The sequence below is a fragment of the Nocardiopsis sp. NPDC058789 genome (assembly GCF_042745575.1).
GTDB lineage: Bacteria > Actinomycetota > Actinomycetes > Streptosporangiales > Streptosporangiaceae > Nocardiopsis > Nocardiopsis eucommiae.
On the sequence record NZ_JBHYOW010000028.1, the window covers coordinates 1 to 44,605 of the forward strand.

The following is a 44,605-nucleotide window of genomic DNA, read 5'->3' on the forward strand; positions in this document are numbered from 1 at the left end:
GGTGGGGGGCCTCTCCCGGGGGGGGGGGGGGGGGGGGGGGTGGGGGGGGGGGTGGGGGGGGGGGGGGGGGGGGGGGGGGCCGGGGGGGGGGGGGGGGGGGGGGGCGCCCCCCCCCCCCCCCCCACTCCGCGTTTTCTCAGGACACCACTCGGGTAAACACGTAGGACATGAAAGCCCAGCCCTCGTGTCCACGTTGCGGACGCGCCGTACAACCCCCGGGGTTGTGGACCAGCGCGTGGAGGTGTGACGCCCACGGGGCGGTCGCACCCCTCCAGGGCGTACGGGCACCCGGCCCCGCCGTACTCGACACCCTCCTCGCACAGGCCGGGGTCCCCGTGTGGGTCCCGTGGCCGCTGCCGACCGGTTGGGTGGTCACCGGGTTCGCGGAGGTCGGTGACGAACGCAGCGGCGCGCTGGCGGTGGCCGTGGCCCTGTCCGGCCCCAACCCGCTCGGCGGCGTGGGTGAGGCGGTGATCGTCGCCGAGGACCCGGGGATCGGCCTGGGCGCGCGCATCGCCGGTCTGGAGGGGCCCGACCCCGGACAGGGCTTCGACTCCGGCCCGCCCGACGCGAAGGTGCGCTTCGACGGGCACGAGGTGGCACTGTGGAACCTCGACGTGGGGCGCGACCGTGCCGCCTACGCCGGTGAGGCGCTCTCCCACTGGCTGTGGCTTGTCTTCGCCTCCGCCGACACCGGGTTGCTGATGTGCGAGGTCAGCTCCCTGCGCGACCTGCGCGACCTCCGGGACGGCGGCGTCGCCCTGGAACCGCCGTTCGGGGCGCCCAGCCCGTTTCTCAGCCGAATCCTGAGGGCCGAGGGCGAACAGGACTGACCGGCCCCGGGCCCCCGTACCGAGCGGGAACGCCCGCGCTTACGTACAATCGCCCGGTGACACGTATCGACCTGCACTCCCACAGCTCGGTCTCCGACGGGACCGACGCCCCAGCCGAGGTCATCGCGTACGCGGTCGCCGCCGGACTCGACGTACTCGCTCTGACCGACCACGACACGGTCGGCGGGATCGCGGAGGCGGCGGAGCACCTGCCGTCCGGGTTCACCCTGGTCCCCGGGATGGAACTGTCCTGCGCCTACGAGGGTTCCAGTGTCCACCTGGTCTCCTACCTGTTCGATCCGGACTCCTCCGGTCTGGCCGCCGAACTCCGCCGTGTCCGGTCGGACCGGGCCTCCCGCGCCGAGGAGATGGTGGCCAAACTCCAGGAGCACGGTGTGGACGTGACCTGGGAGCGGGTGCTGGAGATCGCCGGGGCGGGCGTCGCGGAGTACGCCGACGCCAACACCATCGGCCGCCCCCACCTGGCCCGCGCGGTGGTGGAGGCGGGCGCGGCCCGCGACGTGCAGGACGCCTTCGACAAGTGGATCGGTTCGGGCGGCCCCGCCTACGCGTCCCGGTACGCGATCGATCCCGTCCGCGCCGTCGAGCTGGTCCGGGAGGCGGGCGGGGTCTGCTCGCTGGCCCACCCGGGCAGGGCCGAGGGCGCCACCAACGGCGCGGTGCCGGTGGAGCTGGCCGAGCGCATGGCAGCGGCCGGGCTGGGCGGGATCGAGGCCGACCACCCCTCGCACAACCGGACCCAGCGCAAGTTCTGGCGGGGCGTCGCCGCGGACCTGGGCGTGGTGGTGACCGGGTCCAGTGACGACCACGGATCCCTGACCGGGCGCCGTCTGGGCTGCCGCACCACGGCCCCGGAGGCGTTCGAGGAGCTCACCGCCCCGGCGACCGGGGTGCCGCTGATCGTGGGGTGACCTGCCGCCGGGGCCGGGTCTTCGGTACGGTACGGACCACTGCGCGGGGACGCGAGAATGGTCGCAGCGTTGTAGCACTTACCCCTGGATGAGAGGTCTGTAGCCGTGTTCTGGAAGCGGAAGCCGAAGAAGCAGGACGGCCAGGAGGCCACCGATTCCGCTGCGGAGGTCGCGGAGGACACCACCGAGGAGACCGAGGACGACGCGGTCGCGTCCAAGGACGCCGAGGCGGTGGAGAAGGACGTCACGGTCAAGGACGAGGCCGACGCCAAGGACGTCCCGGCCGACTCCGAGTCGGAGAAGGCCGACTCCGAGGACTCCGAGCCGGAGAAGGCTGACGCCGAGGAGTCCGTGGACGCGGACGCCGGGTCCGACGAGGCCGGTGGCTCCGAGGCCGACGCGGACCAGGACGACGCCAAGGCGGAGGACGGGACCGACACCGAGGACTCCGCGTCCGACTCCGACACCGCGTCCGACTCCGACACCGAGTCCGCCGACGCGTCCGAGGACGAGGACGACGTGGTGGAGGTCGGAGTCACCGGCCCCGACTCCGACGGCATCACCCGTGTCCGCACCGCCGGGACCTTCGAGTTCGACGGCGAGAAGTACGACATCATCAGCAACACGTGGATCATCGAGGCCGACAAGGACGGAGTCGTGATCATCGACCCCGCCCACGACGCCGAGGCGATCATGAAGGCCGTCGGTGACCGCGAGGTCTACCTGGTGGCCTGCACCAACGGCTACAGCCCCCACATCGAGTCGGCCCTGGCCATCGCCCAGGAGACCGAGGCCGACATCGCCCTGCACCCCCGCGAGATGCGCGCCTGGCGCCGCCTCCACGGCGCGGAGCACCGCCCCGAGATCGACGTCGAGGGCGAGGGCGCCCTGGACATCGGAGACCTGCACATCGACGTCCTGGCCCTGCCCGGCACCACGAACGGTTCCGTCGGCTACTACGTGAGCCAGCTCGGCGCCGTGTTCAGCGGTGACACCCTCCGCAAGGGGGAGCCCGGCATGGTCGGCAACACCTACATCGACTACACGACCCAGCTCGCCTCCATCGGAGAGGGCCTGCTCTCCCTGCCGCCGGACACCCGCGTCCTCCCGGACCGCGGCCCGTCCACCACGGTCGAGGCCGAGGGCCGCAACTTCGACTCCTGGGTCTGATCCCTCCGGACCACGCACGGCCGGGTGACCGCTCCTCACAGGGGCGGCCACCCGGCCGTTTCCTTCCGGGCACACCGGTCGGGCGGACGCGGTCTCAGCGTCGGCCGACGGACTCGGTCTCGTTCCAGAAGCCCGTGAGCGCGCTCGACGTGGTCTCGGGGGCCTCCACGTTGGGGGAGTGGCCCGCACCGGGGACCACCAGCCGACGCGCGCCCAGGCGCTCGGCCATGCCGTCCTGCTCGGCCAGCGGCCAGGCGTCGTCGTTCTCGCCGTAGAGGACCAGGGCGGGAAGGTCGACTTCGGCCAGCTCGTCGATCCGGTCCCGGGCGCCCAGCAGGTCCTCGGCCATCCGGATGAAGGCCAGGGCGCTCGTGTTCAGGAACCGCTCGCGCAGGAAGTCCACGACCTCGGGCTTGACGGTGCGGGCGCGTGCCTCGGCGGCGAAGCGCTCGTCCCACAGCGTCAGGAGCCGTTCCGGGGACGGGTCCATCGACAGCGCGGCGATGAGGTTGCGTGCCCGGTCGGCGGCGGGGCCGCTCAGGGCGCCGGGGCCGGAGCACATCAGGGTGAGGGAGGCCAGCGGCGCGAGTTCGGTCAGCGCCGCCTCCTGGCAGACCAGACCGCCGAAGGAGTGCCCCACCAGGTGCACGGGGCCGCCGTCACCGACGACGTCGAGGACCTCGCCCACCACCGCGCCCAGGGAGGACAGGCGGTAGTCGGGCGGCTCGACCCCGGGCGGCGGGGTGAGGGTCTCGGGGCCGGGCGAACGGTACGTGCCGGGCAGGTCGATCGCGACCACCTCCCGCCCGGCCTGGGCCAGGCTCTGGAGGAGGGCGATGAAGTCCTCCTTGCTGCCGGTGAAACCGTGCACCAGGACAGCGGGGGCGAGGACGGTGCCGCCGGAGGTGGGCTGGGCCCGGAGTGCGGCCACCGGACCGTACGAAAGACGCAGGTCCGTGCGCCGCACACCCGGCGGCGGATCGAGGAACTCAGGTGTACTCACGTCGGGCCACCCTAGACGATGGGACTACCGGTCCGGGGCTACCCGACGCGGATTCGACCGTTCTCGGATCAGGTGATTCAGGTTGGTTCAGGTGTTCTCGGGGTCGCGGCGCACGGCGCCACGGGTACGACGACGGCGGCGGACCCGACGGGCCCCGTCACCCTCACCGGACTGCTCCGGGCCGCTGGCGGGGGCCTCCGCCCTGACCGTGGCCTTCACCGCGGCCTTCTCCGTCGTGCCCTCGGAGCGACCGACGTTCTCACCGCTGCGGGTGCGTCGACGCGAACGGCTCCGGTCGCGGTCACGGGAGCCCTTGCGGCCTCCCTGCTCACCGCGCTCACCGCGCTCCTTGCGGTCCCCACGGCCCTTGCGGCCACCCCGGTCGCCGCCGCGCGGCTGCCCGGTGTCACCGATGTCCTCGACCTCCTCGGCCTCCAGACCGGCGTGCTCCCCGCGCTTGTCCATGGCCAGCTTGCCCTTGGTCCCCTTGGGGATGCGCAGCGCCTCGAAGAAGTGCGGCGAGGTGGAGTAGGTCTCCTCGGGCTCGTGGAAGTCGAGGTCGAGCGCGCCGTTGATCAGCTTCCAGCGCGGCATCTCCTGCCAGTCCACGAACGTGACGGCGGTACCGGTACGCCCAGCGCGGCCGGTGCGGCCGATGCGGTGCGTGTAGGTCTTCTCGTCCTCGGGCGTCTCGTAGTTGACCACGTGGGTCACGTCGTCGACGTCCAGTCCTCGGGCGGCCACGTCGGTGGCGACCAGGATGTTGATCTTGCCGTTGCGGAAGGCCCGCAGGGCGCGTTCGCGCTGGCTCTGGCCGAGGTCGCCGTGGACGGCCGCGGCGGCGAAGCCACGGTCCTTGAGCTCACCGGCGACCCGGTCGCAGGCCCGCTTGGTCTGGCAGAACACCATGCTCTGTCCGTGCTCCTCGGACTGGAGGAGACGGGCCAGCATCTCGGGCTTGTCCATCTGGTGGGTGCGGAACGCGTGCTGGGCGATCCGCTTGGTGATGGCCGAACCGTCGATCTCGTTGTCGTCACCGGCCCGCACGTGGGTGGGCTGGCGCAGGTAGTTCCGGGAGAGAGTGACGATCTCGCTCGGCATGGTGGCCGAGAAGAGCATCACCTGGCGCTCGGTCGGGATCTTCTTGAGGATGCGCTCGATGTCCGGGAGGAAACCGAGGTCGAGCATCTTGTCGGCCTCGTCCAGGACCACCGCCGCGACCTCGTCCAGACGCAGGTGCTTCTGGTTCTCCAGGTCGAGCAGACGGCCCGGGGTGCCGACGACGACGTCGACGCCCTCCTTGAGCCCGTTGATCTGCGGCTCGTAGGAGCGACCGCCGTAGACGGTCAGGATGCGTCCGCCGCTGCGCTTGCTCGCGGTGGTGAGGTCGGCGGCCACCTGGATGGCCAGCTCACGGGTGGGGACGACGACCAGGGCGCGGGGCCGCTTGGAGGTGCCCGGCTTGGCCTGCGCGCGCTGGAGCAGGGGAAGACCGAAGGCGAGGGTCTTGCCGGTACCGGTGCGCGCCTGGCCGATGATGTCGCTGCCGTTCAGCGCGATCGGCAGGGCCAGCTCCTGGATGGGGAACGGGGATATGATCCCCTCCGCCTCCAGGGCGTCCGCGATCTCCGGGCTCACGCCCAGGTCGCGGAAGGTGGTCGTGGGTGTCGTTGATTCTTCTGTGCTGCTCAGGGCTCAGGCCTCCATCTAGGCGGGCCGCAGCGTTGTTCGTGGCCGCGGCGGGGTGCGGTCGCGGGCGGCTTCTGACCGCCGCGGAGGGCGCGGCTCACCGGTTCCCGCTTCGGCGAGGGAGACCCGGTGGCGCTGCCGACTGGACCCGCGCGGCCCGGGGGGTTCCCTGGTCACGATGTCTCGGTTCCATCCGCTGGATTGTCGTGTGCGGTGCGTAGCTGGGCGCGTGGGCCGTTGCTCCCTCACGCCGCACTGCTCGTGAGGACACGTTGTGGTGTCCGGCTGACACGTCGCTGGGCGCCCGCGTCCGCGGCGCCGGAAGGCGCGCGGGAGGGCCCGCGTCGCGGGGGTGCGGGACGCGGCGCCGCGATCGTGCGCGCCGGTCATCACGCTGAGTCTAGCTGCTGGTTAGCCCGGTGCACATAGCTGGTCACTGTGCTGTGGACCCCGTCGTGTAGCCGGGCTCCGACGGCCGAGACCGTACCCGCTCCCAGCCGGTGCAACCGTTCCCAGGAGGCGTTTAGTCCCCGATTGGGTGGCGGAGGGGCCGAGCGATACCCTGGCGGGCATGACCCAAGGCTCCTCTGCGCAACCCGGCGTGATCGATCTGCTCGGCCTGCTCGCCTACGCCGAGCTCGGTTCCTTCTTCCGTCTGGCCGACGACGCCGGTCTCGCGCCCTCGCTGCGGACCAAGGGTCAGCTGGCCGGTCTGGCCGCCACCGAACAACAGCACTACCAGGCGCTCCACCGGCGCCTGGCGGAGCTCGGGGTGGACCCCGAGGAGGCCATGGCCCCGTTCGTGCGGCCGCTGGACGGCTGGCACGAGCGCACCGAACCGCAGAGCTGGCTGGAGAGCCTGGTCAAGACCTACGTCGGTGACGGCATCGCGGGCGACTTCTACCGCAGGGTCGCCGAACTGGCCGACGCCGACACCCGCGCCCTCGTCGAGGACGTGCTCGCCGAGACCGAGCGGGCCGAGTTCGTCGCCGAGCAGGTGCGCGCCGCCCTGGTGGAGGACCCCAGGCTGGCCGGACGCCTGTCCCTGTGGGCCCGTCGTCTGGTCGGGGAGGCGCTGAGCCAGGCGCAGGCGGTGGCCGTGGACCGGCCGCAGCTGGCCGCGCTGCTGGCGCGCGACCCGAAGGTCGCCGAGCGGGAGGAGCGGACGGGTGACTCGGGCCTGGGTGACCTCGCCGCCGTCAGCCGGATGTTCGCCTCGCTCACGGAGGGGCACGCGGCGCGACTCTCCGCCATGGGCCTGGCCGAATAGGCGCGCGGATCGCCCGTCCGGTAGTGGTTTCGGCCTTCTCGGGGCTTTGACCGGGACTTGGTCCCACTTGGTCAAGCGCGGGTAATTTCCAACACATTCGTTACGATCCATTGGTCCGGCGCACATAGAGTCGATGGAGTTTCCCGTCTCCTGACCACGCGAGTAGGTACTTCCATGCCCCGTGGGACCTCCGTGCGCCACCCGCTGGCCGGACTCACCCGTGACTTCCACAAGATCGGCCCCCTCGACGCGCCGGTGCCGCCCTGGATGAGCGCTGAGCTGGACCAGCACGCCGCACAGGTGTGCGAGGGCATCGTCTCCGGCGGCGCCGAACTCACCGCCAACACGCTCGGAACGTACCTCCACGGATTCCTCGACGGCTGCCTCGAACGCGGCTGGGACTCCGAGGACGCCAGCTATGACTGGGAGACACTCCGCATTCTCGCGATCTGCCGACTGGCGAAGGACCGTGGTTTCGTCCGCTAGGTTGGTGACGTCCGCAGGCGGGTGTGATCTGCGACGCGATTCCTCTCGCTGTCATCGCCCTTCTGGTTCTCCGGCGGAAGCCGCCGCTTGGGCGTACGCTGAATTGACACCGGTGAACCACGACGGCCCCCGACCCGGATCGGCGCTCCGCGCCGGTTCCAGTGGCCTGCGGAATGCAACGTGGCATTCTCGGTGTTCCAGGGGCGAGGCGGTACCCGGGCACCGTGACCGGCGGAGCGGCCCGAAGAGCCGCGAGAAAGGAAAGCGAATGAGGAGCGGTCGGCATGGGGCGGCGCGCCCACCGGTCGGCGTCCTGATCCAACAGGATCGCGTCGACTTCGCGCTTTTCGCACTGATCTTCGTCGTCGCACTCGTGTCGATGGTGTTCACCGGGCCTGGAAGCGTCGTCTTCTGGCTGGCGTTCCTACCGATGATCGCCACGGGCGTGCTGGCGTTCCGACGTATCGAGAGTCTGTCCCGGCAGGAGCTGCGGGACTCCGAGTTCCTGTGACGGAGCGCCGCACCGGCGGCGTACACGCGACGAGGGCGAGGCCGTTGGCCCCGCCCTCTCCTGATGCTCCGTGCCCTCGCGGCTACGAGGTGGGCTCACCACCCCTCCCGCGCTGTCCCGGAAGGCTGGAGGCCTCCTCCTTGGAGCCCTGGTCCGCGGTGGCGCCCGGACGGCCCATGGCCGCCTCGCGCCCCGCCTCGTAGCTGCTCGCGCCGCCACTCACACGGGCGGTCTCGCGCTCGGCCGCCTCCAGCCAGTTCGTCCAGCGGGACTGCATCGGCCGGATGAGTCCGCCGCCGACGCCGACCACCAGGATGCCGCCCACGGTGGCGAGCACCGCGACCAGCACCGGCAGGGTGACGGTCGTGGCCACGCCCATCTGGTTCAGCGCGGCGATGACACCGAGGGCCAGCACGGCCACGGCGGCGACGTTGGCCAGGAAGCGGCCGTAGGACAGCGCTCCCAGAGCACCGGTGATCAGGTCCCGGACGGCCTTGGCGATCATGCCCGCCACCACGACGATCACCAGCGCCACGATGCCGTGCGGAATCCAGGCGATGACGTCGTTGAGCAGCGTGCTGATCGGGTTCGGCCCGAAGACGTTGAACGCGAGCGTCAGCACGAACAACAGGCCGACGTAGTAGATGATCTTCCCGCCCAGCTCGCTGGCGGTCCAGCGGCTGCGCTCGAAGTACTCGCCCACGCCTCCGCGGTGCAGTGCGCGGTCCAGACCGACGCTGTGCAGGCCCTTGGCGACGCCCTTCCCCACGAACCAGGCGATGATCCAGCCCAGTACCAGGATCACCAGGAAGCCCAGCAGCAACGGCACGAAGCCCGCCACCGTCTGCCAGGCGTCCATCAGGCCCTGACCGATGTCCATACGTCCTCACCCCCGAATCGCTGGTTCCGCCCGGTTGACCAGTTGCCGGTGCCGGGCGGATACGGCGAAGAGAAGCGCGTTACTTCTCAGTTCCGCGATACCCGTCGCAAGATAATTGAACCGTTCCGAATGCCGGTGTCGAGTTGATTGCCCAGACTTGACACAGGAATGGCTATTCTGTGGTTCTTTTTGGGCTGGATATTCGGGACAATACGCGACGGGAATTGCGGGAGAAGGAAACGGCCCCCGGAACACGACCGTGTTCCGGGGGCCGCGACGTGTGCGGCCGGGGGTCAGTCCCCGGTCTCGTCCTCGTCCGCGGGCCGGGTGAGGTCCCATCCGCTGATCCCGCGCCAGGCCAGCCGGGCCACCAGCTGCTCGGCGGCGTCCTTGGGGACCGCGCCGTTCCTGTTCAGCCAGTAGCGGGCACTGGTCTCGGCCATGCCGACGAGCGCGATGCTCAGCAGGTGCGCCTCGTCGTCGGAGATGCTCGTGTCCTGGCGGATGACCTTGCCGATGAGTTCCGCGCAGCGCTGGAACGTGTGCTCGCTCTTCTCCCGGACGGCCGGGAGGTTGCGCAGGTCGGACTCGAAGACCAGCCGGAACGCCTCTCCGTCGCCCGCGACGAAGTCGAAGTAGGCCTGGAAGCTGGCGGTGACGCGCTGACGGTTGTCGTCGGTGCTCTCCAGCGCCTCCCGCTGCTTCTCGACCAAGGCCTCGGAGTGTTCCTCCAGAAGGGCCAGGTAGAGCTCCAGCTTCCCAGGGAAGTGCTGGTACAGGACCGGCTTGCTGACTCCCGCGCGGTCCGCGATCTCGTCCATCGCCGCGGCGTGGTACCCGCGGGCGACGAAGACCTCCTGAGCCGCTGCCAGGAGTTGGCGGCGGCGCCGGACCCGGGGCAGACGCGTGCCCCGGGCGCGGGCGTCTGATGGAGCTGTCACACCCACACCCTCCGAACTCGGCATTGCAGATGCACGCCGTTGACCGGACATCTGCGTGGCTGACGCTGTCGGACCCGGCCTCGGCTCTGTGACGCGGCCCGCAGCTCTTTTCGCCCATCCTACTCCGGCGTAGGTTCGGTGTGGGCAGTGAGGACGGAGGGACGCCCGTGGTCAGCGGCGCTCGTCCTCGTCCTGTCCGGCCTCGCGGACCTGCTCGATCACGTCGGCCTCGTCCGCCTGGTCGAAGCTCTCCTCCGAGGCCCGTTCGGTCCAGTCCTCGCGCGGTTCGCCTTCGTCAGCCCGTGTGCGCTGCTCGGCCGCGTCGGCCTCCGGCACGGCCGAGGCGGGGTCCTCCTCCACGGGGGCGGTGCGTCGGTTCCCACTATCAGTTGCCACCGGGTCCTCCCAACATCGTCGCGGAGCGTACGAGTGACACTACCCGCGCCGGGTGCCAGGGCAAGGGGAGCCGCGCGGCCGACCGTCGCGCACCACGTGGAATGAACACCCGGGCCGTGGTGGTTGAGGGAGGTCAGGAAGCGACGAGTACCACCCCTCCCCGGGGTGGGAATGGAATACCCCACCCGTTAGGTTGGGTATAACTGCAAGCAGCTCCGCGCACCGCTCCCCAGGTGGACGCGGGGCGATCCGAACAGTCATGAGGAGTCACCGTGTCGCTGCCGCCGCTGGTCGAACCAGCCGCCGAGCTGACCGTGGACGAGGTGCGCCGCTACTCGCGCCACCTGATCATCCCCGACGTGGGCATGGACGGCCAGAAGCGCCTGAAGAACGCCAAGGTGCTGGTCGTCGGCGCGGGCGGCCTCGGTTCCCCGGCCCTGCTCTACCTGGCCGCCGCCGGCGTGGGCACGCTCGGCATCATCGACTTCGACGTCGTCGACGAGTCGAACCTCCAGCGCCAGATCATCCACGGGCAGAGCGACGTCGGCCGTCCGAAGGCCGAGTCCGCCCGGGACAGCATCAAGGACGTGAACCCCAACGTCGAGGTCATCCTGCACCAGGACCGCCTGGAGTCCGACAACGCGTTGGACATCCTGGCACCGTACGACCTGATCCTGGACGGCACGGACAACTTCGCCACCCGTTACCTGGTCAACGACGCCGCCGTCATCCTGAACAAGCCCTACGTGTGGGGTTCGATCTACCGGTTCGACGGTCAGGTCAGCGTCTTCTGGAACGAGTACGGGCCGCAGTACCGCGACCTCTACCCCGAGCCCCCGCCGCCCGGCATGGTCCCCTCCTGCGCCGAGGGCGGCGTGCTGGGCGTGCTCTGCGCGTCCATCGGCTCGGTGATGGTCAACGAGGCGATCAAGCTCATCACGGGCATCGGTGACCCGCTGGTCGGCCGTCTGCTCATCTTCGACGCCCTGGAGATGACCTGGCGTGAGGTCAAGGTCCGCAAGGACCCGGACACCGAGCCGGTCACGGAGCTCATCGACTACGAGGCCTTCTGCGGTGCGGTGTCCGAGGAGGCCACCCAGGCCGCCTCCGGCTCCACCATCACCGCTCCGGAGCTCAAGGAGCTGCTGGACAACAAGCCCGACGAGATCTTCCTCGTGGACGTGCGCGAGAAGAACGAGTACGAGATCGTCAGCATCCCGGGCGCCACGCTCATCCCCAAGGGCGAGTTCCTCAACGGCAAGGCCTTCGAGCGCCTGCCGCAGGACAAGCGCGTGGTCCTGCACTGCAAGTCCGGCGTGCGCTCCGCCGAGGCCCTGGCCGCAGTCCAGGCCGCCGGGTTCTCCGACGCCGTGCACGTGGGCGGCGGCGTCCTGGCCTGGATCAACCAGGTCGACCCGAGCCTGCCCGAGTACTAGCGAGCCGGCCCGCACTGCGGGCCGCGAGCGCCTCCCGCGGACGGCGCCGGGTGTTCCCGGCGCCGTCCGCCGCGTTCCGGGGTGGAGTTTTCCGAGGTCCTCGCCCCTATCAAGGTGGACAAGTGGGTACGAAACACCCACGGGGTGCGGTGCCGACCTCCGGTGCGGGCCCCTGCCGCGAGGAGGTGGCGTGATGCGTGAGAAGGGACGCTGGGCGGACGTGGCCACGGTCGTCGTCGGACTGGCCGTGGGGCTGAGCTGGATCGTGCACGGGTTGTACGGCTTCTCCGGAGCCACGTTCCTCCTGGTGGGGCTGGCCGTCATCGTCATGGGCGTGATGTCCCTGACCCGCCCCGGCGCGCTGGTGACCGAACTCGCCGTGACGGCCGCCGGTGTGCTGCTGTTCGTCCTGCCCTGGGTGCTGGGCTACGCGCACGTCCTGCCCGCCGCGGTGACGGCGTGGGTCGGTGGTGTGGTCATCGCCGCCCTGGGCGTGAACGGGCTGGTCCAGGCCCGCGCGGCGCGCAGGCGCGATCCCGAACTGGCCTGGGGCAACCACATGAACGTGGTGCCCGAGTAGCCGGGGGAGCGTGAGCGGCCGGAGAAGGTTAAGTGTCGGCGGGGGTGGATAGGCTCGGCGCATGGTCGATCCCCACCCCCGAGAACCCGGCGAGGACGCGTCGGAGCCCGTCGACGAGTACACCGAGGAGGTCCTCTCGGTGGTCGAACGGATCCCGCCGGGCCGGGTCATGAGTTACGGCGACATCGCCGAGTACGTCGGCCGGGGCGGCCCACGGCAGGTGGGGTCGGTGATGTCCCGCTGGGGCGGGGCGGTGCCCTGGTGGCGGGTGGTGCGCTCGGACGGGCGCCCCGCCGAGGGGCACCTCGTACGTGCTCGATCCCACTATGCGGCGGAGGCCACCCCGATGCGTCCGAGCGGCGACCGGGTGGACATGCGGGAAGCCCGATGGGACGGGGGAAGCGGAGCCTGACGGGGGTACCGGGCGCCGTCGCGGCGTCCGCGATGGTCGTCGACCTCTGGTGAACTGGAGGCGTGAACACATCCCCGTACCGTCTTGTGCGGCGCGCCCACCAGGTGCTGCCGCCTCCGGTGCTGGACGAGAACCAGCAGCGCGTGGTCGACCACCCGGGCGGCCCGCTCCTGGTCCTGGCGGGCCCCGGGACCGGCAAGACCACCACCATCGTCGAGGCCGTGGTGGACCGTATCGACAACCGGGGCGTGGACCCCTCCCGGATCCTGGTGCTCACCTTCAGCCGCAAGGCCGCCCAGGAGCTGCGCGAGCGCATCACCGCCCGACTGCGGCGCACCACCCGCGAGCCCCTGGCGCTCACCTTCCACAGCTACGCCTACGCCCTGATCCGCCGCGAGTTCCAGCGGATGGGCGACGCGCCGCCCCGGCTGCTGTCCGGGCCCGAGCAGCTCATGGAAGTACGTGAGCTGCTGAAGTGGGAGTTCGAGGACGGTGCGCGGGCGTGGCCCGAGCGGCTGCGCCCGGCCCTGGAGACACGCGGCTTCGCGGAGGAGCTGCGCGACTTCCTCATGCGCGCCCAGGAGCGCGGCCTCGGCCCCGCCGAGCTGGCCCGCGCCGCGGCCGAGCGCGACCGCGACGACTGGACCGCCGCCGCGGGGTTCCTCTCCCGGATGAACGGCCGGTTCGACATCGCGCCGGTCCCCACCCTCAACTACGCCGAGCTCGTGCGGGTGGCCGCGAACATGCTCTCCGACCCCGAGGTGCAGGAGCGCGAGCGCGCCGCCCACGAGGTGGTCTTCGTCGACGAGTACCAGGACACCGACCCGGCCCAGGAGGAGCTGCTGCGCGCCCTGGCCGGGGACGGCCGCGACCTCGTCGCGGTGGGCGACCCGGACCAGTCCATCTACGGTTTCCGTGGCGCCGAGGTGGACAACATCCTCGACTTCCCGCGCCGCTTCCCCACGCTGCGGCGCACCGACGCCCCGGTCGTGGCGCTGCGCACCTGCCGTCGCAGCGGCGCCACCCTGCTCGCGGCCTCACGGGGCCTCACCCGCCGCCTTCCCGCCGTGGCCTCCGCCCGGGGCAGGGTCAACTCCCACCGCGACCTCCTCCCGGCCGAGGGCGTCCCGGACGGCGAGGTGCAGGTCCTGATGGCGGACAGTTCCACGCAGGAGGCCGCGGTCATCGCGGACACGCTGCGCCGCGCCCACCTGGTGGACGGGGTGCCGTGGTCGGACATGGCCGTGCTGGTGCGCTCCTCCAGCCGCCAGCTCCCGGTGCTGCGGCGCGCGCTCGCCGCCGCCTCCGTGCCGGTGGTCGTGGGCTCCGACGACCTCCCGGTGGCGGCCGAGCCGATCGTCCGCCCCCTGCTCGGCCTGATCCGCTACGGTCTGCGCCCGGAGGAGCTGGACGACGACGCCGCCCGCGAGCTCCTGATGAGCCCCTTCGGTGAGGCGGACTCGGTGCGGCTGCGCCGACTGGTGCGCGCCCTGCGCCGCCTGGACCTGGACCGGGTCCGCGACGGTGGTGCCCCCGGGACGCCCGAGCCCGCAGGGAAAGGTGTGCCCGCCGGGGAAGGAGTGCTTGCCGGGGAGGACGTAGCCGCTGGGGCTACTGGGACGGCCTGGATCGACGGGTCTGCCGTTGACACAGGGACCCCTGGGGACGTTGGGCCCGTAGTTGAGGACCTGCCCGCTGGGGGTGCTGGGGCACCCGTGGCTAACGGGTCCGACAGGGCGTCAGGTGCCACCGAGAGTGCCGAAGAGCCTCGGGAGACCGGATACCGGCCCTCCTCACGGCTCCTCGTGGACGCCCTGCGCGACCCCGGTGAACTCACCCTGGTGGACCCGACCGTGGCCGCCCCGGCCCTGCGCGTGGCCAACGCCCTGCGCACCGTCAGGGAGCTGACCGCCAAGGGGGCCGACGCCGAACAGGTCCTCTGGGAGCTGTGGCGGGACAGCGGCCTCGCGGACCGCTTCATGCGCGCCAGCCTGGCCGGGGGCCGACGGGGCGCCGCCGCCGACCGCGACCTCGACGCCGTGGTGGCGCTCTTCGAGAGCGCCGCCCGCTACTGCGACCGTCTGCCCCCGGGCACCCCGGACGGGTTCCTGGAGGACCTGGCAGCCCAGGAGATCCCCGGCGACAGCCTCGCCGAGCGCGCCCCCGAGGGCGAGGCGGTGCGCATCCTCACCGCCCACCGCTCCAAGGGCCTGGAGTGGGGGCTGGTGGTCGTGGCCGGGGCCCAGGAGGGCGAGTGGCCGGACCTGCGGCTGCGCGGATCCCTGCTCGGCGTGGAGGAGTTGGTGGACTCCGGCAGCCACTCCGCCGACTCCTTCGGCGCCGCCCTGGCCTCCAAGCTCCTGGACGAGGAGCGCCGCCTGTTCTACGTGGCCCTCACCCGGGCCCGCCGCTCCCTGCACGTCACCTGCGTGGGCGGCGAGGACTCCGACGAACGCCCCTCCCGCTTCCTCAACGAGATGGGCCTGGGCGACCCGGAGCCGGTCAGCACCGGCCGTCGCTGGCTCTCCCTGCCCGCGCTCGTCGCGGACCTGCGCTCGGTGGTGACCGACCCCGGGGCGCCGGACCCCCTGCGCACCGCCGCGGCCGGGCATCTGGCCCGCCTGGCCGAGGAGGGCGTCCGGGGCGCCGACCCGGCGGAGTGGTACGCGCTCACCCCCTTCTCCGACGCCCGGCCCCTCTCCGACCCCGAGGACACCATCCGGGTGTCCCCCTCCCAGGTGGAGAGCTTCACCAACTGTCAGCTGCGGTGGCTCCTGGAGCGCGCCGCCGGGGCGTCCTCCGGTGACTCCGCCTCCGCGCTCGGCACCGTCGTGCACGCCGTCGCCGTCCTGGTGGCGGAGGGCGGCACCGCCGAGGAGGTCGGCGCCCGGATGGACGAGATCTGGGCCGACCTCGACTTCGGCGGCCCCTGGCAGTCCGACAAGCAGCGCGACCGCGCCGACGAGATGGTCCGCAAGTTCATCACCTGGGACGCCGCCAACGACCGCGAACTCGTCGTCACCGAGGAGGGCTTCAAGGTGGACGTGGGCGGGATCGAGATCACCGGCCGCGTGGACCGCCTCGAACGCGACTCCGAGGGCCGCGCCGTGGTCGTGGACATCAAGACCGGCGGCACCAAGGCCGACGACCTGGCCCGCCATCCCCAGCTCGGCGTCTACCAGATGGCCGTGCTCAGGGGCGCCTTCGCCAAGCTCGGCCTGGCCGAACCCGGCGGTGCCACCCTCGTCCAGGTCGGCAAGGCCGCACTCAGCAAGAAGGCGCGAGAACAGGTCCAGCCCCCGCTGGGCGAGGACCCCGACCCCGGATGGGCGGGGACCCTCGTCCGCGAGGTCGCCACCGGCATGGGCGGAGCCCGTTTCGCCGCCACCCGCAACACCGGGTGCAACGCGTGCGCCGTGCGCGCCTGCTGCCCGGTCCAGGACGAGGGCAGACATGTCTGAACCCATCCCCGCCCCCTCCGCCCCCGGTTCCCCCGATCCCCACAGGCCCCGCTTCAGCCCCGCCGAACTGGCCCGGCTCCTCAAGCGCCCCGAACCCACCGCCGAGCAGGCCCAGGTCATCTCGGCGCCGCTGGAGCCCGGAGTGGTGATCGCCGGTGCGGGATCGGGTAAGAGTGAGACCATGGCGGCCCGTGTCGTGTGGCTGGTCGCCAACGGCCACGTGCGCCCTGAGCAGGTCCTCGGGCTGACCTTCACCCGCAAGGCCACCGCCGAGCTGGCCGAGCGCGTGCGCAAGCGCCTGGAGCAGCTGCGCGCCACCGAGCAGTTCCCGGACGAACTGCTGGACGGTGAGCCCACCGTCTCCACCTACAACTCCTACGCCGGGCGCATCGTCGCCGACCACGCCCTGCGCGAGGCGGTCGAACCCACGTCGCGCCTGCTCAGCGAGGGTCAGGCCTGGCAGCTGGCCGCCCGGGTCGTCGGTGAGTACGACGGCCCCATGGAGCACGTGAACGTCGGCGCGGACACCGTCACCCGCAGGGTCCTCGACCTGTCCGGGCAGATCTCCGACCACCTCACCACCACCGACCAGGTGCGCGGCGTCGGCCGGTGGATCCAGGCGGGGGTGGACGCGATGTCGCGCAAGCCCACCCAGCCCACCCGGGACCTGGTGGACACCCAGCGCCGCCGCGAACAGCTGCTCCCACTGGTGGACCGCTACAACCACGCCAAGCACGCCCGCGAGGCCATGGACTTCGGTGACCAGATGGCGCTGGCCGCGCGCATCGCCCAGAACCACGCCGAGGTCGGTCTGATCGAGCGCGGCCGGTTCCGCGTGGTGCTCCTGGACGAGTACCAGGACACCAGCCACGCCCAGCTGGTGCTGCTGCGGGCGCTGTTCGGCGAGGGGCACGCGGTGACCGCCGTGGGCGACCCCTGCCAGTCCATCTACGGATGGCGGGGAGCGATCGCCGCCAACCTCACCAGCTTCCCCACCGACTTCCCGGTCGCGCCCGGACGCCCCGCCCCCGTCCGCCGCCTCACCTTCAGCTTCCGCAACGGAGAACGGGTCCTGCGGGTGGCCAAGCGCATCTCCGAGCCGCTGCGCGCCGAGGCCGCCGAGGTCCCGGTGCTGCACCCCAGCCAGGCACGGCAGGGGCGCGGCACGGCACGCGCGGGGCTGTTCGCCACGGAGACCGAGGAGGCCGAGTGGATCGCCGACCACGTACGGGACCTGCTCGGAGCCGACGCCGAGCGGCCCGGTGGCCAGGTGTTCGCGCCCGACGGGCTGGTGTGGCCCGAGAGCGAGTCCGGCGGAGACCCCGACGGCGGTGTCAGCCCCGGCGACGTCGCGGTGCTGTGCCGCAAGAGGTCCCAGTTCCCGCCGCTGCGCGACGCCCTGGAGGCGCGCGGCATCCCCGTGGAGGTGGTCGGACTGGGCGGGCTCATGCTCGTGCCCGAGGTCCGCGACATCATCGCCACCCTGCGCGTGGTGCACGACGCCTCCGCGGGGAACGAGCTGGCCCGCCTGCTCACCGGCCCGCGCTGGCGGTTGGGCCCCCGCGACCTCGCCGCTCTGGGCTCCCGTGCCACGGAGCTGGCCCGGCACACCCGCCGCGACCTCACCGGTCCGGCGGCCGAGGAGGGCGCGCACGAGGAGTCGGAGGACCTCCTGCGCCGCACCGTCCTGGACCTGACCGCGGAGAGCGGCAGCCTCGTGGACGCCGTGGACGACCCCGGGCCCGCCGAGAACTACTCGGAGACCGCCCACGAGCGCCTCGGCCGTCTCGCGGAGGAGCTGCGCACCCTGCGCAGACTCGTGGGCCAGCCGCTGCCGGACCTCATCACCGAGATCGAGCGGATGCTGGGCCTGGACATCGAGGTGGGCGCGCGCACCAACCGCGACCCCCTCTCGGCCCGCGCCGACCTGGACGCCTTCGTCGACCACGCCGTCCGTTTCGTCGGCAACTCCGAGGACCCCACCCTGGGGAGCTTCCTCGGCTACCTGAACGCGGCCGAAGAGAACGAGAGCGCGCTCAGCCCAGGGGAGCGGGTGGGCGGCTCGGACAGCGTGAAGCTCATGACCATGCACGGCGCCAAGGGCCTGGAGTGGCCCGTGGTGATCGTGCCCGGGGTGAGCGCGGGCGCCCGCGCCCCGCTGTTCCCCGCCAAGGCGCGCGACTCCCTGGCCTGGGTGAAGGCCGATCACATGCTGCCGTACCCGCTGCGCGGCGACCGCTCCAGCCTGCCCACGCTGCGCGGGGTGGAGAAGGAGGACATCGCCGCGTTCAAGGAGGCGGAGGAAGCCCGCCACCTGATGGAGGAACGGCGCCTGGCGTACGTGGCGGTCACCCGGGCCTCCTACGAGCTGGTGTGCACCGGGCACTGGTGGGGGCGGACCGGAAGCACCCCGCGCGGGCCCTCGGAGTTTTTGGAGGAGATCCGGGAGGCCTGCGAGCGGGGCGCCGGGGGAGTGGTGCGCTGGGACCCGCCGCCGGACCCGGAGGACACCAACCCGCACGACGAGGAGGAGTCCTCGGCGGTGTGGCCCCCCGAGGACGTGCCCGCCGTCTCGGGTTCCGCCGAGCCCGCCGCGACGCCGCTGCCGGTCCCGACCGTGCCGGAGCCCGTGCCCGACTTCGAGTTCGGGCCGGAACCGGACTTCGAGTACGAGCCGGATTACGACCCCGAGTTCGACGACGTGCCGGAGCCCGACTTCGACGCGGCCGTCGACGCCGTGCCCGAGCTCGCTCCCGCCTCCGACCCGGCCCCGGACGCGGACCCGGGCGCGGCACCGGAGCCCGACGCGAATGCGGAGCGGCCCCCCGCCGACTCCCGCCGGGCCCAGGTCCTGGCCGGTGCCGACCTGGTCGAGCGGGCCCGCGCGCGTCTGCGCGAGGGGAAGCCGACCGGACCGACCAAGACCCCGGAGGGCCTGCGCCGCAGGCTCCAGGGCTGGGAACGCGACACCGAGCTGCTGCTCGCCCACCGCGACCGGGCCGCCGTCGGGCCGGTGGACGGGCCGGTGCAGGTGGAACTGCCCGACCACCTCTCCGTGTCCTCCATGGTCTGGCTGGCGCGCGACCCCTCGGCGCTGGCCCGGCAGATCCGCCGACCCCTGCCACGGCCGCCCGCGCCGCACACACGCCGGGGCACGGCCTTCCACACGTGGTTGGAGCGGCGGTTCGGCCACAACGCCACGTTGCTCGACGAGCTGCCGGGGGCCGCCGACGAGACCGCCGGTGAGGACGAGGACCTGGCCGAACTCCAGCGCAGGTTCGAGGAGAGCGAGTGGGGCGCGCGGATTCCGGCCGAGGTCGAGGTGCCGTTCGAGACGGTCATCGGTGACCGGCTGATCCGGGGACGCATGGACGCGGTGTTCCATGACGCCGACACCGGCCGGTACGACGTCGTGGACTGGAAGACCGGGCGGCCGCCGGGGAACGACGTGGAGCGCAGGGCCGTCGGCGTGCAGCTGGCCGCCTACCGCCTGGCCTGGGCCGACCTGGCCGGGGTGGAGCTGGAGGAGGTCCGCGCCGCGTTCCACTACGTGCGGGCCGGGGAGACCGTGCGCCCCGCCGACCTGCTGGACGCGGACGGGTTGGCCGCCCTGATCACCACCATCCCCGAACCCGACTGAGGACCGGGGAGCCGGGCCGACGGCCTGGCCCGGCGTGGGCTGGTCGTGGTGGGCGCGGCCGGGGCGTGTCAGTTCCCGCCCGGCCCGTTCTCGGGCGTGGTCAGCGGACCCTGCTGTTCGCGTTCGTGGAAGGCGTCCGGCGCGGCCCAGCTCGCGAGGAGCCTGAGCCGTTCCTCGTCCGAGGTGCCCGGCTCGGCGGTGTACAGGGAGAGGTCGTGCACCGCCCTCGGGGACGTGGGCAGGTCCAGGGACCGGAAGGTCAGCTCCAGGTCGCCCGCCTGTGGGTGGTGGAGGCGCTTGACCCCGCCGTGCAGGATGCGCACGTCGTGCGAGGCCCACAGCGTACGGAACTCGTCGCTGAGTGTGGACAGCTCACCGATGAGTTCCCGCAGCCCCTGGTCGTGGGGCTCACGTCCGGCCTCGGCGCGCAGCAGCGCCACGGTCATCGCCGCCCCCGCCCTCCAGTCGACGAGGAAGTCACGGGAGGCCGGGTCGAGGAAGTGGTAGCGGGCGAAGTTGGCCCGCCCGTGGGCGGCCGTCGTCGGGCTGTCGAACATCGGCGCGTACAACGCCCTCGCCAGGGCGTTGGTCGCGACCACGTCCAGTCGGCCGTTGCGCACGAACGCCGCCGACATCGTGATGGAGTCCAGCATCCACTGGACCGGCGGGGCGAGCGCGACCTCACGGCGGCGGGTGGCCCTGCGGTGCGCCGGGCGCGCGGCGCGGGCCAGGTCGAACAGGTGGGTGCGCTCCTCCTCGTCCAGACGCAGCGCGTGGGCGACGGCGTCGAGAACCTCCTCGGACACGCCCGCGATGTGCCCCTTCTCCAGCCGGGTGTACCACTCGATGCTCACCCCGGCCAGGACGGCGACCTCCTCGCGGCGCAGCCCCGGGACCCGGCGGCGCGAGCCCGGAGGGAGACCGACCTGTTCCGGGGACAGCTTGGCCCGTCGGCTGGCGAGAAAGCCCCTGATGTCCGCGCGGTTGTCCATGCCGTTCACGATAGGCGCAGGTGAGCGTGTCAGGGGGGTTGAGGTTGTACCCCCACTGACGCGACCTTCTCCGTGACGGCCGAGACGGGTGGAGTGGGGGTGACAGCGAGAGCACCACCGAAAGAGACCGATCATGCGCGCCACACTCATGTACCAAGCAGGAGACATTCGGGTCGAGAACGTGCCCGACTCCCGGATCAAGCACCCCACCGACGCCCTGGTCCGTATCACCGCCTCCTGCGTCTGCGGCAGTGACCTGCATCCGTACCACTCCATGTCCGCCGCCGAGGGCCCCGCCCGGATGGGGCACGAACTCATCGGCGTCGTGGAGGACACCGGGTCCGAGGTCACCACGCTCACCAGGGGAGACCTGGTCGTCTCGCCGTTCGCGATCTCCGACAACACGTGCGCGTTCTGCCGGGAGAACCTCCAGACCTCCTGCGCCCACCACGAGGCCGGGTTCTGGGACGGCATCGCGGACGAGGGCGGCCAGGCCGAGGCGGTCCGTGTGCCGCTGGCCGACGGCACCCTGGTGAAGCTGCCGGTCGCGCCCGACTCGGCGCTCATCCCCTCCCTGCTGACCCTGGCCGACGTACTCGGCACCGGCTACCACGCGGCCAGGGCCGCGCACGTGGCTCCTGGTCAGAGCGTCACCGTGATCGGAGACGGCGCGGTGGGCCTGATGGCCGTGCTCTCGGCCAAGCGCCTGGGGGCCGAGCAGATCGTGCTCATGGGCCGCCACACCGACCGCACCGACCTGGGGCGGGAGTTCGGCGCCACCGATGTCGTCGCCGAGCGCGGTGAGGAGGGTATCGCCCGGGTCCGCGAGCTCACCGGCGGCCACGGATCGCATGCCGTCCTCGAAGCGGTCGGACACATGCCCGCCTACGAACAGGCCGTCGGCGTCGTCCGCCCCGGCGGCGTGGTCAGCCGCGTGGGCGTCCCGCAGTACGAGCAGGCACCCGTCGGCTTCGCCAGCCTGTTCCGGCACAACATCCGCCTGGCGGGCGGGCCCGCTCCCGTGCGCGCCTACATCGAGGAGCTGCTGCCCGACATCCTGGACGGGACCATCGAGCCGGGCAGGGTCTTCGACGCCACCACCGACCTGGACGGCGTGCCCGCCGGCTACCGGGACATGGACGACCGCAGGAGCCTGAAGGTCCTCATCCGGCCCTGACCCCGGCCGCCGTGCCAGAGGGGTTCGCTTCCGTCGTGGTGGTGTGGGCGATCGTCGCATGGTCACCCGCACTACTGGGGTTGGCCCTGCTGGCCTGCTGACTTCTCTGTCTGCCTGGCGGAGGTGGAGGGACGGATTCGATGAGGGTCGGTGGGCCTCGAGCTCTGTGTGGAGCGTGTTTCGTGTCGCGGCCGGTCATTCGCCCGAACGGAACCGCGGCGGCGATGGTGGGTGGGTCCCCAGGTCTGTGCCGAGCGTTCTCCGTGTCGCGGCTGGTCGCTCAGGATGACGGAACTGCGGCGGCGAAGGTGGGCGTGTACCCGAGTCGGCGCTTCGGCCCCCTTGCCGTGAGTGGAGGTCGGGGCGGGGATGTGGGGTGTGGGCATGACGGGACTCCCTCTCGGCCAAGGGTGTGCGGGCGTGCCAGGGTCGGGCCCCGTGTGCTTCGGGGCGGGGACCCATGGCGGTGGGGTCCGGTGCCGGGGGCTATTCGCGGGGCGGGCGTGGTGCCGGTATCGGGCCTGCTGGGCTGGGTGATCGGCCTCGCTGGCGGCCGGCCCACATCCTCTTGTCCCTGCGTAGCCCCCACCGGTGCTTCAACCGGTTGTGGGTCGAGCACAGCGGCTGGATGTTCTCGACGCTGGTACGTCCGCCCTGCCACCACTCCACGATGTGATCGGCCTGCGTCCACTTCAACGGGACGTCACACCCGTGCTGCCACGCACAGGTGGTGTGTCCCACGAACGCGGCCACCTTGATCTGCGGGGTGGCGATCCGGTACTCGTGTCCCACGTCCAGCACCGCACCCGTGCGGTGCTCCACCATCAGGTGGCGCACCACGCTCTCGCCCAGCAGCTCGCGCACCGCGCTGGTGGGGACCACCCGCCCGTCCTGGGTGGTGGCCGGGTCCTGACCCTCACACCCGGTCAGGGTGGTCGCGGGGATCAGGATGTTGATGAGCGCCGCCGGGGAGGAGGGCTTCTCACACTCCTGGTGGGTCTGCGCCCGCCCCACCGCGTTCATGAACCCGTCATAGTCACGCTGGGCCCGGGAGAGCCCGTCGTCGGTGTCGTGGGGGTTGGCGTAGCTCTCCAGGACCGCTTCCAACCGCAGCGCGTCAGCGGCCGATCCCCAGGCCTGGAACAGGAAGCTCCCACCGAAGGTCCGCGACAGGGTGGCGCCTCGCTGGGCGTGGGCGGCCTCGTGGTCGCGTTCGACCCGGTTCGGGTCCAGGCGGGCACCCATCTGGTGGGCGGCCCGGCCCAGACCCGCCACGGAGGTGTTGGGGCGCTCCTGTTTGAAGGCGAGCAGCCCGTGTTCCATTTTCGCGGCGAACAGAACGGGGTCGGGGTTGTCAGTGGAATTCCTTTTCTCCACCGCCCGCTCCACTCCGGCCACCACCGCTGCGGCTTCCCCGAAGGAAAGCTCACCCTCTTCCAGGGCTCGGGTGGTGTCCGGGAAAGTCCCGCGCATCGCGGTGCGCCCCACGGTCGCCATTTCGTTGGCCTGCGTGGCGCTGATGGCGAAGGAGTGTCGCATCCACGTGGCCAGGTCGCGCTGGCCACCCTCGCCGAGGAGCTGCCCGTTGGCCTCGATACGGGCCAGAGCCGTGGCCATGTGGTGCTTGATCTGGTCCAGGTGTTCCCACAGGCGGGTGGCCTGGTCGAGTACCTCACCCTCACACCCGGGCGCCAGCTCGCGGGAGAAGAAGGCGGTGGCCTCTTCCCGGGCAGCGAGCACGGCCACCTCCACCGGGGACAACCCGGTGGAAGAAGCGGGCACTGCGGGAAGGAGGTTCATAATTCCATAGTAAGCCATTCGCTCTTTCGTGGGCTATGGCCAAGTGGTTATAAAAGCCTTTCCGATGGCAAGCATGAATCGCTGATCTGTCATTGTGTATAACCCTGAAAAGGCCGCACAGGTGTGCTACATAGTCCCCGCGCTCACCCTCGCTGCTGCTTTTCGTTACGCACCTTGACCGGCCGAGACACGGGCGACCGTTCATCGCAGACCCGAGGACACCGCTCACCCTCGCCGCCGCTTTTCGTTACGTACCTTGATCGGCCGCGACACGGTCAGCCGTTCCACACAGACCTGGGGACACCGCTCACCATCGCTGCCGCTTTTCGTTACGCACCTTGACCAGCCGCGACACGTGGCCCGTTCCACACCTGACCAGGAGGAAACACCCACCAGGAGTGCCAGAGGGAACCCCCGGAGCAGATCGCGCCCCGGTCGGGTGGCGCGGACCACCCGACCGGACCACCTGACCGGGGCGCGCGCCCGCCGACGAACTAGACCACGCCGAAGACGAACCCGCCGGGGGAGTCGACGTCGTCACCGAACAGGTACAGGCGGGCCGACTGCACGAACTCCTCGCGGCTCATGTCGCCGTCCCCGTCGGTGTCCACGTGCGCGAACCGCTGGAGGGCGTCCTCCTCCCGGGCGCCCAGGGCCTTGGCGTACACGAGGAACTCCTCCTGGCTGATGGTGCCGTCGGCGTCCCCGTCCAGCAGGTCGAACACGGCCTCCGCGACGGCCTCGGCCGTGTTCCACCGGCTCCGGTCCTCCGTGGCCTCCCGCATGGCGTCCACGAACTGTTCGCGGTTCAGGCGCACCTCGGCGGAGGTCCGCACCAGCGTGCCCCACAGGGACTCGTACGCCTCCTGGATCGCCACGGCCCGGGGCGCGGACGCCTCCATGCCGTAGCCGGTCAGGTACCGGTTCACGAGCCGCTGGTAGTCCGCCCAGGTCACGGCCTGGTCGCCGTCGGTGTCCAGGGTGTCGAAGAGGTCCTCGAACCTGGCGGTGATCTGCGGGTCGTTGCTCACGGGGCCTCCTGTGCGAGTGGGACGGGCCTCTCCCGCCCCTTGACTCAGAGTCCCGGTCAGCGTAGAAGGTTCCCCTGTTCACCGGGGGTGTTCCCGCGAGGATCGCTGACCGGGCCGGAGTTCGGGGTCCCGGGCACGGAACGCCCCCGCGCCGTCGTGGCGCGGGGGCGGCCGGTACGAATCCGTGCGGTCAGGAGGCCAGGACGTCCTCGATCTGGCCCATGGCCTCCTGCATGCCCTCGGCCATGCCCATGTCCAGCATCCGCTCCATCGCCTCCGTGGACGCGAAGGTGGTGCGCACGACCATGCGGACGCCGTCCCCCCGTTCGCTGATGTCCAACCGCATGGTGGCGACGGGCAGGTCGCCGGGGTCGCCCGGCGTCTCCCCGAAACCGTCCGTGATCTCCAGCGAGCGGGGCGCGCCCACCGTCTTCACCTGCCACCAACCATGGTGCTCGTCACCCTCGGGGCCGGTCATGTGGTAGGTGACCACACCTCCGGGCGTCAGGTCGTGCCGGTCCACCGTGGCCGGGTAGGTCGGCGGCCCCCACCAGCGCTCCAGCTGGCGCGGGTCCGACCACAGCTCCCACGCGCGGTCCACTGAGGTGGTCAGGTCGCAGGTGACGGCGAGTGTCAGGTTCTCGAAGTCCTTGTCAACACTGGTCACAGCCATCGGTCGATCCCTTCGTGGTGGTGCGCTCCACCACGCGCCGGGCGCCTCGGCCTCGTCGGAGCGCTCCGCCCCGGGCCCCTCCGTGCTCGGCGGGCCCGGACCGGCACCGACGGCTCCCCCTCCACCGGGCGGTGTGCTCCACCGAGCGGTGCGGAATGTCGCGGCGCGTGGTGTCCGACGGAGCGTGGAAGAGCGGTCCACGCGCTCGTCCTCGTCGGACGCACTGTCTACGACCATCGTCCGTCCGGTGCGCTCCCCGTGACAAGGAGTCGCGGGGTCAAGTCCTCTTTGTCCAGGTCCTAAGGTCGATCCTGACAAGGATGTCTAGGACAAGGACGACTGATGGACGCGCGCGCCCACATCGAGGCCCACCGGGACGAGTTCCTCTCCTCGCTCAAGGAGTGGCTGGCGATCCCCTCGATCTCCGCGGACCCCGAGCACCACGACGACGTGCGCCGCTCGGCCCGCTGGCTGGCCGACCACCTCACCGCCACCGGGTTCCCCACCGTCGAGGTCTGGGAGACCCCCGGCCTGCCCGCCGTGTACGCCGAGTGGCCCGCCGCCGACCCCGCCGCGCCGACCGTGCTCGTCTACGGCCACCACGACGTGCAGCCGGTGGACCCCCTCGACGAGTGGGAGACCGAGCCCTTCGTCCCCACCGAACGCGGCACCTCCCTGTACGCGCGCGGCGCCTCCGACGACAAGGGCCAGGTCCTCTTCCACGCCCTCGGCGTACGCGCCGCCCTGGCAGCCTCCGGCGCGCAGGCCCCCCCGGTCACCCTCAAGTTCCTCGTCGAGGGTGAGGAGGAGTCCGGCTCCGTCCACTTCGCCGACCTCATGAAGGCCAACCGTGAGCGTCTGGACTGCGACGTCGCGGTCATCTCCGACACCACGATGTGGGCGGCGGACACCCCCTCCATGTGCGTGGGCATGCGCGGCGTCACCGACGTCGAGATCAGCCTGTACGGCCCCGAGCGCGACCTGCACAGCGGCTCCTTCGGCGGCGCCGTCCCCAACCCGCTCAAGATCATGAGCGACCTGCTCTCCGGCCTGCACGACGCCGACAACCGGGTCGCGATCCCCGGCTTCTACGAGGGCGTCGTCGAGGCCAGCGCCGAGGAGCGCGAGCTCATCGCCAGGCTGCCCTTCGACGAGGCCGAGTGGCTGGCCACCGCCGCCTCCACCGCCGCGCGCGGCGAGAAGGGGTACAGCACCCTGGAACGCGTCTGGCTGCGGCCCACCGCCGAGATCAACGGCATGTGGGGCGGGCACACCGGCGCGGGCGGCAAGACCATCGTCCCCCGCTCCGCCCACGCCAAGATCAGCTTCCGTCTCGTCCCCGGCCAGGAGCCCCTGGAGATCCAGGACCGCGTCCGCGCGTACGTGGAGGCCGCCACCCCCGAGGGCGTCCGCGCCGAACTGGAGTTCGGCGGCCCGGGCGTGCGCGCCTGCGCCTCGGACCTGTCCTCCACCGCGCTGCGGGCCGCCCGCTCCGCCATGGGGCGCGCCTTCGGCAAGGAGGTCCTCTTCACCCGTGAGGGCGGCAGCGGACCCGAGGCCGACATCGCGGACATCCTCGACGCGCCCTTGGTGTTCGTGGCCGTGGGCCTCAACGAGGACCGGATCCACGCCCCCAACGAGAAGGTCGAGACGCCGCTCCTGCTCAAGGGCGCGGAGAGCGTCGCCTACCTGTGGGAGGAGCTCGGCGCCGCCCGGGACGCCTGAGCCCCCGCGCCCGTCTCCGTCCGCGGCCGCCGCGGCCACGCGGCGGCCGCGCGGGTTTGCCCAACGGGAGTGCGCGGACCCCCCGAAGGCGTTACACCTGGGGGAGAACCACCACGTCGGAAGGTCCCATGGAAACCGAAGCCACACCCCTGCTCGCCCGATCGACCGTCGACCCCGCCGGACACCGGCGTGGGGACGACGCCTGGCTCGCGGCCGCCTGGGCCGATCCCGGCACCCGCGTGCTCGTCCTGGAGGGCGGTGAACCGGGCAGCTACGGCTGGCACGCGCTCATGGCCAAGCAGTCCCGGGCCCTCGTCACGACCGGTGAGACCCGGGAACTGGTCCTGACCGACCCCCACCACGCGCCCCCGGGCGAGCGCTACCTCCTGGGCAGCGACGGTCACCGCGCCTACTTCGCGGTCCGCTCCCACCAGGAGCTGTCCGCCAACCCCGTCGCGGAACCTGCTTCCCTGCGCGAGGTCGGCGCGATCCTCAGCGACCACGACACCGGCCTCTTCACCAGGGCCATCGCCCTCGCCAACTGGAACGCCAGCCACGGCTTCTGCCCCCGCTGTGGTTCCCGCACACGCATCGAGAAGGCCGGGCACGTCCGCGTCTGCGAGGAGGAGGGGACCGAGCAGTTCCCCCGGATGGACCCGGCCGTGATCATGCTGGTGCACCGCGAACGCGACGGTCAGGAGGAGTGCCTGCTGGGCAACAACCCCCACTGGGACGCGAACCGCTTCTCTGTCCTGGCCGGGTTCGTCGACGCGGGCGAGTCCCTGGAACAGGCCGTGATCCGCGAGGTCGCGGAGGAGGCGGGCGTGGTCGTGGAGTCGCCGCGTTACGTGACCTCCCAGCCCTGGCCGTTCCCGCGCAGCCTCATGATGGGGTACACCGCACGCGCGGTGGGTGAGACCGAGCGCACCGACGACGAGATCGCGGAGACGCGCTGGTTCAGCCGGGCCGCCCTGGCCGAGGCCGTGCACTCCGAGGAGGTCAGCCTTCCCGGGCGGGTCTCCATCGCCCGCACGCTGATCGAGCACTGGTACGGCGCGGAGCTGCCCGGAGGCTGGTGAGCGGGGGAGGCGGAACCGTCACGGCGTCCGACGGGCGGACCGGTACTGCGGGCCGTCCGTCCCCCCGCACCGGACGCCCGCGGCCCGTACCCGCGATCCGCACCCGCGACTCGCATCCTCGGGTCCGCGCCCTCGGTCCCCGATCCGGGGGACCCGCGCGACCGCACTCACCCGGAGCCGTTCAACCGGTCCCCGTCAGCTCGTCCGGAAGGACGGTCAGCGGACTCGTGCTGCTGTCCACCACGTCCTGCGCCAGGTCGGCGACCTTCCTGCCACGTGACCTCGCCGACGAACGCAGTCTCTCGAACGCCTCGCGCGGCGGCATCGTGTGCCGCTCGGCGAGCACGCCGATGGCCTGCTCCACCACGACCCGCGAGTGCAGCGCGTGCTCCAGCTGCGTGATCGTGTGCCGCAGCCGCTCCACCTCGGTGGCCCCCTCCGGGGCCCGACCGGGCGCCTGCGTGCGGGGACGCCCGGTCCCCGCCTCGGAGGTGAGGAGATCCGCCAGGACCATGGCGCTGACCAGGTCAGGCGCATCGTGCCCGTGCTGTTCGGTGCCCACGCGCCACCCGTTCGGGGTGCGCCGCACCACTTCGACGGTCACCGTGTCGGTGACCGCCACGTCATGAGGCCTCATATCGTCCCCCAACTCAACACTCCCCGTCATCGTCCGCGCTACGGTGCCGGCCTCGCCGCCGTAGGGAACTCGGGGGTGTCCGCCCCCTGGGGGAGGGGGTCCCGCCGCGCGGGCCGCACCAGGGCGGCCCGCGCCGTTCGTCCTCAGGACAGCTCGGCCAACTTCTTCTTCACCTGAGCGAGGGACGGGTTGGTCATCGCGGTCTCGTCGCTGAAGACCACCGTCGGGACCGTCTGGTTCCCGTTGTTGACCTTCATGACGTACTCCGCGGCCTCCGGATTCTCCTCGATGTTCACCTCGCGCACCGCGATGCCCTCACGGGAGAGCTGGCTCTTGAGGCGCCTGCAGTACCCGCACCAGGGGGTGCTGTACATCGTGAATCGTTCGGTGCCCGTACTCGTCATCTCGCTCACGTCTTCCTGGTCGACGGTCATGTTCGGGGATCAGTACCCCCATTCCAACACCAAGGGGGTCCCGCCACTTCCCATGACCGATCGACACAACGTGGGACGCCTCACAGGGCCTCCTGGTTCTGGAATGTGTCACCCGGACTGTTCGCGCAGCTCCGGAGAGCGTCGCCGCCGACACCCGGGAGCCCGGCCCATCCGCTCCCGGTGACGACCGATACTTGAGAGACTGTGCGCCCACGGCGAGTCAGCCGCCCCGGCGGACGCAGCCTCCCCAACCAGATTCAGGAGCACCATGGACCCCGACCGCGTCCTGGAGGGACTGGACCCGGAACAGACCGAGGCGGCGCGCGCACTGCGCGGCCCCGTGTGCATCCTCGCCGGTGCCGGAACGGGGAAGACCAGGGCCGTCACCCACCGGATCGCGCACGCCGTGGCCAGCGGGGTCATCTCCGAACAGCAGATCCTGGCGGTCACCTTCACCGCCCGCGCCGCCGGGGAGATGCGCGGTCGGCTCCGCTCCCTGGGCGCCCCCCGGGTCCAGGCCCGCACCTTCCACGCGGCCGCCCTGCGTCAGCTCGGGTTCTTCTGGCCGCAGGTGATCGGCGGGGAGAAGCCCAAGCTCATCGAGAGCAAGCTCTCCGTGGTGGCACGCGCCGCCAACTCGGTGGGCCAGCAGCCGGACCGGCTCGGACTGCGCGACCTCGCCAGCGAGATCGAGTGGGCCAAGGTCACCCAGGTGCGGCCCAGCGACTACGACAAGGCCGTGGCCAAGTCCGGACGGCAGGCCCCCATGAACGCCGGCGAGGTCGCCCGGGTCTTCGAGGCCTACGAGGAGCTGTGCCGCGAGCACAACCTCCTCGACTTCGAGTCCATGCTGGAACTCACCGCCGGGATGATCACCGAGTACCCGGCCATCGCCCAGCGGGTCCGCGACCAGTACCGGTACTTCGTCGTGGACGAGTTCCAGGATGTCAACCCCCTCCAGAAACTCCTCCTGGACGCCTGGCTGGGTGACCGCGACGACCTGTGCGTGGTGGGCGACCCGAGCCAGACCATCTACTCGTTCGCCGGGGCCACCCCCAGCTACCTCACCGGGTTCGCCAACCGGTACCCGCACGCCACCGTCGTCCGGCTGGTCCGCGACTACCGCTCCACGCCCCAGGTGGTCCGGGTGGCCAACCACGTCATCGCGCAGGCCAGGGACACCACGTCCGCCAACCACCTCACCCTCCAGGCACAGCGCCCCGAGGGGCCGGACCCCCTGTACCAGGAGTACGACGACGAGCCCGCCGAGGCGACCGGGGTCGCCCGCAAGATCAGCGTCCTGCTGGAGGACGGCACCCCGGCCAGCCAGATCGCGGTGCTCGTACGCACCAACTCGCAGTCGGCCTCCTACGAGCAGGCGCTGGCGGACGAGGGCATCCCGTTCACCGTGCGCGGCACCACCCGCTTCTTCGAGCGCCCCGAGATCAAACAGGCCGTGCACACCCTGCGCGGGGCCCGGCACGCCGCCGCCGACGAGGTGGCCGAACCCCTGGTCGCGACGGTGCGCGGCCTGCTCGCCCAGATGGGCCTCACCGACAGCGCGCCCGAGGGCCGCCAGGCCCGGGAGCGCTGGGAGTCGCTGTCCGCGCTCGCCCAGCTGGCGGAGGACATGGCGGCCACACCGGGACCCGACGGACGCGCCGCCACCATGGGCACGTTCGTCGAGGAGCTGGAGACGCGCATGGCCACCGAACACGCTCCCGGGTTCGAGGGCGTGACCATCGCCTCCCTGCACTCCGCCAAGGGCCTGGAGTGGGACGCGGTCTTCCTCGTGGGCCTCACCGAGGGCATGATCCCGATCATCTACGCGGAGACCGACGAACAGGTGGAGGAGGAGCGCCGACTCTTCTACGTGGGGGTCACCCGCGCCCGCGAGCACCTGGCCATGTCCTGGTCCCTGTCGCGCTCCCCGGGCGGCCGCAAGTCCCGCAAGCCCTCCCGTTTCCTCGACGGCCTGCGCCCGGCCTCGCCCTCCACCGCCAACCGCCGCGACCGCCGGAAGGGAGGGACGGCGCGCTGCCGGGTCTGCTCGAACGTGCTCTCCGACGCCACCGAACGCAAGCTGGGCCGGTGCGTGGACTGCCCCTCCACCTACGACGAGGCCCTCCTGGAGCGGTTGCGTGACTGGCGCAAGCGCACCTGCCAGGAGCAGAAGGTGCCCGCCTACGTGATCTTCACCGACGCCACCCTCCAGGCGATCGCGGAGCAGGAACCCTCCAGCGTCTCCCAGCTCACGGCTGTGTCCGGAGTGGGTCCCGCCAAACTCGACCGCTACGGTGAGGCGGTGCTCGCGCTGGTCGCGGGGAGGGAACCGGCGGGGGAGGCCGGGGACGGAGAGGACGAGGATGAGTGAACACGACGCCGAACTCAGGGGCCAGTCGCTGGCCGATCTGCTGAGGGTCCTGGACCTGGAGCGGATCGAGGTCAACATCTTCCGGGGGATCAGCCCGGCGGAGGGACCGCAGCGGGTCTTCGGAGGACTGGTCGCCGGGCAGGCGCTCGTGGCCGCGGGCCGGACCGTGCCCGCCGAACGGTACGTGCACTCCCTGCACGCCTACTTCATACGGCCCGGCGACCCCACCGTGCCGATCGTCTACGAGGTGGACCGGGTCCGCGACGGGCGCTCGTTCACCACCCGCCGGGTCGTGGCCGTCCAGCACGGCAAGGCGATATTCACGCTCTCCGCCTCCTTCCACAAGGAGGAGCCGGGCCTGGACCACCAGATCCCGATGCCGGACGTCCCGCCGCCGGAGGACCTGCTCAGCACGCGTGAGCGGCTGCGCGAGGCGTTCGGGAAGGTGCCCAACTTCGTGCAGTGGCACCCCATCGAGATGCGTCCCGTGGGCGCGATGTCGTTCGAGGCCGAGCGCGACCCCGACCTGCGCACGGCGACCAACCCGGTGTGGTTCAAGGTGGACGGCGAGCTGCCGGACGACCGCCTCACCCAGGTGTGCCTCATGACCTACGCCTCGGACATGACGCTGCTGGACACCGTGCTGCTCCGGCACGGGAGGTCGTTCGCGGGGATCGCCATGGCCAGCCTCGACCACGCGATGTGGTTCCACCGGCCGTTCCGCGCCGACGAGTGGCTGCTGTACGCGCAGGAGTCCCCGACCGCCCAGGGCGCCCGGGGTCTGGCGCGCGGCCTGGTCTACACGCGCGACGGCCACCTCGTCTGCTCCGTGGTGCAGGAGGGCATGATCCGCGTCGTGGACGCGGAGGGCTGGGCCTAGACGGAGGCGGTTCACGGGGCTCGGGGGCAACGCTTCCGGGCCCTTCGTCATTCCCGGCGACCTCTGGCCGGATGCGGACGTTTTCCCAGGTCAAAAATAGGTTGCCGATCTTTGTGGGCGGCCCGTAGTGTGTACACGTCGAACCAACCGCTCTCGGTACAGGTGCGAGACCCTGTACCCGACTTTGAAGGAGGTGCCCGATCAAATGACCACCACGGAGATGAACTCGATGACCACGTTGTCCCTCGCTGCCGAGGCCGCTTGGCGTCCGTTCCCGACAGGAGTCGTGTCGGGCATCGGCCTGAGCGGTAGCACCATCGGCGGTCGTCCGAGCGCCCAGAACGGCATCCAGTCCCTCGGCATGGTCCAGCTCATTGGATCCGGCCTGGCTTTCCAGGGGACCGGTGTGTCCGAGTCCGGCGTCATCGGCGAGCCGCGCCACGAGTCCGAGCCTGCCCTTGATCGCGGCAAGTTCACCGTTGGCGTCAACGAGGCATCGCACGAAACCCCGCGCTATGGCGCATCGGGAGAGTGTCCACGGAAGATTCCGGCCTAGAGCAGCACAGGCCGAGATCCTCGACCGTGGCCGCGGACCCCGACACAGGGGCCGCGGCTTTCTTTGTATCTCCGTTCGTTCTCCGTCCCCCAGGGACGCGGGAGCAGGCGGCGGCATCGCAAGTCCAGGTCCCTCACCGGATTCGTTCCGGTGACCGAACACCGACCGCGTTGTACGAACGATCAAAGATCTTGGAGGGCACCGATGCTCGCGTCGGTCCTGGAAACGCCCCAGTTGGGCGAGGTCGAAATCCCCTGCCGTAGGGAGCCGGACCTGTTCTTCGCGGAGTCGCCCGCGGAGGTCGAGGCGGCCAAGGCGATCTGTGGTTCCTGCCCCATTCGGGAGCAGTGCCTGGCGGACGCGCTCGAGCGGCGTGAGCCGTGGGGCGTCTGGGGCGGGCAGCTGCTCGTCTCCGGCCAGGTGGTGGCGCGCAAGCGCCCCCGTGGCCGTCCCCGCAAGAACCCCGCGCCCGTCGCGGCCTGAACACCCCAAGCACCCACGAACCCGAAGGACTCGAAACGATGATGCAGGAACTCATGCGGATGGTGGAGCGCACCGACGAGGAGCCCCGCGACCGTCAGATCAGACGACTCGGCGCCCGGCAGTTGCGCGCCCGGCAGCGCGAGGAGCGTCGTGCGGAGCAGGCGATCATGGAAATCGCGTGGTCAAGGCTATGTTGACGCGGACTGACGAGTGAGTGAACGAACGAGACCGAAGGGCGCCTGGAGCGCGCCGTTCGGTCTCGTTTGTGTAACCAAAACCAGCAGGAGGTCCCGGAGCCGGTCCACGTGTGTCCTGTCTCACCAGCTCCGAAGGCCCCTGGTCAGAGGGGAATCCGTGTCGGGGGCCCGAATCCGCCCCCGAACGCCCGGGTCGGACACGGCGCGAAAGAAATCACATATCCGGACAACTCACACCTGTTCGAGAAGGCCCACCTCGGATACCGTAAACACTGTGCCCTCGAACACCAAAGTCGAGGTACGACGCAGTCCTCGTCGCCGCCGCACCGTGTCGGCCTACAGGGACGGGGACACCACGGTCGTCCTCGTGCCCGCGACGTTCTCCCGCGCAGAGGAAAAGCGCTGGGTGGACCAGATGCTGCAAAAGCTCCGGGCCCGGGAGGGCCGCAGACACCCCGGTGACCGCGAGCTCCAGGAGCGCGCCGTCGAGCTGGCCGAACGCTACCTGGACGGCACCCACCTCCCGGACAGCGTCCGCTGGGTCGACAACCAGAACTCCCGCTGGGGTTCCTGCACGCCGGACACCCGCACCATCCGCATCTCCCGTCGCGTCGCCGGGATGCCCTCGTGGGTGGTGGACTACGTCCTCGTCCACGAACTCGCCCACCTGCGCATCCCGCACCACGGCCGCGACTTCTGGGACCTGGTCCGGCGCTACCCCAAGGCCGACCGCGCCCGCGGCTACCTGGAGGGGTTCAGCGCCGGCAGCCGCTCCGACCACGACGACGAGGACCCGGACGAGGTCCTCGAAGCCGATGAGGTCGCCTTCGAGGAGTAGGGGCTACTTGCCGTAGTGGTATCGGCAGGCGACGACGCGGATCTCGTCCTCGTGCAGGCGGTGGACGAGACGGTGCTCGTCGGTGATGCGGCGCGGGCGCGCCCTCAGCCGCCGGGAGCGTCGAGCTCGCGTTCGGCGGCCCTGACGTCCGCGGCGACACGGGCCAGCACCACGGCGCTCACCACGAGCAGCACCCCGAACACGGCGGCGTAGTAGGTGGTGGTCCCGCCCCACTCGCCGGAGACGGCGGCACGGCCCAGGACCGCGACCAGCAGGATCCCCATGAACCCGCAGACGCCCTGCCCCAGCCGCAGCGAGCGCCGCTTCTGCTCCACCCGGGCGCGGGCCACCTCCTGCGGACCGACCAGCCCGGCGCGTTCGTCGGCCAGCAGCCGTTCGGCCGCCTTGCGGACCCGTTTGGCCAGCAGCACCAGGACCAGCCCGCCCAGCATGCCGACCACGGTGATCAGGGACATGGCGAACGCCTCACAGGGGGCCGGTGGTTCATGGTCATCCGTTCCGTCGGGCCGTGGGGGACGCACACCACGAGAGGCCCGGCCGGATCTCCTCCGGCGGGCCTCTCGTGGTTCAGTTCGCGGCGGTGGTCCGCCGGTGCGCGTGGACGGCGGCGTCCACCAGGGCCCGGACCGACTCGTCACTGGGCTCGGGGAGGGACCCCACCGGGAACCAGTCCAGTCCTGCGGACTCGTCCGGGTCCCGGACCAGCACGGCGTCGGCCGGAGCCACCGCGGCGTACTGCACGTCCAGGTGGAGACTGCCCCCGCCGCACGGCACCGCGTGGCGGTCCAGCCGCACCGGCTCCGGAAGCAGGGCCAGATCCCGGATCCCGGACTCCTCGGTGGCCTCCCGCAGCGCCGCGCCGCCCAGGGTGGTGTCCTCGGTCTCGCAGTGGCCGCCGGTCTGCAACCACATCCGGTGGACCCGGTGCAGCACCAGGGCCACACGGGAACCGTCGGCGGAGACGATCGCGGCGCTCGCGGTCAGGTGCCCGGGCAGGCAGGTACGCCACATGGCGTCACCATGGGCGTCCAGGTGGTCCAGGTAGGAGCGGCGCAGCTCCTCCTGGCCGGTGTCGGGCGCGGTCCACGCGTCCAGCACCGCCCGCGCGTCGGCGTGCAGAGTCACCTACTTGCCGTCCTCGTCCTCGTCGTCGCCGGGCCGGGGCCGCTCGGAGCCGTCCGGGTCGGTCAGCGACGAGATGTCGAAGTCCGTGCCCTCGAACTCGCCGCGCCCGTGCACGAAGGCGTCCGGGTCGTCCAGGTCGTCGGCGGTGGGCATGAGGTCCGGGTGCTGCCACACGGCGTCCCGGCCCTCCACGCCACGCGCCTCCTCCAGGGCCGTCCACAGGGCTCCGGCCTCGCGCAGACGGCGCGGACGCAGCTCCAGGCCGACCAGGGCGGCGAAGGTGTGCTCGGCGGGCCCACCGGTGGCGCGGCGGCGCCGGGTGGTCTCCGCGAGCGCACCCGACTGCGGCAGGCGCTCGGACACGGCCGACGACACCACGGTCGCCACCCAGCCCTCGATCAGGGCGAGAGTGGTCTCCAGCCGCTTGAGCGCGGCCTTCTGCTGGGGGGTGTCCTCCGGCTGGAGCAGCCCCTCGGCGCCCAGCCCGCCGGACATGGCCTCCTGGAGCGCCTCCGGGTTCGAGAGGTCGATCCCGCCGAGCTTGTCCTCCAGGCCGCTGACGTCGAACGACATCCCGGCCGCGTACTCCTCGACCAGCCGGGACACGTGGGAACGCAGCCACGGCACGTGCGAGTACAGGCGGTGCACGGCCGCCTCACGGGCGGCGAGGTACAGGCGCACCTCGTCCTCGGGGATCTCCAGGCCCTCACTGAAGCGGGCCACCCCCGAGGGAAGCAGGGCGGCGTTGCCCTCACCGGCCAGCGGCAGGCCGATGTCGGTGGTTCCGATCACTTCCTGGGCCAGCTCACCGATGGCCTGACCGGCCTGCTGGCCGACCATCATGCCGCCCATCTGCTGGATCATCCCCAGCAGCGGACCGGCCATGGAAGCCATCTCCTCGGGGAGGTTCTGCCCCATGGCCTGGACCGTCTTGGCGGTCAGTGGGTCGCACAGCTGCGCCCACGAGTCCATCGTCTTCTCGATCCACTCCGACCTGCTCCAGGCCTGGGCGGTCTGGAGCCCCGAGGGGAGGTCGGTAGCCTGGTCGAGCCACAGGTCGGCGAGGCGCAGCGCCTCCTCGATCCGGGCGTAGTCGGCGGGCGGCACGCTCGGGTCCCCCTTCTGGGAGACCGCGTGCCGCGCGATGTTCTTGGCCATGTCCCAGTTGATGCCGGACGTCGGGGACGTCTGACCGGCCTCCGGCGCACCGGGGGCGGGCTGGGACGACATCATGTCCGCGAACTGGCGGAGCATGTTGGCCATCTGTTGCGGGTCGCCGAACGGGAATCCGTCCGGTGTTCCGGGGTTCCCCCCGCCCGGGCCGCCGCTGCCGGCACCCGAGCCGGAGTCGCCTGAACGGCGTCCGGACTCGTCATCGGGATCGTTCGGCATGCTGAAACCGAAAGGCAGGTCGCTCACAATCAGACCTCAGGCAGGATTAGGTTTGGTCTCCACTGTCACGTTAGCTGGGAGTCGCCCGGAGTGAATACCGAAAGCAGCCAGGTTCGCCCACAGCACAGCCCCTCGGATCGGGCGGGCATGGTGGTGGCGGTCACCGGTGCCGCCTCCGGAGTGGGCCGACTCCTCGTGCAACGCCTGGCCGCCCCAGAAGGTTCCGTCTCGGCGCGTGAGGTCGTGGCGATCGACGACGAGTTCGCCGACCTGCGCGGGGTGACCTGGCGCATCGCGGACGTCCAGGACCCGGGGCTGGTCTCCCGGCTGCACGGGATCGACGTGCTCGTGCACACCGCCGACGACCGTTCCCTGGAGACCAGGCCGTCGGCGCGCCGGGCGCACAACATCCGGGCCGCGCAGACCGTCCTGACGGCGGCGGCCGCCGCCGGAGTGCCGCGCGTCCTCCTCATCACCAGCACGATGGTCTACGGCGCCGCCCCCGACAACCCCGTGCCGCTGCCCGAGAACGCCACCCGCGTCTCGGACAACAGCGAGGGCCTCATGGGCGACTTCGCAGAGGTCGAGGAGTTGGCCGAGCGCGCCCGCCGGGCCCACCCGGGCCTGAGCGTCACCGTGGTGCGCCCCGCCCCGCTCGTCGGCCCCGAACTGGACACCCTCCTCAGCCGCCACTTCTCCGCGCCCCGCCTCCTCACCGTCAAGGGTCACGAACAGCACTGGCAGTTCTGCCACGAGGACGACCTCGCCTCCGCGCTCGCCTTCTGCGCCCTGCACGAGGTGACCGGGACCGACGGGGTGGTCGCCGTGGCCAGCGAGGGATCGCTCACCCAGGGGGAGGTGGAGGAGATCGCGGGGATGAAGCACTTCGAGGTGCCCGCCAACCTCGCCTTCGGTGCCGTCCGCCGCCTGCACCAGGCCCGCATCACCCCGGCCGCGGCCGGAGAGATCAAGTTCCTCGTCTACCCCTGCGTGGTGGACGGCGTCTCCCTGCGCCAGGCCGGGTGGAAGCCCGCCCACGACAACGAGTCGGCGCTGGCCGCCCTGCTGAAGTCCAAGACCGGCAAGCACGCCATCGCCGGGCGCAGCCTCGGCCGCAAGGAGGTCACCATCACGGCCGCCGGAGCAGCCGGAGCGGCGGCCGCGGCCATCGGAACGGCCGCCGCCATCCGCCACCTGCGCAAGCGAGGGAAGTCCTGATCCGTGCCGCTTGATACGGTTCTCCGGTGGATCAGATCACTCTCGCGGCCGTACGCGACACGCCCCTGTCCGTCGACGAGGTCCTGGCGGCGGTGGCCGACCCCAGGGCCGGCGGCACGGCCGTCTTCATCGGGACCGTGCGCGACCACGACCACGGGCGCGACGTGGCCGCCCTCTCGTACTCGGCGCACCCGACCGTCGAGGCGCAGCTGCGCGTCGTCATGGAGAAGGTGCTGAGCGACACCACCGCCCCCGACCGCCCGGTCGTGCGGATGGCCGCCACGCACCGCGTCGGGGACCTGGAGATCGGTGACCTCGCCGTGGTCGTCGCGGCCTCCGCGGCCCACCGCGAGGAGGCCTTCGCGGCCTGTCGCAGACTCATCGACGACCTCAAGGCCCAGGTGCCCATCTGGAAGAACCAGGCCTTCGAGGACGGCGGGACGGAGTGGGTCGGCTCGCCCTGAGTCCTCCCGTCCAGGTCCCGAAGGGCTCTAAGGTGTCAGCATGGTTCGTCGTGTCATGACCCTTGTCGCCGCTCTCGTCCTGCTTGCCGGGCTCGGGTACGGCAGTCTCCACCTGCCCATGCCCTACCTCGTCGCGGCCCCGGGCGTCACTGTGGACACCCTGGGACAGCAGGAGGACGGAGCGCCCGTCATCGGTGTCGAGGGCGCCGAGAACTACGAGCACGACGGATCGCTATCGATGGTGACCGTCCAGTACGCGGGCGGACCCGACCACCGGCTCAACCTCTTCACACTGGTGACCGCCTGGCTCTCACCGAGCCAGGCCGTCCTGCCGGAGGAACTGCTGTTCCCGGCCGGACGCTCCCAGGAGGAGGTCACCGAACGGCAGACCGTCCAGATGAACGACTCGCAGACCGACGCCACCGCCGCCGCCCTCAACCAGCTCAACATCGACTACGAGGCGATCCCGCTGGTCGCGGACACCGTCGCGGACATGCCCGCCGACGGCGTCGTCGAGCCCGGCGACCGCATCATCGAGGTGGACGGCGAGAAGGTACCCACCCACACCACCGGAGCCGACACCGAGGAACTCGTCGGCAGCTCCTACGTGGTCGAGCGGGTCGGTGACCGCGAGCCCGGCGAACCGGTCGCGCTCGTCCTGGACCGCGACGGCGAGGAGGTCGAGGTCGACATGGACACCGTCGCCGGGGAGGAGGGCAACGCCGCCGTGGGCGTCCTCATCGCGGACGACATGGACTTCCCCGTCGACGTCTCCATCTCCGTGGGCGAGATCGGCGGACCCAGCGCGGGCATGATGTTCTCCCTGGGCATCATCGACCGCCTCAGCGAGGAGGGCGTCACCGGCGGCGCCAGGATCGCCGGTTCCGGCACCATCACCTCCGACGGCCAGGTCGGCGGGGTCAGCGGCATCCCGCAGAAGATGGTGAGCGCCAAGCGCGACGGCGCGGAGTACTTCTTCGTCGCCGCCGACAGCTGCTCCCAGATCTCCCAGTCCGCCGCCTACGGAGAGCTCGACGTCGTCCGTGTCGAGACCCTCACCGACGCCATGGACGCCCTGGAGGTCATTCGCGGGGGAGAGGGCGAACTGCCGCGCTGCGAATAGTGGTGTTTCTTGGCACCTCCGCTTCGCTTCGGTGCGTGTTCGGGCGCCCTGAGAGCCAGGGATTCTTCATCGTCGTCTACGCCTGGCTCGTTCCTCGCTGGCGGCTTGACTCCTCTTGCAGAGCCCTGGCGGCGCCCGAACGAAAGCACCCCCCTGGTGGTGACGGGACTCGGGTGGGGCTCAGGGGCTGTGGCCGGGACCCAGGGCGGGTCACACAGCTGGGGACGAGGTGTTCTCACACCCCTGTTGAGGGGCTGGACATGAGAGGACCCCCGGGCCGTGTGGTCCGGGGGTCCTTCGTACGGGTGGGGTCAGCTCTCCTTCGTGGGGAGCTCCTCGTCCAGGTCGAGGGTGAGGGCGAGCGCGGAGGTCAGGGCCGGGATCAGGTCCGGACCATTGAGCACCTCGGACTCGCTGTCGTGGCTGCGCATCCGCATGGCGCAGTGCCGCGAACCGTCCCGCAGCACGCCCGCGACCATGCGGATCTCCTCGGTCTCCTTGCCGGAGGCGGAGGGGTCCTCACCGGCGGCCAGGGTCTCGTCCGACCCCTTCACCACCAGGCGCTCCATGACCAGCGCGCACCCGGCCACGCCCTCGGGCCACAGGATGCGCCCCAGCGCCTCCTCCAACGGCACGTCCGGGGACAGCGCCTCCTGCTCGACCGGGGTCAGCTCGTCCGGGTCGGCCGGGGAGGCGATCCCCAGCATGCTCGCCAGAGCGGGCTCCGCCGCCAGCAGCTCCGAGGTGGGGACCAGGGCGTACAGGCCCAACGGGCGATCCCACCCCTGTTCGGCGGCGTGGCGTTCCAGGTCCATGACTGCTTCGCGAATGTTCGACACGTTTCCATGGTCCCCGATGTGGGAACCTCGCCGGGCCCGTTCGGCGGCAGTAGGGTCGCAAGGTGCCCTCCGGATGCGACTCCGATACACCAACGATGCAGCCTTGTCACCGGGTGGAGGGTGATTTCGGGAACCTGACGGCCACCGATTAAGTTTTCAGTAATGAAGGCGCCACACGCGCAACCAACGCACCTACCAAGCCAGAACGAGGGGGAGGCGTGAGCTTCCGATCGCCCGGCGCACCACCTGCGCGTATGCCTCGCCGATCAAGGTTGCTCGCGCCAGTCGCGGCGACCGTGGTCGTCATCATCGCGGCGTTGATGTTCGCCGCGAACTTCTGGACCGACTACAAGTGGTTCAGCTCCATCGGCTACACCTCGGTCTTCCTGACCGAGCTGTGGACACGGGTCCTGCTCTTCGCCGTAGCGGCACTCGTGATGGCCGTCATCGTCGGCGCGAGCATCTTCTTCGCCTACCGGGCCCGGCCCGGTATCAGACCGATGAGTCTGGAACAGCAGGGCCTGGACCGCTACCGGCAGTCCATCGACCCGCACCGCAAGCTCTTCTTCTGGATCGCCGTCGGCGCCCTGGCGCTGCTGGCCGGCGCGGCCGCCAGCGGTGACTGGCGCAGCTACCTCCAGTTCGTCAACGGTGTCGACTTCGGGGTGAACGACCCCGAGTTCGGCATGGACATCGCGTTCTTCGCGTTCACCTACCCGTTCCTGCGCATCCTGCTCGGCTACCTGTACGCGGCCGTCATCCTGGCGTTCATCGCCGCGGTGATCGTGCACTACCTGTACGGCGGGGTCCGCCTCCAGAACGACTCCGGGCAGCGCGCCACCCCCGCCGCCCGCGTGCACCTGTCGGTGCTGCTGGGTCTGTTCGTGCTCCTGCGCGCGGGCTCCTACTGGCTGGACCGCTACGGGCTGGTGTTCTCCGACCGGGGCTACACCTTCGGTGCCTCCTACACGGACGTGAACGCGGTCAAGACCGCCCTGACCATCCTCACCGTCATCTCGGTGATCTGCGCGGTCCTGTTCTTCGCCAACATCGTCTTCAAGAACACGATGATCCCGGTGGCCTCCCTCGGGCTGCTGGTCCTCTCCGGCGTGGTCGTCGGCGTGGCCTACCCCGAGATCGTCCAGCGCTTCCAGGTCAGCCCGAACGAGCAGCGCCTGGAGAGCCCGTACATCGAGCGCAACATCGAGAGCACGCGCGAGGCGTACGGGATCGCGAACGCCGAGGTGGAGACCTACGACGCCACCACGGAGCTCACGCCGCAGGAGCTGGCGGCCGAGGCCGACACCATCCCCAGCGTGCGACTGGCCGACCCGGCCGTGGTCTCGCAGACCTTCCAGCAGATGCAGCAGGTCCGAGGCTTCTACCAGTTCCCGGACGTGCTGGAGGTCGACCGCTACCCGGACGCCGACGGCAACCTGATCGACACGATCGTCGCGGTTCGTGAACTCGACGGTCCGCCCGCCGACCAGGACAACTGGCTCAACCGGCACCTGATCTACACCCACGGCTTCGGCATGGTCGCCGCCGCTGGCAACCTGATCGACGACGAGGGTCGCCCGGTCTTCACCGAGTACAACATCCCGCCGCGCGGTGAGCTGAGCGAGGTCGCGGGCGAGTACGAGCCGAGGATCTACTACGGCCGCGAGGGCGCCGACTACGTCATCGTCCAGGCGGAGGAGGAGTACGACTACCCGGTCGACCCCGCCGCCGACGAGCCCGACGTCCCCACCCTGGAGGACGCGGTCGACGCCAGCCCGAGCCCGGACGAGGCGCGCGCGCCCTCCGACGGCCAGGAGGGCGGCGAGGAGGCCCCGGCTGAGGACGCCGAGGCCACCGAGGAGGGCGCCGAGGAGGACCCCGCTGGGGGTTCGCAGGCCTACAACCGTTACGACGGTGACGGCGGCGTCCCGCTGAACAACTTCTTCGACCGCATCCTGTACGCGATCAAGTACCAGGAAACGAGCATCCTGCTCAACAGCGCCATCACCAGCGACTCGCGCATCCTCTACGAGCGCGACCCGCTGGACCGCGTGGAGAAGGTCGCGCCCTTCCTCACCGTCGACAGCCGCCCCTACCCGGCGGTGGTCGACGGCAAGGTCGTGTGGATCGTGGACGGGTACACCACCTCGGACGGCTACCCGTACGCCAACCGGGTCGACTTCACCCAGGCGGTGACCGACACCTTCACCGACGGTTCGGCGCAGCAGGTCGGCGCGCTGCCCGGCAACGAGGTCAACTACATCCGGAACTCGGTGAAGGCCACCGTCGACGCCTACGACGGCAGCGTCACCCTGTACGGCTGGGACGAGGAGGACCCCGTCCTGAAGACCTGGGAGGGCGCCTTCCCGGGCACCGTGGTGGACAGGGACGAGATGAGCGACGAGCTCATCCAGCACCTGCGCTACCCGGACGACCTGTTCAAGGTGCAGCGCGAGATCATGCGCGAGTACCACGTGACGGACGCGGCGTCCTACTACGGTGGTCAGGACTTCTGGTCGGTTCCCAACGACCCGACCCGGGAGGGCGAGGTCTCCGAGCCGCCCTACCGCCAGACCATCAACTTCCCCGGTTCCGACGAGCCCAGCTTCTCGCTGACCACCACGTTCGTTCCGAACAACCGTGAGAACCTGGCCGCGTTCATGGCCGTGGACAGCAACCCGGCGTCGGACGAGTACGGCAAGCTCAAGCTGCTGGAACTGCCCCGGAGCACGGTGATCTTCGGTCCAGGCCAGGTGCAGAACGCGTTCGACTCGGACGCCGACGTGCGTGAGGTCCTGCTCCCGCTGGAGCAGTCCAACGCCGAGGTGACCCGGGGCAACCTGCTGACCCTGCCGTTCGCCGGCGGTCTGCTCTACGTGGAGCCCCTCTACGTGCAGGCCGGTGGCGGCGGAGCGGCGTCCTTCCCGCTGCTCCAGCAGGTCATGGTCGGCTTCGGTGAGGAGGTCGCCATCGGCAGCAACCTCCAGGACGCCCTGAACAACCTGTTCGAGGGCGGCGAGGGTCCGCTGCCCGACCCGGACGCGGAGGCGGGCACCCCCGAGGAGGAGACCTCGGAGGGCGGCTCGGGCGGAGGCGACCCGAGTGACCTCACCGAGGCCCTCAACGAGGCCGTCGAGGCCTGGGAGGAGGCCCAGGAGTCGAACGACGAGGCCAACGAGCGCCTGCGTGAGGCTCTTGAGGCCCTGGAGGAGGCCGCGGGCGACTAGTTCGTAGCCGCCGGCTCCCAGGGGCGCCGCGTACGACGGGGCGGGACCTTCCGGGTCCCGCCCCGTTCGCGTTGCCGCTCCCGTGTCGGAGCCCGGGAGGCGGGGCGGTTGAAGGCCCGCGCGCAGGTCGATTTGGCTTTGTCGCCGGGGCGCGCTAATCTGAAGACACAACGACGCGGGGTGGAGCAGTTCGGTAGCTCGCTGGGCTCATAACCCAGAGGTCGCAGGTTCAAATCCTGTCCCCGCTACCAAGATCGGACCCGGGAGAAATCCCGGGTCCGGTGCTTTTCTCGGACTTCTGTTTCGACGGTTGATTCGGGAGGCGCATATTGGCGGCTCTTTCGGCCCCATGTGCGTGCGCGGCGAGAATGCCGGTGCGGACCGTGAGGAAAGCCTGGTAGAGTAGCCAACAGGGCCGGTCGGGAAGCTGACCGGACCAACGGGTGGATCTCCGGATCGGGTTCAGTTTCACGAAGAGCCGATTTGCCACCTGGGGCCAAGGGCCCTAAAATAGGGATCACAACGACGCGGGGTGGAGCAGTTCGGTAGCTCGCTGGGCTCATAACCCAGAGGTCGCAGGTTCAAATCCTGTCCCCGCTACCAAGAGGGAAGCGGCGGGGGGGGTAGGTCACACGGGGGGGGGGGGTGTTGCGCGGCCCGGGGGGCCTGTGGCGGGCCCG

General features: G+C 71.1%; 40 protein-coding genes and 2 tRNA genes. 26 read left to right on the forward strand and 16 right to left on the reverse strand.

Annotation, left to right across the window (positions count from 1 at the left end):
- Positions 1–167 precede the first annotated feature (167 nt).
- From ACFW3L_RS25580 to ACFW3L_RS25590, 3 genes are all read left to right on the forward strand, one after another.
- Positions 168–833, forward strand: a complete 666-nt coding sequence (locus ACFW3L_RS25580; protein WP_378747881.1) for a DUF6758 family protein — start codon at positions 168–170, stop codon at positions 831–833.
- Between the two features lie 56 nt (positions 834–889).
- Positions 890–1,765, forward strand: coding sequence for a PHP domain-containing protein (locus tag ACFW3L_RS25585; protein WP_378747885.1), 876 nt, complete (start codon positions 890–892; stop codon positions 1,763–1,765).
- Between the two features lie 105 nt (positions 1,766–1,870).
- Positions 1,871–2,935 (forward strand): MBL fold metallo-hydrolase, encoded by a 1,065-nt coding sequence (locus ACFW3L_RS25590; RefSeq protein ID WP_378747890.1) that lies wholly within the window; start codon positions 1,871–1,873, stop codon positions 2,933–2,935.
- Positions 2,936–3,029: 94 nt separating this feature from the next.
- Here the strand turns inward: ACFW3L_RS25590 and ACFW3L_RS25595 are convergent, their stop codons facing one another.
- Positions 3,030–3,938 carry an alpha/beta fold hydrolase gene (locus tag ACFW3L_RS25595; protein WP_378747897.1) on the reverse strand — a complete coding sequence of 303 codons (909 nt, stop codon included), beginning with the start codon at positions 3,936–3,938 and terminating at the stop codon, positions 3,030–3,032.
- A gap of 87 nt (positions 3,939–4,025) precedes the next feature.
- Positions 4,026–5,576 (reverse strand): DEAD/DEAH box helicase, encoded by a 1,551-nt coding sequence (locus ACFW3L_RS25600; RefSeq protein WP_378747900.1) that lies wholly within the window; start codon positions 5,574–5,576, stop codon positions 4,026–4,028.
- A gap of 622 nt (positions 5,577–6,198) precedes the next feature.
- Here ACFW3L_RS25600 and ACFW3L_RS25605 point away from each other — a divergent pair.
- The 3 genes from ACFW3L_RS25605 (at position 6,199) to ACFW3L_RS25615 (ending at position 7,894) form a co-directional block, all read left to right on the forward strand.
- Complete coding sequence (locus ACFW3L_RS25605) at positions 6,199–6,897, forward strand: ferritin-like fold-containing protein (RefSeq protein WP_378747904.1); 699 nt, start codon at positions 6,199–6,201, stop codon at positions 6,895–6,897.
- A 174-nt stretch (positions 6,898–7,071) separates the two neighbouring features.
- Entirely contained in the window at positions 7,072–7,383 is a 312-nt protein-coding gene (locus ACFW3L_RS25610; RefSeq protein WP_378747907.1) for a DUF6401 family natural product biosynthesis protein, read from the forward strand.
- A 268-nt stretch (positions 7,384–7,651) separates the two neighbouring features.
- A complete protein-coding gene (locus ACFW3L_RS25615) occupies positions 7,652–7,894 on the forward strand; it encodes a hypothetical protein (RefSeq protein ID WP_378747910.1) in 243 nt (80 codons plus the stop codon).
- 82 nt (positions 7,895–7,976) lie between these two features.
- Here ACFW3L_RS25615 and ACFW3L_RS25620 read toward each other — a convergent pair whose 3' ends face one another.
- From ACFW3L_RS25620 to ACFW3L_RS25630, 3 genes are all read right to left on the reverse strand, one after another.
- Positions 7,977–8,774 carry a hypothetical protein gene (locus ACFW3L_RS25620; RefSeq protein ID WP_378747913.1) on the reverse strand — a complete coding sequence of 266 codons (798 nt, stop codon included), beginning with the start codon at positions 8,772–8,774 and terminating at the stop codon, positions 7,977–7,979.
- 293 nt (positions 8,775–9,067) lie between these two features.
- Positions 9,068–9,715 (reverse strand): TetR/AcrR family transcriptional regulator, encoded by a 648-nt coding sequence (locus ACFW3L_RS25625; protein ID WP_378747920.1) that lies wholly within the window; start codon positions 9,713–9,715, stop codon positions 9,068–9,070.
- A gap of 171 nt (positions 9,716–9,886) precedes the next feature.
- Positions 9,887–10,111, reverse strand: a complete 225-nt coding sequence (locus tag ACFW3L_RS25630) for a hypothetical protein (RefSeq protein WP_378747924.1) — start codon at positions 10,109–10,111, stop codon at positions 9,887–9,889.
- 272 nt (positions 10,112–10,383) lie between these two features.
- On the opposite strand from ACFW3L_RS25630, the gene moeZ reads away from it, so the two are divergent.
- The 5 genes from moeZ to ACFW3L_RS25655 all read left to right on the forward strand — a co-directional run bounded on the left by moeZ (position 10,384) and on the right by ACFW3L_RS25655 (position 19,640).
- Positions 10,384–11,547: an adenylyltransferase/sulfurtransferase MoeZ gene (gene moeZ / locus ACFW3L_RS25635; RefSeq protein ID WP_378747928.1), complete on the forward strand. Its 1,164-nt coding sequence runs from the start codon at positions 10,384–10,386 to the stop codon at positions 11,545–11,547.
- A gap of 193 nt (positions 11,548–11,740) precedes the next feature.
- Positions 11,741–12,127, forward strand: a complete 387-nt coding sequence (locus ACFW3L_RS25640) for an SPW repeat protein (RefSeq protein ID WP_378747931.1) — start codon at positions 11,741–11,743, stop codon at positions 12,125–12,127.
- A gap of 61 nt (positions 12,128–12,188) precedes the next feature.
- A complete protein-coding gene (locus ACFW3L_RS25645) occupies positions 12,189–12,539 on the forward strand; it encodes an MGMT family protein (RefSeq protein ID WP_378747938.1) in 351 nt (116 codons plus the stop codon).
- A gap of 86 nt (positions 12,540–12,625) precedes the next feature.
- Positions 12,626–16,000 (forward strand): ATP-dependent helicase, encoded by a 3,375-nt coding sequence (locus tag ACFW3L_RS25650; RefSeq protein WP_378748052.1) that lies wholly within the window; start codon positions 12,626–12,628, stop codon positions 15,998–16,000.
- Positions 15,993–19,640, forward strand: a complete 3,648-nt coding sequence (locus ACFW3L_RS25655; protein WP_378747946.1) for a UvrD-helicase domain-containing protein — start codon at positions 15,993–15,995, stop codon at positions 19,638–19,640. The genes ACFW3L_RS25650 and ACFW3L_RS25655 overlap by 8 nt, the downstream gene beginning before the upstream one ends.
- 68 nt (positions 19,641–19,708) lie before the next feature.
- Here the strand turns inward: ACFW3L_RS25655 and ACFW3L_RS25660 are convergent, their stop codons facing one another.
- Positions 19,709–20,632, reverse strand: a complete 924-nt coding sequence (locus ACFW3L_RS25660) for a helix-turn-helix transcriptional regulator (protein ID WP_378747950.1) — start codon at positions 20,630–20,632, stop codon at positions 19,709–19,711.
- A 133-nt stretch (positions 20,633–20,765) separates the two neighbouring features.
- Here ACFW3L_RS25660 and ACFW3L_RS25665 point away from each other — a divergent pair, with 133 nt between their 5' ends.
- Positions 20,766–21,809, forward strand: a complete 1,044-nt coding sequence (locus ACFW3L_RS25665; RefSeq protein ID WP_378747955.1) for a zinc-binding dehydrogenase — start codon at positions 20,766–20,768, stop codon at positions 21,807–21,809.
- A gap of 486 nt (positions 21,810–22,295) precedes the next feature.
- On the opposite strand, the gene ACFW3L_RS25670 is transcribed toward ACFW3L_RS25665, so the two are convergent.
- The 3 genes from ACFW3L_RS25670 to ACFW3L_RS25680 form a co-directional block, all read right to left on the reverse strand.
- Positions 22,296–23,609: a DUF222 domain-containing protein gene (locus ACFW3L_RS25670; protein WP_378747960.1), complete on the reverse strand. Its 1,314-nt coding sequence runs from the start codon at positions 23,607–23,609 to the stop codon at positions 22,296–22,298.
- 494 nt (positions 23,610–24,103) lie between these two features.
- Complete coding sequence (locus ACFW3L_RS25675; protein ID WP_378747963.1) at positions 24,104–24,640, reverse strand: EF-hand domain-containing protein; 537 nt, start codon at positions 24,638–24,640, stop codon at positions 24,104–24,106.
- 190 nt (positions 24,641–24,830) lie between these two features.
- Positions 24,831–25,313, reverse strand: a complete 483-nt coding sequence (locus tag ACFW3L_RS25680; RefSeq protein WP_378747967.1) for an SRPBCC domain-containing protein — start codon at positions 25,311–25,313, stop codon at positions 24,831–24,833.
- Between the two features lie 342 nt (positions 25,314–25,655).
- Here ACFW3L_RS25680 and ACFW3L_RS25685 point away from each other — a divergent pair, with 342 nt between their 5' ends.
- On the forward strand, positions 25,656–27,038 hold the full coding sequence (locus ACFW3L_RS25685) for a dipeptidase (protein ID WP_378747973.1): 1,383 nt from the start codon (positions 25,656–25,658) through the stop codon (positions 27,036–27,038).
- Positions 27,039–27,166: 128 nt separating this feature from the next.
- The gene (nudC, locus tag ACFW3L_RS25690) at positions 27,167–28,117 is read left to right on the forward strand and encodes an NAD(+) diphosphatase (RefSeq protein ID WP_378747979.1); all 951 of its coding nucleotides are present in this window, start codon (positions 27,167–27,169) and stop codon (positions 28,115–28,117) included.
- 181 nt (positions 28,118–28,298) lie between these two features.
- On the opposite strand, the gene ACFW3L_RS25695 is transcribed toward nudC, so the two are convergent.
- A complete protein-coding gene (locus ACFW3L_RS25695; protein WP_378747982.1) occupies positions 28,299–28,754 on the reverse strand; it encodes an ANTAR domain-containing response regulator in 456 nt (151 codons plus the stop codon).
- A 143-nt stretch (positions 28,755–28,897) separates the two neighbouring features.
- The gene (locus tag ACFW3L_RS25700; protein ID WP_378747987.1) at positions 28,898–29,188 is read right to left on the reverse strand and encodes a mycoredoxin; all 291 of its coding nucleotides are present in this window, start codon (positions 29,186–29,188) and stop codon (positions 28,898–28,900) included.
- Between the two features lie 268 nt (positions 29,189–29,456).
- On the opposite strand from ACFW3L_RS25700, the gene ACFW3L_RS25705 reads away from it, so the two are divergent.
- The 6 genes from ACFW3L_RS25705 (at position 29,457) to ACFW3L_RS25730 (ending at position 34,516) form a co-directional block, all read left to right on the forward strand.
- A complete protein-coding gene (locus ACFW3L_RS25705; RefSeq protein WP_378747990.1) occupies positions 29,457–31,562 on the forward strand; it encodes an ATP-dependent DNA helicase UvrD2 in 2,106 nt (701 codons plus the stop codon).
- Positions 31,555–32,442 (forward strand): acyl-CoA thioesterase II, encoded by an 888-nt coding sequence (gene tesB, locus ACFW3L_RS25710; RefSeq protein ID WP_378748005.1) that lies wholly within the window; start codon positions 31,555–31,557, stop codon positions 32,440–32,442. Before ACFW3L_RS25705 ends, tesB begins: the two co-directional genes overlap by 8 nt.
- A gap of 205 nt (positions 32,443–32,647) precedes the next feature.
- Positions 32,648–32,998: a hypothetical protein gene (locus tag ACFW3L_RS25715; protein ID WP_378748009.1), complete on the forward strand. Its 351-nt coding sequence runs from the start codon at positions 32,648–32,650 to the stop codon at positions 32,996–32,998.
- 204 nt (positions 32,999–33,202) lie between these two features.
- The gene (locus tag ACFW3L_RS25720) at positions 33,203–33,481 is read left to right on the forward strand and encodes a WhiB family transcriptional regulator (RefSeq protein WP_378748014.1); all 279 of its coding nucleotides are present in this window, start codon (positions 33,203–33,205) and stop codon (positions 33,479–33,481) included.
- Positions 33,482–33,519: 38 nt separating this feature from the next.
- The gene (locus ACFW3L_RS25725; RefSeq protein ID WP_378748017.1) at positions 33,520–33,678 is read left to right on the forward strand and encodes a hypothetical protein; all 159 of its coding nucleotides are present in this window, start codon (positions 33,520–33,522) and stop codon (positions 33,676–33,678) included.
- 274 nt (positions 33,679–33,952) lie between these two features.
- Positions 33,953–34,516 (forward strand): M48 family metallopeptidase, encoded by a 564-nt coding sequence (locus ACFW3L_RS25730; RefSeq protein WP_378748024.1) that lies wholly within the window; start codon positions 33,953–33,955, stop codon positions 34,514–34,516.
- Positions 34,517–34,519: 3 nt separating this feature from the next.
- Here ACFW3L_RS25730 and ACFW3L_RS25735 read toward each other — a convergent pair whose 3' ends face one another.
- The 4 genes from ACFW3L_RS25735 to ACFW3L_RS25750 all read right to left on the reverse strand — a co-directional run bounded on the left by ACFW3L_RS25735 (position 34,520) and on the right by ACFW3L_RS25750 (position 37,081).
- Entirely contained in the window at positions 34,520–34,624 is a 105-nt protein-coding gene (locus ACFW3L_RS25735) for a type II toxin-antitoxin system YoeB family toxin (protein WP_378748058.1), read from the reverse strand.
- Positions 34,621–34,992 carry a hypothetical protein gene (locus ACFW3L_RS25740; RefSeq protein ID WP_378748027.1) on the reverse strand — a complete coding sequence of 124 codons (372 nt, stop codon included), beginning with the start codon at positions 34,990–34,992 and terminating at the stop codon, positions 34,621–34,623. Before ACFW3L_RS25740 ends, ACFW3L_RS25735 begins: the two co-directional genes overlap by 4 nt.
- A 112-nt stretch (positions 34,993–35,104) precedes the next feature.
- Positions 35,105–35,662: an NUDIX hydrolase gene (locus ACFW3L_RS25745; protein ID WP_378748032.1), complete on the reverse strand. Its 558-nt coding sequence runs from the start codon at positions 35,660–35,662 to the stop codon at positions 35,105–35,107.
- Positions 35,663–37,081 (reverse strand): zinc-dependent metalloprotease, encoded by a 1,419-nt coding sequence (locus ACFW3L_RS25750; RefSeq protein WP_378748035.1) that lies wholly within the window; start codon positions 37,079–37,081, stop codon positions 35,663–35,665.
- Positions 37,082–37,204: 123 nt separating this feature from the next.
- On the opposite strand from ACFW3L_RS25750, the gene ACFW3L_RS25755 reads away from it, so the two are divergent.
- From ACFW3L_RS25755 to ACFW3L_RS25765, 3 genes are read left to right on the forward strand one after another with little or no spacing between them, the layout of a single operon-like run.
- Entirely contained in the window at positions 37,205–38,272 is a 1,068-nt protein-coding gene (locus ACFW3L_RS25755) for an NAD-dependent epimerase/dehydratase family protein (RefSeq protein ID WP_378748065.1), read from the forward strand.
- A 26-nt stretch (positions 38,273–38,298) separates the two neighbouring features.
- Positions 38,299–38,736: a molybdenum cofactor biosynthesis protein MoaE gene (locus ACFW3L_RS25760; RefSeq protein ID WP_378748042.1), complete on the forward strand. Its 438-nt coding sequence runs from the start codon at positions 38,299–38,301 to the stop codon at positions 38,734–38,736.
- 55 nt (positions 38,737–38,791) lie between these two features.
- On the forward strand, positions 38,792–39,859 hold the full coding sequence (locus ACFW3L_RS25765) for a PDZ domain-containing protein (RefSeq protein ID WP_378748066.1): 1,068 nt from the start codon (positions 38,792–38,794) through the stop codon (positions 39,857–39,859).
- Between the two features lie 311 nt (positions 39,860–40,170).
- Here ACFW3L_RS25765 and ACFW3L_RS25770 read toward each other — a convergent pair whose 3' ends face one another.
- The gene (locus ACFW3L_RS25770) at positions 40,171–40,698 is read right to left on the reverse strand and encodes a PPA1309 family protein (protein ID WP_378748048.1); all 528 of its coding nucleotides are present in this window, start codon (positions 40,696–40,698) and stop codon (positions 40,171–40,173) included.
- 296 nt (positions 40,699–40,994) lie between these two features.
- On the opposite strand from ACFW3L_RS25770, the gene ACFW3L_RS25775 reads away from it, so the two are divergent.
- From ACFW3L_RS25775 to ACFW3L_RS25785, 3 genes are all read left to right on the forward strand, one after another.
- Complete coding sequence (locus tag ACFW3L_RS25775) at positions 40,995–43,925, forward strand: UPF0182 family protein (RefSeq protein WP_378748069.1); 2,931 nt, start codon at positions 40,995–40,997, stop codon at positions 43,923–43,925.
- A gap of 174 nt (positions 43,926–44,099) precedes the next feature.
- Positions 44,100–44,176 (forward strand) — tRNA-Met (locus ACFW3L_RS25780).
- A 275-nt stretch (positions 44,177–44,451) separates the two neighbouring features.
- Positions 44,452–44,528 (forward strand) — tRNA-Met (locus ACFW3L_RS25785).
- Positions 44,529–44,605 lie beyond the last annotated feature (77 nt).

Bases quoted from the DNA above. Each gene is read 5' to 3' on its own strand.
- ACFW3L_RS25640 (WP_378747931.1), top strand. From the start codon at position 11,741: ATGCGTGAGAAGGGACGCTGGGCGGACGTGGCCACGGTCGTCGTCGGA.
- ACFW3L_RS25700 (WP_378747987.1), bottom strand. From the start codon at position 29,188: ATGACCGTCGACCAGGAAGACGTGAGCGAGATGACGAGTACGGGCACC.
- ACFW3L_RS25605 (WP_378747904.1), top strand. From the start codon at position 6,199: ATGACCCAAGGCTCCTCTGCGCAACCCGGCGTGATCGATCTGCTCGGC.
- ACFW3L_RS25715 (WP_378748009.1), top strand. From the start codon at position 32,648: ATGACCACCACGGAGATGAACTCGATGACCACGTTGTCCCTCGCTGCC.
- ACFW3L_RS25695 (WP_378747982.1), bottom strand. From the start codon at position 28,754: ATGAGGCCTCATGACGTGGCGGTCACCGACACGGTGACCGTCGAAGTG.
- ACFW3L_RS25580 (WP_378747881.1), top strand. From the start codon at position 168: ATGAAAGCCCAGCCCTCGTGTCCACGTTGCGGACGCGCCGTACAACCC.
- ACFW3L_RS25725 (WP_378748017.1), top strand. From the start codon at position 33,520: ATGATGCAGGAACTCATGCGGATGGTGGAGCGCACCGACGAGGAGCCC.
- ACFW3L_RS25645 (WP_378747938.1), top strand. From the start codon at position 12,189: ATGGTCGATCCCCACCCCCGAGAACCCGGCGAGGACGCGTCGGAGCCC.
- ACFW3L_RS25655 (WP_378747946.1), top strand. From the start codon at position 15,993: ATGTCTGAACCCATCCCCGCCCCCTCCGCCCCCGGTTCCCCCGATCCC.
- ACFW3L_RS25665 (WP_378747955.1), top strand. From the start codon at position 20,766: ATGCGCGCCACACTCATGTACCAAGCAGGAGACATTCGGGTCGAGAAC.
- ACFW3L_RS25620 (WP_378747913.1), bottom strand. From the start codon at position 8,774: ATGGACATCGGTCAGGGCCTGATGGACGCCTGGCAGACGGTGGCGGGC.
- ACFW3L_RS25740 (WP_378748027.1), bottom strand. From the start codon at position 34,992: ATGTCCCTGATCACCGTGGTCGGCATGCTGGGCGGGCTGGTCCTGGTG.
- ACFW3L_RS25705 (WP_378747990.1), top strand. From the start codon at position 29,457: ATGGACCCCGACCGCGTCCTGGAGGGACTGGACCCGGAACAGACCGAG.
- nudC (WP_378747979.1), top strand. From the start codon at position 27,167: ATGGAAACCGAAGCCACACCCCTGCTCGCCCGATCGACCGTCGACCCC.
- ACFW3L_RS25670 (WP_378747960.1), bottom strand. From the start codon at position 23,609: ATGAACCTCCTTCCCGCAGTGCCCGCTTCTTCCACCGGGTTGTCCCCG.
- ACFW3L_RS25615 (WP_378747910.1), top strand. From the start codon at position 7,652: ATGAGGAGCGGTCGGCATGGGGCGGCGCGCCCACCGGTCGGCGTCCTG.
- ACFW3L_RS25680 (WP_378747967.1), bottom strand. From the start codon at position 25,313: ATGGCTGTGACCAGTGTTGACAAGGACTTCGAGAACCTGACACTCGCC.
- ACFW3L_RS25720 (WP_378748014.1), top strand. From the start codon at position 33,203: ATGCTCGCGTCGGTCCTGGAAACGCCCCAGTTGGGCGAGGTCGAAATC.
- tesB (WP_378748005.1), top strand. From the start codon at position 31,555: ATGAGTGAACACGACGCCGAACTCAGGGGCCAGTCGCTGGCCGATCTG.
- ACFW3L_RS25660 (WP_378747950.1), bottom strand. From the start codon at position 20,632: ATGGACAACCGCGCGGACATCAGGGGCTTTCTCGCCAGCCGACGGGCC.
- ACFW3L_RS25765 (WP_378748066.1), top strand. From the start codon at position 38,792: ATGACCCTTGTCGCCGCTCTCGTCCTGCTTGCCGGGCTCGGGTACGGC.
- ACFW3L_RS25685 (WP_378747973.1), top strand. From the start codon at position 25,656: ATGGACGCGCGCGCCCACATCGAGGCCCACCGGGACGAGTTCCTCTCC.
- ACFW3L_RS25610 (WP_378747907.1), top strand. From the start codon at position 7,072: ATGCCCCGTGGGACCTCCGTGCGCCACCCGCTGGCCGGACTCACCCGT.